The organism is Desulfonatronovibrio magnus, assembly GCF_000934755.1.
GTDB lineage: Bacteria > Desulfobacterota > Desulfovibrionia > Desulfovibrionales > Desulfonatronovibrionaceae > Desulfonatronovibrio > Desulfonatronovibrio magnus.
In genome coordinates this window covers 57,323-114,993 of the sequence record NZ_JYNP01000005.1, presented here as the reverse complement: position 1 = coordinate 114,993, position 57,671 = coordinate 57,323, and the positions used below count along the sequence as shown (strand labels likewise).

Annotated in this window: 51 protein-coding genes and 1 pseudogene (2 of these 52 running past the window's edge); 24 read left to right on the top strand and 28 right to left on the bottom strand. The window is 45.8% G+C overall.

Annotated features, from left to right (window positions below; all coding sequences use genetic code 11):
* The 4 genes from LZ23_RS00580 to LZ23_RS00565 form a co-directional block, all read left to right on the top strand.
* Nucleotides 1–306, top strand: partial view of an efflux RND transporter permease subunit gene (locus LZ23_RS00580; RefSeq protein WP_045210639.1) — the end only. 2,898 nt of this gene lie to the left of the window's left edge; 306 of the gene's 3,204 nt are visible here — the last part of the coding sequence; its start codon lies off the left edge, out of view; it ends in the stop codon at nt 304–306.
* Between the two features lie 11 nt (nt 307–317).
* Nucleotides 318–650 carry an AAA family ATPase gene (locus tag LZ23_RS23845; protein ID WP_052506995.1) on the top strand — a complete coding sequence of 111 codons (333 nt, stop codon included), beginning with the start codon at nt 318–320 and terminating at the stop codon, nt 648–650.
* A 109-nt stretch (nt 651–759) separates the two neighbouring features.
* Complete coding sequence (locus tag LZ23_RS23840; RefSeq protein WP_045210638.1) at nt 760–1,158, top strand: PD-(D/E)XK nuclease domain-containing protein; 399 nt, start codon at nt 760–762, stop codon at nt 1,156–1,158.
* Between the two features lie 296 nt (nt 1,159–1,454).
* Nucleotides 1,455–2,570 carry a DUF362 domain-containing protein gene (locus LZ23_RS00565; protein ID WP_045210800.1) on the top strand — a complete coding sequence of 372 codons (1,116 nt, stop codon included), beginning with the start codon at nt 1,455–1,457 and terminating at the stop codon, nt 2,568–2,570.
* A 201-nt stretch (nt 2,571–2,771) separates the two neighbouring features.
* Here LZ23_RS00565 and LZ23_RS22070 read toward each other — a convergent pair whose 3' ends face one another.
* Together LZ23_RS22070 and LZ23_RS00550 are read right to left on the bottom strand one after the other, a co-directional pair.
* Nucleotides 2,772–7,079 (bottom strand): PAS domain S-box protein, encoded by a 4,308-nt coding sequence (locus LZ23_RS22070; RefSeq protein WP_052506994.1) that lies wholly within the window; start codon nt 7,077–7,079, stop codon nt 2,772–2,774.
* 781 nt (nt 7,080–7,860) lie between these two features.
* Nucleotides 7,861–9,021 carry a multidrug effflux MFS transporter gene (locus LZ23_RS00550; protein WP_045210635.1) on the bottom strand — a complete coding sequence of 387 codons (1,161 nt, stop codon included), beginning with the start codon at nt 9,019–9,021 and terminating at the stop codon, nt 7,861–7,863.
* A gap of 437 nt (nt 9,022–9,458) precedes the next feature.
* Here LZ23_RS00550 and LZ23_RS00545 point away from each other — a divergent pair, with 437 nt between their 5' ends.
* Entirely contained in the window at nt 9,459–11,750 is a 2,292-nt protein-coding gene (locus LZ23_RS00545) for a GGDEF domain-containing protein (protein ID WP_052506993.1), read from the top strand.
* A 286-nt stretch (nt 11,751–12,036) separates the two neighbouring features.
* Nucleotides 12,037–14,469 (top strand): glycosyltransferase, encoded by a 2,433-nt coding sequence (locus LZ23_RS00540; protein WP_045210633.1) that lies wholly within the window; start codon nt 12,037–12,039, stop codon nt 14,467–14,469.
* A 3-nt stretch (nt 14,470–14,472) separates the two neighbouring features.
* On the opposite strand, the gene LZ23_RS00535 is transcribed toward LZ23_RS00540, so the two are convergent.
* The 11 genes and pseudogenes from LZ23_RS00535 to LZ23_RS23835 form a co-directional block, all read right to left on the bottom strand.
* Nucleotides 14,473–16,401, bottom strand: coding sequence for a RecQ family ATP-dependent DNA helicase (locus tag LZ23_RS00535; RefSeq protein ID WP_198145866.1), 1,929 nt, complete (start codon nt 16,399–16,401; stop codon nt 14,473–14,475).
* 154 nt (nt 16,402–16,555) lie between these two features.
* Entirely contained in the window at nt 16,556–17,974 is a 1,419-nt protein-coding gene (locus tag LZ23_RS00530) for an ATP-binding protein (protein WP_045210631.1), read from the bottom strand.
* A 790-nt stretch (nt 17,975–18,764) separates the two neighbouring features.
* Nucleotides 18,765–19,575 (bottom strand): annotated as a pseudogene (locus LZ23_RS25420) (PDDEXK nuclease domain-containing protein).
* A gap of 110 nt (nt 19,576–19,685) precedes the next feature.
* Nucleotides 19,686–20,015: a DUF1016 N-terminal domain-containing protein gene (locus tag LZ23_RS25255; RefSeq protein WP_198145863.1), complete on the bottom strand. Its 330-nt coding sequence runs from the start codon at nt 20,013–20,015 to the stop codon at nt 19,686–19,688.
* Nucleotides 20,016–20,314: 299 nt separating this feature from the next.
* Complete coding sequence (locus LZ23_RS00520; protein ID WP_045210630.1) at nt 20,315–22,042, bottom strand: hypothetical protein; 1,728 nt, start codon at nt 22,040–22,042, stop codon at nt 20,315–20,317.
* A gap of 210 nt (nt 22,043–22,252) precedes the next feature.
* Nucleotides 22,253–22,576 carry a type II toxin-antitoxin system PemK/MazF family toxin gene (locus LZ23_RS00515; RefSeq protein WP_198145862.1) on the bottom strand — a complete coding sequence of 108 codons (324 nt, stop codon included), beginning with the start codon at nt 22,574–22,576 and terminating at the stop codon, nt 22,253–22,255.
* Entirely contained in the window at nt 22,570–22,821 is a 252-nt protein-coding gene (locus LZ23_RS00510) for an AbrB/MazE/SpoVT family DNA-binding domain-containing protein (protein ID WP_045210627.1), read from the bottom strand. The genes LZ23_RS00515 and LZ23_RS00510 overlap by 7 nt, the downstream gene beginning before the upstream one ends.
* A gap of 316 nt (nt 22,822–23,137) precedes the next feature.
* Nucleotides 23,138–23,377 (bottom strand): hypothetical protein, encoded by a 240-nt coding sequence (locus LZ23_RS00505; RefSeq protein ID WP_045210625.1) that lies wholly within the window; start codon nt 23,375–23,377, stop codon nt 23,138–23,140.
* Between the two features lie 225 nt (nt 23,378–23,602).
* On the bottom strand, nt 23,603–24,493 hold the full coding sequence (locus LZ23_RS00500; RefSeq protein ID WP_045210624.1) for an RpnC/YadD family protein: 891 nt from the start codon (nt 24,491–24,493) through the stop codon (nt 23,603–23,605).
* Between the two features lie 73 nt (nt 24,494–24,566).
* Entirely contained in the window at nt 24,567–26,165 is a 1,599-nt protein-coding gene (locus tag LZ23_RS22065) for an AAA-like domain-containing protein (RefSeq protein ID WP_052506992.1), read from the bottom strand.
* Nucleotides 26,135–26,362: a hypothetical protein gene (locus tag LZ23_RS23835; protein ID WP_045210618.1), complete on the bottom strand. Its 228-nt coding sequence runs from the start codon at nt 26,360–26,362 to the stop codon at nt 26,135–26,137. Before LZ23_RS23835 ends, LZ23_RS22065 begins: the two co-directional genes overlap by 31 nt.
* Between LZ23_RS23835 and LZ23_RS00480 the strand changes: the two genes are divergently transcribed.
* Nucleotides 26,361–26,621: a hypothetical protein gene (locus LZ23_RS00480; protein ID WP_045210616.1), complete on the top strand. Its 261-nt coding sequence runs from the start codon at nt 26,361–26,363 to the stop codon at nt 26,619–26,621. The two genes, LZ23_RS23835 and LZ23_RS00480, sit on opposite strands and share 2 nt — an antisense overlap.
* Here the strand turns inward: LZ23_RS00480 and LZ23_RS00475 are convergent.
* Nucleotides 26,614–27,597, bottom strand: coding sequence for a Wadjet anti-phage system protein JetD domain-containing protein (locus tag LZ23_RS00475; RefSeq protein ID WP_084590830.1), 984 nt, complete (start codon nt 27,595–27,597; stop codon nt 26,614–26,616). The two genes, LZ23_RS00480 and LZ23_RS00475, sit on opposite strands and share 8 nt — an antisense overlap.
* Nucleotides 27,598–28,619: 1,022 nt before the next feature.
* Between LZ23_RS00475 and LZ23_RS00470 the strand changes: the two genes are divergently transcribed.
* Both LZ23_RS00470 and LZ23_RS23830 read left to right on the top strand, forming a co-directional pair.
* Entirely contained in the window at nt 28,620–28,904 is a 285-nt protein-coding gene (locus LZ23_RS00470) for a TrmO family methyltransferase domain-containing protein (RefSeq protein WP_232300326.1), read from the top strand.
* Nucleotides 28,897–29,085: a hypothetical protein gene (locus tag LZ23_RS23830; RefSeq protein WP_198145861.1), complete on the top strand. Its 189-nt coding sequence runs from the start codon at nt 28,897–28,899 to the stop codon at nt 29,083–29,085. Before LZ23_RS00470 ends, LZ23_RS23830 begins: the two co-directional genes overlap by 8 nt.
* A gap of 49 nt (nt 29,086–29,134) precedes the next feature.
* Here the strand turns inward: LZ23_RS23830 and LZ23_RS00465 are convergent, their stop codons facing one another.
* The 4 genes from LZ23_RS00465 to LZ23_RS00445 form a co-directional block, all read right to left on the bottom strand.
* Nucleotides 29,135–29,956 (bottom strand): GNAT family N-acetyltransferase, encoded by an 822-nt coding sequence (locus tag LZ23_RS00465; protein WP_052506990.1) that lies wholly within the window; start codon nt 29,954–29,956, stop codon nt 29,135–29,137.
* 694 nt (nt 29,957–30,650) lie between these two features.
* Entirely contained in the window at nt 30,651–31,037 is a 387-nt protein-coding gene (locus tag LZ23_RS00460; protein WP_045210613.1) for a VOC family protein, read from the bottom strand.
* 622 nt (nt 31,038–31,659) lie between these two features.
* Complete coding sequence (brnA, locus tag LZ23_RS00450; RefSeq protein WP_045210610.1) at nt 31,660–31,890, bottom strand: type II toxin-antitoxin system BrnA family antitoxin; 231 nt, start codon at nt 31,888–31,890, stop codon at nt 31,660–31,662.
* The gene (locus LZ23_RS00445; protein WP_045210608.1) at nt 31,880–32,140 is read right to left on the bottom strand and encodes a BrnT family toxin; all 261 of its coding nucleotides are present in this window, start codon (nt 32,138–32,140) and stop codon (nt 31,880–31,882) included. The genes brnA and LZ23_RS00445 overlap by 11 nt, the downstream gene beginning before the upstream one ends.
* Before the next feature lie 71 nt (nt 32,141–32,211).
* Between LZ23_RS00445 and LZ23_RS23825 the strand changes: the two genes are divergently transcribed.
* On the top strand, nt 32,212–32,355 hold the full coding sequence (locus tag LZ23_RS23825) for a hypothetical protein (RefSeq protein WP_157493057.1): 144 nt from the start codon (nt 32,212–32,214) through the stop codon (nt 32,353–32,355).
* A 7-nt stretch (nt 32,356–32,362) separates the two neighbouring features.
* Nucleotides 32,363–32,551 (top strand): ATP-binding protein, encoded by a 189-nt coding sequence (locus LZ23_RS00440; RefSeq protein WP_045210607.1) that lies wholly within the window; start codon nt 32,363–32,365, stop codon nt 32,549–32,551.
* A gap of 32 nt (nt 32,552–32,583) precedes the next feature.
* Here LZ23_RS00440 and LZ23_RS00435 read toward each other — a convergent pair whose 3' ends face one another.
* Both LZ23_RS00435 and LZ23_RS00430 read right to left on the bottom strand, forming a co-directional pair.
* Nucleotides 32,584–32,832: a DUF2442 domain-containing protein gene (locus tag LZ23_RS00435; RefSeq protein ID WP_045210605.1), complete on the bottom strand. Its 249-nt coding sequence runs from the start codon at nt 32,830–32,832 to the stop codon at nt 32,584–32,586.
* On the bottom strand, nt 32,825–33,094 hold the full coding sequence (locus LZ23_RS00430) for a DUF4160 domain-containing protein (protein ID WP_045210604.1): 270 nt from the start codon (nt 33,092–33,094) through the stop codon (nt 32,825–32,827). Before LZ23_RS00430 ends, LZ23_RS00435 begins: the two co-directional genes overlap by 8 nt.
* A 472-nt stretch (nt 33,095–33,566) precedes the next feature.
* Between LZ23_RS00430 and LZ23_RS00420 the strand changes: the two genes are divergently transcribed.
* Entirely contained in the window at nt 33,567–34,634 is a 1,068-nt protein-coding gene (locus LZ23_RS00420) for a hypothetical protein (RefSeq protein WP_232300324.1), read from the top strand.
* Between the two features lie 487 nt (nt 34,635–35,121).
* Here LZ23_RS00420 and LZ23_RS00410 read toward each other — a convergent pair whose 3' ends face one another.
* The 3 genes from LZ23_RS00410 to LZ23_RS00395 form a co-directional block, all read right to left on the bottom strand.
* Nucleotides 35,122–38,688, bottom strand: coding sequence for an SbcC/MukB-like Walker B domain-containing protein (locus LZ23_RS00410; protein ID WP_045210599.1), 3,567 nt, complete (start codon nt 38,686–38,688; stop codon nt 35,122–35,124).
* Nucleotides 38,678–39,406 carry a condensin complex protein MksE gene (locus LZ23_RS00405; protein WP_045210597.1) on the bottom strand — a complete coding sequence of 243 codons (729 nt, stop codon included), beginning with the start codon at nt 39,404–39,406 and terminating at the stop codon, nt 38,678–38,680. The genes LZ23_RS00410 and LZ23_RS00405 overlap by 11 nt, the downstream gene beginning before the upstream one ends.
* Before the next feature lie 175 nt (nt 39,407–39,581).
* On the bottom strand, nt 39,582–40,952 hold the full coding sequence (locus tag LZ23_RS00395) for a hypothetical protein (protein ID WP_045210593.1): 1,371 nt from the start codon (nt 40,950–40,952) through the stop codon (nt 39,582–39,584).
* A gap of 802 nt (nt 40,953–41,754) precedes the next feature.
* Here LZ23_RS00395 and LZ23_RS00385 point away from each other — a divergent pair.
* The 9 genes from LZ23_RS00385 (at nt 41,755) to LZ23_RS25250 (ending at nt 52,263) form a co-directional block, all read left to right on the top strand.
* The gene (locus tag LZ23_RS00385) at nt 41,755–42,783 is read left to right on the top strand and encodes an ABC transporter substrate-binding protein (RefSeq protein ID WP_198145860.1); all 1,029 of its coding nucleotides are present in this window, start codon (nt 41,755–41,757) and stop codon (nt 42,781–42,783) included.
* Nucleotides 42,784–43,096: 313 nt separating this feature from the next.
* A complete protein-coding gene (locus LZ23_RS00380) occupies nt 43,097–44,125 on the top strand; it encodes an ABC transporter ATP-binding protein (protein ID WP_045210589.1) in 1,029 nt (342 codons plus the stop codon).
* Nucleotides 44,116–45,816 carry an ABC transporter permease subunit gene (locus LZ23_RS00375; protein ID WP_052506988.1) on the top strand — a complete coding sequence of 567 codons (1,701 nt, stop codon included), beginning with the start codon at nt 44,116–44,118 and terminating at the stop codon, nt 45,814–45,816. Before LZ23_RS00380 ends, LZ23_RS00375 begins: the two co-directional genes overlap by 10 nt.
* Before the next feature lie 61 nt (nt 45,817–45,877).
* Nucleotides 45,878–46,282 carry a TraR/DksA family transcriptional regulator gene (locus LZ23_RS00370; protein WP_052506987.1) on the top strand — a complete coding sequence of 135 codons (405 nt, stop codon included), beginning with the start codon at nt 45,878–45,880 and terminating at the stop codon, nt 46,280–46,282.
* 1,459 nt (nt 46,283–47,741) lie between these two features.
* Nucleotides 47,742–48,632, top strand: coding sequence for a phosphate/phosphite/phosphonate ABC transporter substrate-binding protein (gene phnD / locus LZ23_RS00365; protein WP_052506986.1), 891 nt, complete (start codon nt 47,742–47,744; stop codon nt 48,630–48,632).
* Between the two features lie 294 nt (nt 48,633–48,926).
* Nucleotides 48,927–49,694 (top strand): phosphonate ABC transporter ATP-binding protein, encoded by a 768-nt coding sequence (gene phnC / locus LZ23_RS00360; RefSeq protein WP_045210588.1) that lies wholly within the window; start codon nt 48,927–48,929, stop codon nt 49,692–49,694.
* Entirely contained in the window at nt 49,691–50,491 is an 801-nt protein-coding gene (gene phnE, locus LZ23_RS00355) for a phosphonate ABC transporter, permease protein PhnE (protein WP_045210586.1), read from the top strand. Before phnC ends, phnE begins: the two co-directional genes overlap by 4 nt.
* 52 nt (nt 50,492–50,543) lie before the next feature.
* Nucleotides 50,544–51,734: a PhoH family protein gene (locus LZ23_RS00350; RefSeq protein WP_045210584.1), complete on the top strand. Its 1,191-nt coding sequence runs from the start codon at nt 50,544–50,546 to the stop codon at nt 51,732–51,734.
* 307 nt (nt 51,735–52,041) lie between these two features.
* The gene (locus LZ23_RS25250) at nt 52,042–52,263 is read left to right on the top strand and encodes an ATP-binding protein (protein ID WP_157493055.1); all 222 of its coding nucleotides are present in this window, start codon (nt 52,042–52,044) and stop codon (nt 52,261–52,263) included.
* Nucleotides 52,264–52,429: 166 nt separating this feature from the next.
* Here the strand turns inward: LZ23_RS25250 and LZ23_RS00340 are convergent, their stop codons facing one another.
* On the bottom strand, nt 52,430–52,624 hold the full coding sequence (locus LZ23_RS00340) for a hypothetical protein (protein ID WP_045210581.1): 195 nt from the start codon (nt 52,622–52,624) through the stop codon (nt 52,430–52,432).
* Here LZ23_RS00340 and LZ23_RS00335 point away from each other — a divergent pair.
* Both LZ23_RS00335 and LZ23_RS00330 read left to right on the top strand, forming a co-directional pair.
* Complete coding sequence (locus tag LZ23_RS00335) at nt 52,623–52,949, top strand: hypothetical protein (RefSeq protein ID WP_045210579.1); 327 nt, start codon at nt 52,623–52,625, stop codon at nt 52,947–52,949. The genes LZ23_RS00340 and LZ23_RS00335 overlap by 2 nt on opposite strands.
* A complete protein-coding gene (locus LZ23_RS00330; protein ID WP_492207390.1) occupies nt 52,901–53,128 on the top strand; it encodes a DUF4143 domain-containing protein in 228 nt (75 codons plus the stop codon). Before LZ23_RS00335 ends, LZ23_RS00330 begins: the two co-directional genes overlap by 49 nt.
* Before the next feature lie 214 nt (nt 53,129–53,342).
* Here the strand turns inward: LZ23_RS00330 and LZ23_RS00325 are convergent, their stop codons facing one another.
* The 4 genes from LZ23_RS00325 to LZ23_RS25245 form a co-directional block, all read right to left on the bottom strand.
* Nucleotides 53,343–53,756 (bottom strand): HEPN domain-containing protein, encoded by a 414-nt coding sequence (locus tag LZ23_RS00325; protein WP_045210575.1) that lies wholly within the window; start codon nt 53,754–53,756, stop codon nt 53,343–53,345.
* Nucleotides 53,753–54,076: a nucleotidyltransferase domain-containing protein gene (locus LZ23_RS00320; RefSeq protein WP_045210573.1), complete on the bottom strand. Its 324-nt coding sequence runs from the start codon at nt 54,074–54,076 to the stop codon at nt 53,753–53,755. The genes LZ23_RS00325 and LZ23_RS00320 overlap by 4 nt, the downstream gene beginning before the upstream one ends.
* Before the next feature lie 2 nt (nt 54,077–54,078).
* Entirely contained in the window at nt 54,079–54,321 is a 243-nt protein-coding gene (locus LZ23_RS00315) for a hypothetical protein (protein WP_045210572.1), read from the bottom strand.
* 162 nt (nt 54,322–54,483) lie between these two features.
* Nucleotides 54,484–54,615, bottom strand: a complete 132-nt coding sequence (locus LZ23_RS25245; protein WP_269745147.1) for a hypothetical protein — start codon at nt 54,613–54,615, stop codon at nt 54,484–54,486.
* A gap of 1,020 nt (nt 54,616–55,635) precedes the next feature.
* On the opposite strand from LZ23_RS25245, the gene LZ23_RS00305 reads away from it, so the two are divergent.
* A protein-coding gene (locus LZ23_RS00305; protein WP_045210569.1) for a Na/Pi symporter crosses the window boundary here: on the top strand, nt 55,636–57,671 show its 5' portion. The gene runs 463 nt beyond the window's last position; only the first 2,036 of its 2,499 coding nucleotides appear in the window; its start codon is at nt 55,636–55,638; the stop codon falls past the right edge of the window.

The following is a 57,671-nucleotide window of genomic DNA, read 5'->3' as shown; positions in this document are numbered from 1 at the left end:
ATGATTGCTTTGGGCGGAATAGTTATTCGTAATTCCCTGGTGCTTATTGATTTTATCAGCTCAGCTCTAAAAAAAGGGCTGGATCTTACTGAGGCAATCCTGCAAAGCGGCGCAGTCAGGTTAAGACCTATTGTGCTTACTGCTCTGACTACAGCCATTGGGGTCTGGCCCATAACCAGGGACCCAGTTTTTTCCGGACTGGCCTGGGCCCTGATTTTTGGGCTTATTGCCTCCACAATGTTTACTCTGATCCTGATTCCCATAAGTTACTACTTATTTTTCAGGCCAAAGACTAACCACCCTTAGTGAGGCGCATTATGAAAAAACTGCCCATAGGTATTGCTACACTAAGCAAAATTATAAACGAAGACTACGCCTCCGTGGACAAATCGAGATTTGTTCATGAACTGGTGGAAAATGGTTCTTACTACTTCCTTTCCCGTCCCAGACGTTTTGGCAAGTCCCTGCTTGTGGATACCCTCAAGGAGGCCTTTGAAGGTAATCGTCAACTCTTTAAGGGCTTGTGGCTCGAGGAACATTGGGACTGGGAGACACAATATCCGGTTATCCGATTTTCTTTTGGAGAAGGGGTTTCCAGTTACCGAAATCGGTTGGAGGAAAAAATCTGGGAACAACTTACACTGCATTAAAAGCGACTCGGCGTCCATTGCGCATTTCAAACCATTTCCGGGCGTTTTGGGCAGCTCATAGAAAACACAGCCCGCAAATACGGTCATGTGGTAGTTCTCGTGGAATGCTTTGCGCCGCGGCCAGATTGAAGACCTGGAAGCAGTTTTCCATTCCCTGTTTGCCTCCATCCCCAACGACTGGTACCGCAGGAATAATCTGGCCAGATATGAAGGCTACTACTGTTCAGTATTTTATTGTTACTTTGCAGGACTTGGCCTGGACACACGACCTGAAGAATCTACAAGCCATGGACGCATAGACATGACTGTACTCCTGGAAAACCGGGCCTTCATCTTTGAGTTCAAGGTTTTAGATCTGGACCAGACCCCGGGCAGTGCCTTAGAACAAATCAAGATCAAAGGCTATGCTGACAAATACCGCTTAGAAGCGGAAACCATCTACCTTATCGGTGTGGAGTTTGACCGCGAGAAACGAAATATCGTGGGGTTTGAATGGGAACAGGTTTAGTGAACGTTCTTACACGTAACTACAGTCGTATATATAATAAATTCAAAACATTATGGCTTTAACACACAGATTGCTTCGGCCCCTTAGGCTCCCTCGTGGGTGACAGGTATTGAGCAACTACATCTCTGACAGCTCAGGTGTCATTGCGAGCGAGTCTTCGAGCGCGGCAATCCTTATTGCGAGCGAAGCGAAGCAATCTCGTGTTAAGGTTGATTTTTTAGTTACTCACACGTTCGGTCTTGGTCCGCCCGGGTGAGGAGCTTTTTATTGAAAACAGGTTTACAGGTGATTTAAGCGTGAATCAACAACCACAGCATAGCTCAACAGTTTATATTACTGAAGGACAGTATGATCATTCACTGGACAGCATTGTCGAGGAAATACTATCTCTATTTCCAGCCAACAGAAAAAACAGTAATATTCTGGTCAAACCCAACATACTTGGTGCTCATGCACCGCAAAAAGCGGTGACAACCCATCCTGCCCTGGTCAGCGCTGTAATTCGCAAACTTAAAGATTGTGGTGCCCGGGTTATGGTGGGCGACAATCCCGGTATGGGCGGATATGGACGTTCCCAAAGGGCAGCCCGGGAATGCGGGCTTCTGGAATGCTCCGGAGACTCCTACATAAACCTTGGGTTGAACCCAGTTCGGATCAAGGTCAAGTCTGACTATTTTTCCCAAATCACTGTATCAGGAGAAATTCTTGATGCAGATGAGCTTATTAACCTGCCAAAACTCAAGACCCACTCTCTGACAGTACTGACCGGTGCAGTCAAGAATACTTTCGGCTATATTGTTGGAGCTGATAAAATGCGTGTGCATGCAGCCTGCCCAACACCCCTTCAATTCGCCCATGGCCTTGTAGATATATATCAGATCCGCCCACCTGAGCTGAATATAATGGACGCCATTATGGCCATGGAAGGCAACGGACCTTCCAATGGGAAACCTGTGCATCTAAGCCAGATTATGGCTTCTGAAAATGCTGTTACACTTGACTGCGCAGCAATCCACATGCTGGGTCACAAACCAGCTGCAGTGCCGCATTTGCAAGTGGCAGCAGCAAGAGAACTGGGACAGTCAGACCTCAAGTTAATGAACATTACTGGAAAAGTGCCCAAGGTCAAAGGATTCAGGTTTCCCAGAACCTTTGTGCCTGGACTTGCTGGAATCATCCTTAACAGATACCTGTCAAGATGGGCCAATTGTCTGCCTGAAGTTGTGAGTCACCGTTGTACAGCCTGCGGCATATGCGCCGGCCACTGCCCGGTAAAAGCAATGAAGATGTCGTCTGAAGGTCCACGTTTGGACAAGAAAGGATGCATTCACTGTTACTGCTGTCAGGAAATGTGTCCTGAAAATGCCATCAGGCTGTCAGGACGATTTCTGCGCTTACTTCAAAAAAGGTAGAAAAGTCTCACCCTGATTGACCAGGACCGAACCTGGGAATAACTGCCTTGATGAGTGGAGCCTGCATCCTGCAGAATACTAAAGCTCAGCCGGCAGGAAGTCGCCTCCAGACTGAGGCACCCTGTAAACAGTTTAAGCCATTCGGGTTGATTAAGATTTGATCCATGGGGCCAATGTCTATACATCGCAATTGTGCCAACCTCACCTGGACTTGAGAAATAACTTGATTTGCTGTGCGCATATTTCATATTGGCATTTAAGCTCATTCAACATTTTTTCAACATCAGAAGTATTGCCCGAAGTGCAGGCAACCTCTATGATTCTTGCTGCTTCAGCCAGGCAAGAGCAGCCCACGCTTGAAGAATTACCCTTGATGGAATGAGCCTCCCGGGCAGCCTGTTCTGTATTGCCCTGCTCAAGGCAGCTTTCAAGAGACTTGATACATCCCACAGCATTGTCTAAAAATATGTTCAGCACTTCAGTGGCAAAATCAAGATCATGGTCCACCCTTTCCAGCAGATCATCCACCCCAAAAGTCTGCAGTTCTTTGGCAAGACTGCCCCTCTCCATGTTTAACTCACTGTTTTCGCAACCACTATCTGACTCAGACTCGGCATCAAGACTGTTTTGAAGCCATCTTTGCAAAACTTTGCCAAGTTCTACAGGGCTTATGGGCTTGGATAGATAGTCATCCATGCCCGCCTGCAGACACTTCTCACGGTCCTGGTGCATGGCGCCCGCAGTCATGGCAATAATGGGAATGTCAGGATTACATAATTTTTCCCTGCTCAAACCCGCATTAACCTCATCATTCCCGGTCCCACCTTCATCATTCCCCGTGCCTCTAATCCTTCTCGTGGCCTCCAAACCGTCCATTTCAGGCATCTGCACATCCATCAGCACCAGATCATACTTAACCTTCTGAATAGACTTCAAGGCTTCCAGGCCGTTGGATGCAATATCAGCGGTCATTCCCAGCTTTTTCAGAATACCTGCAGCCACCTGCTGATTTACAGGATTGTCTTCAACAATCAGGACGTGCCCTTTTAGCCTTACCAGGTCAGCCTGTTGTCTTTTCATCTCCCGCACCATGTGCCTGGTGATTATTGGGCTGTCACTTCTCTTTTCCCTGCTGGAGAGAACCGCAATTAGTATATCAAAAAGTTCGCTTTGCCGAACAGGCTTATTCAGGTAGGCATGAAATCCGGCCTTTTCAAAGAGCTTTGCATCGCCAGGCCGCCCAAGGGAGGTAAGCATGACCAGTGGTATATCTTTATATTCGGGGCTTTTAAGCATTATTCTGCCCAGTTCTTCACCATCCATTTCCGGCATTTGCATATCAAGCACAGCCATGGCAAAAGAATCTCCCCCCTGGTATGTACTGGACAATACATTTAGTGCTTCAGAACCGCTTTGAGCCTGTCTGACCCTGGCCCCCCAGACTTCGAGCTGTTTTTTAAGAATTTCAAGATTAGTCAGATTGTCATCCACAATCAGAATATTTTTCTCCCTTAAATCGCCTGGTAAAGCAAATACTGTGCTTTCTCTCTTTTCAGATCTGGCAAAACGGGCCGTAAACCAGAATTCAGATCCATGCCCCAGGCTGCTGTTTACACCTATACTTCCTCCCATCAGTTCGGCCAATTGCCTTGATATGGCCAGCCCCAGACCTGTGCCGCCAAATTTACGGGTTGTGGACGTGTCAATCTGGCTGAACTTGTGAAACAGCAGATCAACCTTTTCTTCAGGAATACCAATTCCAGTATCTCTTACACTGAATCTGATGACAGCCTCATCACTTGTGCCTGATTCAAGACTGGCTGTGATCAACACATCTCCTCTGTCAGTAAACTTGACTGCATTACCGGCCAGATTGGTCAATATCTGTCGCAGGCGGCCAGGATCTCCCTTAAGCGCCCAGGGCACTTCCGGATCTGGCATGCAAATAATTTCCAGACCTTTTTCATGAGCTTTGACAGCGGTCAGTGAAGCCATATCCTCCAGCAGATGGTGCAGGTTGAACTCAATACTTTCCAGTTCCAGCCTTCCAGCCTCAATTTTGGAAAAATCAAGAATATCGTTGATTAATCCCAGCAATGACTCACCACTGGCCTGTATTGCCTGGGCCAGCCTTCGCTGCTCTGCTGAAAGATCAGTATCCAGCAAAAGATCAGTCATGCCTATGACCCCATTCATCGGGGTTCTGATCTCGTGGCTCATGTTGGCCAGAAACTCGGACTTGGCAAGGGTGGCTACTTCAGCCTTTTTCAAGGCATTTTCAAGGTCCTGCTCATATTTTTTCTGCTGCTGGGCATTAATCATCAACTTAGCCAATAGATTGAACAAATCTACTTCAGTATCACTCCACTCTCTTTGTGTAGTTACAGAGTCCATTCCCAAAAAACCATAGCAGCCTTCAGGGGCAATCAGGGGTATGGATATGGTTGACTTGATTCCCTGAGCCTGCAAATGTGCCTTGAAAGGGTCGCTGTCTGGCATTTCATCTACCCTGGGCAAGTAAAAATGATTACCCTGTTTATGTAATTGAACATTATCAAAACACAAAGCAAAAGGTAGCTCCTGCAGGTTATGAATCTGTGGCTCTATGCCTGGAGCGCACCATTCATGAGTATTGGACATCAGATTTTTTTCATAATCATAGCTGAAAATATAAACCCTGTCTGATTTGGTAAACCTGCCAACCCTGGCCAGAGATTCATCAATAGCCTGATCAAGCTGACTTGATGATACAGCAAGAAAAACCATGGACATGTCCATGAGCAAAGACTGCAGTTCAAGGCGATACTTCAGTGCCTGACGACTCTTCTTATACTCTGTGATGTCCCTGGCTACAGCAATCATCATTTTACGATCATCCTGAGTAAAGGATTGAATTCTGATTTCTGTCGGGAATTCGTGACCATCCTTTCCTCTATGAACCGTCTCAATGACCCTGAATCTGGCTTTATCCATGGCAACATCATCAAAAATGCTCTCCAGTTCTTTGCGGGTGATCATGGGTTTTATGTCATGAGGGCCAAGCTCAAGAAGCTCCTCTCTGGTCATGCTTAGAGACTTCCAGGCAGGTTCATTGGCATCAACAAACTTCATCTGCTGTTGATCAATAATAAAAAAACTATCAGTACTACTGTCTAAGGCCTTCTTGAATCTTTCATTTTCCAGGGATGCCACTTTGCTGTTGGTAATATCCGTCAACATGGCAAAAGAACCTGTGAACTCCCCTTTTTCATTAAAGCGTGGAGTTGATGAAACCAGCACCCATATGGTGCTTCCATCTTTATGAATCAATCGCAGTTCATAGTTTCCTGACTTGCCTGCTGCCCGCCTGTGCCATATCCTGGAAAACTTTTTCTGGTCTTGAGAATGGATCAGATCCCAGGCTGAAAGGCCCAGGAGTTCATCTTCACTGTATCCCATCATCCTGCAGAAGCTATTATTGACAAATGTAATAACTCCTTCTTTATTGAGCATTCTAATGCCTTCATTGGCGGTCTCCACTATCATCTGGTAACGCTCAAGGGATGTTCTGAGCATCTCTTCAAAGCGCTTTCTCTGGGATATATCTGCCAGAATCATTCTGCTTACCGGCCCATGATCTTCGTAGCGCACCATTGCCTGAATATTGATCCATAAAGGCGAATCTTTCCTGCTGCCGACCCGCACTTCAAATTCTGTTTTAGACTCGGTATTGAATAATTTTCTGAGGTTTCTGAAAAACGAATCTCTGTCTTCTGGATGAATCAATCGACCAAGCGAAGCACTGTTAATCCGAAGTCTGTCTATTTGCAGCATTGCTGCCCCTGTGATGTTGGCTTTAAGGATCATGCCATGCTCATTAACAGTAATGTAGCCCACAGGAGCCATTTCAAAAAGGTCAAAATAATCTGACCTGGCCTGTTCCAACTTTGCCTGGGCGTCTCGCAGCTCCTGGTTTTGTGCTTCCAGTTCAGCCTGATGGATCTGTAGTTCCTGTAAGACATGCTGAATATCTTCAATTGATAAATCGGAAATATCTTCCTGATTCACTGGAACTAATGAATTCTGCACCTTCCGGCGCAGTTCATGATATTTGTCATGTAAATCAATGTCAGAATTTTTTAGATGAGCCAGTGCGTCACTGCCTGATGCACTGGAGGTAGACTTGGAAGTCCAGGCGCTTATCACCAGGCCATAATAGTGGGGTGTATCAGTACTGAATTCAGGAGCAGGCCAGATACGAAATTTCATGGACACTTCGTGGCCATGGCGATTTTTCAGGCAGGCAGTTTGATCATGCTCATATGCCTGGGCCTGAGCCTTTTTATGCAGGCTCTCCCAAAATTTGTCACCTTGCTCAACGCTTTTAAGCTCCTCAAAGCTTTGAAAGCCAAGAATTTGCAAAAAAGCATTGTTGACCACCTCAAGCCCGGAGTCAGGACAAAATATAAACATCCCCATGGGGGATGAGAGCACAAAGTCCTGAAAATATTCTGTATTTATCAAAGACATAAGCACCTTGTGAATAAAAGGACATGGACAGGCAAGTAAAAGCTAAAAAACCATCACTTTAGTCGGGAATTAATTTTAACAACATTATACAGAAAAAGAAAAGACCAAGATTAATTTTTTACCTCAAAGCATAATTTCAAGTCAAGAAGAAACTCCAGAATGGTGTTCTTCCTACAAGTAACTACAATCGTATAAGTAATAAAATCAAGTCATTATGGCTTTACCATACAGATTAGTTCGGTCGCTTAGGCTCCCTCGTGGGTGACAGGTTTTCAGCAACTACATCCCTGACAGCTCAGGTGTCATTGCGAGCGAGTCTTCGAGCGCGGCAATCTCAAACGTGCTAAGGCTGATATTTAGTTACTCCCAGACTCGATCCCGGGCCCCCAGGTGAGAAGCTTCTAAGTAACTAAAACCAAATTATCAACAAAATCAGACGGTTATAGTTTTCACAATTTTAAGATTTTTACATATGATTGATTCTCAATTACCAGAAAAGTTCCGTCAAAGATGAGAGCTTTGCGCCTGGCACAGGGACTGTCCCTCGCTGTGTAAATTTTATCATTAAAGCAAATTACTTCCAGAAACCAATGCAGCATCAATCCTTTTTATAGTACCTCGCGGGGACTGTCCCAATTTTCAGAAAAGTGACAGACTCGTAAAATTACTCCCAGACTCGATCCCGGGCCCCCAGGTGAGAAGCTTACAACTATTTACTGCTAATGCATTGCATTACCTGCTTAGCTTGACATTCAGAGCAATGATCTGCTTTCAATTGCTGTTACCATGGCCTTGATGAGAACTTCAGGATCATAATCCAGCTGACCAGACCAAAACTCGCAAAGCACATACCCATAAGACCAAGCACATTTGTCACTTCACTCCAGCCAAGAGATATAAACCACATACCCCCTGCTCCTGTGGTCATCATGGCAAACATAAGCATGGATGATGCTGCTCCTGTTCCTTTCTGAACCTGCTTAAGCACCAGATTATGACTTGGGGGTCGGCTCAGTCCCAGTGAAAAAGACATGACAGACATTGGCAATGCAAGATCCCAGGGCCCTTCATTGTTCCCAAAATACAACCAGACTCCACCAAGAGCGATTCCCATAAACCCTAAAATCAAAATATTACGGGACATGACCTTTTTTACTATCCTGATGCATGTAAAGGAACCAGCCATTAAAGCCAGGGCATTAAAACCGAAAAAATATCCATAAGCTTTGGGACTTAGCCCATATTCGGAAATGTATATCTCAGACGAAGCTGCTACAAAGGCAAATAAAGGAATTGTGCTACAGGTGGTCAACGAGGTCAGAGCAATATACCTTTTGTTGAGCAACAAGGCGAGATAGCCTGAAAAAAGCTCAACCCGGGCAGTTCTTTCATCTACAGGCAGGGTCTCGGGCATTCTGCAGACTCCCATAAGACCGATTAAACCCATGATTGCCAGAATGATAAAAATTGCTTGCCATGAAAATAATGTCAGAGACCAGCCGCCTATTACCGGACCTACCATGGGAGACATTGCCACTACCATGGCAATATAAGCAAGCACCTTCTCTCTTTGAATATCCTCAAACACATCCTTGGTAATAGCCAGAGCTAAAGCAGCCGCTGATGCGGCCCCGGCAGCCTGAATCATTCGGACAATAATAAGGCTGACCACATTCTGGCAAAAAGCGCACATTATACTGGCCAGAATAAAAATCGAGATCCCCGCTTGCAGCACAGCTCTTCTTCCAAATCGGTCCGATAATGGTCCATAGACCAGCAGAAAAATGCTGAAAATAAGAAAAAACAGAACCAGGGTCAGGTTGATCACCCAGAATGGTTCCTGCCATTGATTAGCAAGCTCGGGCATGGCTGGCAGGTACATGTTGGTGGAAAGAGGAGGAAATGCCGTGAGAAGAGCCAGAAGCGCAACCCATTTTTTCATGGCCCTGTTTCCGGGAACACTCAGTGAATTTTGAAACTTGATAAGAATAACCCCATGCAGTGAAAGTAGGAGCTTCAACTAAACCATGGCGCTCAAAAAAAAGCAATACCAAATCACTACCCAGACTCATGTATTGTCAAGGATTGGAAAGAAAAATACGGTATTGAGTCCGTTTCATTTTTTCCTGATATTGATGCGTTACCAAATATCCACTTCCTTCCATATGTGACCTAAAAGATACATTTACGTCACGTGAGCTACATATTTATTGATTATCAGAGACTCGTCCGGCTAAGGGTGCCGGGCAAGCGTCTTATCTTTTTCTGTGCCTCCTGAAAACAGAAAGGTATACGCCTCCTGAGTCTTGTTCGGCGTTCACTAACAGCACCCATGCAGTGAACGCCGGACTTTCAACTAAACCATGGCGCTCAAAAAAAATGCAATACCAAAGTACTACCCAGGCCCAGTCACTCCATAATATCAATGTTTCCAGAAATTTATTTGTCCAGCGCAAAATGGCACTGCTTTATTTTGAGATAAACGACTTTCATCTTTTTGAAAGTTTTTTTGGCTCAGCCGTAACCTTGCAGGCAATGGACAAAGCGAACACCTGTCTTCATAAACTTTGCTCGGGCCTGCTTAGAGGCTTCAGTGAAATTAAGGCGTTAGATAACTCCAGCCACATCATCATATTTGAAACAGACCAGCCTGATCCACAAGCCGTTGTAAACCTTCTGGTGAAAATTCGGCCTCAGGTCAGAGAAGAGGTCAATAAAGTCTTCTTTCCCCTGACCGGACAAAAGGCAGACCTCAAAGCAGGTTACTCATTTATCACCAATAATGGAAGTACATTCCAGGAAAGTATCTATAAGGCTGCTATGCAGGCTCGACAATCATCAGCCTGCAAGCTTGAATTAAATGAACTTCCTCTTCTACAGGAACTTAGAAATATTATTGAGCTGCCAGGCATTAAAGCCCTTTATCAGCCCATTATGGACTTTAGAACCAATAACATTATCGGCTGGGAGGCTCTGGCCAGAGGGCCTGAAAACAGCCAGTTTCATACTCCCCTTGCCCTTTTTGATTTTGCCGAAGATACTGGCATGCTTTTTCAGCTGGAAAGAACCTGTCGAGAACAGGCTATTAAGTCCATAGGTCCTTTGGGGCGTGATCAGAAAATATTTCTAAATATCCATCCCCAAACCCTGGTAGATCCCAACTTCAAAACAGGTGAAACCATGCGCCTGCTCGAACAAAACGGACTTACACCGGACAATGTAGTTTTTGAAATTACAGAAAGGCACAGTACAAGAAATTTCACATTGTTTTTCGAATCCCTTAACCATTATCGACAACAGGGCTACATGGTTGCAGTAGATGATCTGGGTGCAGGATATAATGGTCTGTTTTCCGTAGCCGAAATCAAGCCTGATTTCATCAAGATAGATATGAGTCTGACTCGAGGCGTGGACAGCAACCCCGCCAAAAGAGCACTAGTGGAAGCCATTATCACTTTTGCAGAGAAAATGGACGCCAAAGTGATAGCTGAGGGCATTGAAACACGTAACCAGCTGGAAGCGCTTGTTGCCATGGGCGCTCATAGCGGTCAGGGTTTCTTCCTGGCTCGACCAGAATTCCCAAAGCCTGCGCCTTCTTTTAACTTTAAAGCGTATATACCCAAAGAAACATTGAGCAATGCCAAATTTTTCGGGCGCATGAAAATCAGAGAACTTACTGAAACAACTGTTGCTGTTGCCAGAGAAACTAAAATCAGCAGTATAAAGTCATACTTCGAAGATGAAGGCGATGACAATGATCCTATTTCAGCTATTGTAGTTTGTGATAATGAAATACCTGAGGGGCTGATTATGAGCCATCACCTGGATCAGCAGCTCAGCAATTTTTATGGCGTTGCCCTTTACTATAGTCGTGATGTTACCAACCTCATGGACTCCAGTCCGCTCATTGTCGATGCCGACGAACTCGTGGAACAGGTGGCCAACATGGCTGTTAAAAGAAATAAGTACAAATATTTTGACAATATTATTGTTACTGACCAGGGCAGATACCTCGGTACTGTATCGGTCCAGAAAATGCTGGACACCCTGACCAAAATTCAGGTTGAAATTGCAAAAGGCGTTAACCCCCTAACCGGATTGCCTGGCAATACGTATATTGAAAGCGCGGTTGAGTCGAGAATAGGGAAGAATGGTCGTAAAATCAGCATTATTTATGCTGATCTGGATAACTTTAAAGCCTACAATGACGTTTACGGTTTTAAACATGGAGACCAGATAATCCAGTTTATGGCCAAAGTATTGACATGGGCCACCAGAAGACATGGTCTGGGCGATGACTTTATCGGTCATGTAGGCGGAGATGATTTTATCATAATCACGAGCACTGACAAAGCTGACCGGATCTGTAAAGCCATTGTCAGGTGTTTCCAAAGGCTGGGGAAAAGCTTTTATTCCGAAGAAGACCGTAAAAGAGGTTATATCCAGGCCAAAAACAGAGATGGCCAGGACAAAAACTTTCCCATGATCTCCATTTCTCTGGCCATTGTGGACTGTTTTGAAAACATGACCCTCAACCAGATCAGCAAGCTTGCTGCAGGCACCAAAAAACTGGCCAAATCAAGACCGGGCAATGTTTTTGTCCGCAACAGAAGGCTTCCTGCAGATGATGGCTGCGCAATTCTACCAAAAGGGGCAGCTATAGCAGTTTAGACCTTTGCATGTGGCACGGGGGTTTGACTCGTTCCCTGCTTTCCTTAAGGAAATGACTAAACAGTTACGAGCAGGAGCATTACGCGTTTCAAAAAAAACTCTAAGTTTGAGTTGTATGCCATAGCTTTTTTGGGGTTAAAACCCGATTGTGACGGCCTGGCACAGGGACTGTTCCTGGCTTCGGGACTGTCCCCAATTAACTTTTCAGAAAAGCTTAATGCTCCCGTTACGGGCAGCTTAACGCTTTAACTTAAGAAATGGACCTTGCCAGGTAAGGAGATATATCATGAAAGATTGCACCCGGATGGATATGCATGTACATTCTAAATATTCCACAAAACCGGCTCAGTGGATTTTGAAAAAACTTGGTTGTTCTGAAAGCTATACTGAGCCTGAGTTTATTTACAGCAGGCTCAAGGAAAAGGGCATGGACCTGGTGACCATTACAGATCACAATTGCATAGATGCCTGCCTGGAAATCGCAAACCTTGATGACACCTTTATCAGCGAAGAAATCACAACCTATCTTCCTGAAGACAAGTGCAAACTCCATGTCCTGGCCTATGACATATCTGAGGCCCAGCACAGGGAGATTCAGAAAGTCCGGCCCAATGTGCATGAACTTGTGAACTACCTGCTCCAGGAAAATATTGTTCACGGCCTTGCCCATCCCATGTTTTCCACAAACGGCAAGCTTGACTATGATAACTTTGAAATGCTTTTACTGCTTTTTAAGATCTTTGAGATCAACGGAGCCAGAGATGCAAGTCTGAATACCGGCCTGGAGTACATTTTAAACCACCTCTGCCCCAAAGATTTTGAATACCTTGAAAACAAACACGGGTTTAAGGCCAAGTCTGTCCGTCCCTGGGAAAAAGGCTTTATTGGCGGATCAGATGACCACAGCTCACTGAATATTGGGCGTATGTTCACTGAAGTCCCTGGAGCGCACATTAAAGATACATTCCTTGAAGGTATAAATAATGGCCATGCAAAGGCCATGGGTACTGCCTCAACCCCCAAAACCCTTGCCCATAATTTATACGCCATTGGATATCAATTCTGCAAAAAGAAATTTAACCTGGAAAAATATATTGGAAGGGACAGCTTTTTACAATTCATGGATAAAAGCCTGCATCCCTGGCAGATTCGTCCCAGGAGTATGATCAACTCTTTCATCACTTTTCTCAATTCCAAAAGAAAATTTCGCCCGGGTCACGGCAACAGAGAACTGCATCAGCTTTTGAGTCACGAAACTGAGCATCTGATACGCACTGACCCGGAAATTAAAAAGATGGTTCGTTCCAGCGTCAATCCTCATGAGCATATGGGGGCCAAATGGTTTAGATTTGCATCCAAGGCTTCCAACAAGGTCCTCTCCCACAGTGCTGAACAACTTCTCAGGCAGGCCTCGTCTTCAGGATTCATGAGCGCTTTTCAAACCCTTGGATCTGCAGGAAGTCTGTACTCCATGCTTGCCCCTTACTTTGTCTCATACTCCATGTTCAACCATGACCGTAAATTGAGTTCTGAGTTTTTAACCCAGTACAACCACAATAAAAACATAACCTTTCTTCAAAAAGACATAAAAGTGGCTCACTTCACTGATACTTTTTATGAAGTCAATGGTGTAGCTCTGACTCTGCAGCAGCAGGCTGATCTTGCTTCAAGATCCGATAAAGAGCTGACCATTATCACATGCAAGCCGGAACATAGATATATGCCTGAACGTCCCAACGTGAAAAACTTTGATCCCATCGGAGTTTTTGAACTGCCTGAATACCCTGAAATCAGGCTTTTCTATCCTCCTTTTCTGGAAATGCTCGACTTTTGCTTTGATCAGAAAATCACTCATATCCATACAGCCACCCCAGGCCCCATTGGCATGGCTGCTCTGGCTGTTTCTAAACTGCTTCACCTGCCTATTTTCGGAACATATCACACTTCCCTGCCTCAATACACCGGATACTTAACCGGAGACTATGCCTTAGAGGCAGTAATGTGGAAATATATGGTCTGGTATTATAATCAACTGGATACAGTTTTTGCTCCGTCCAAAAGCACTGTTAGAGAACTGCAGGCCAAAGGAGTGCGTCAGGAAAAACTCAAGGTCTATCCAAGGGGTGTTGACATTAACAGGTTCAGCCCCAAAAAACGCAATGGTTTTTTTGACAAAAACTTTGGCATCACAGACAAGATAAAACTTTTGTATGTAGGCCGGGTATCAAAAGAGAAAAACCTGCACATACTGGAACAGGCCTTTGTGGAACTGTCTAAAATATCAAGGGATATCCATCTCATCATTATCGGAGATGGACCATATCGTTTTGAGATGGAATACAAACTCAAAGATCTTCCAGTCACATTTACTGGATACTTAAGCGGTGAAGACCTGACCCAGGCCTATGCTTCATCAGATCTGTTTGTCTTTCCCAGCACCACAGATACTTTCGGCAATGTAGTTCTGGAAGCCCAGGCCTCTGGTATTCCAGCCATTGTGGTCAATGAGGGTGGACCTCTGGAAAATATCCTGGACAACAAAACAGGACTCATCATCCAGGCTGACGACAGCCAGGCCCTGAAAGATGCGGTTCATGCTCTGGTTAATAACCCTGCAAGACTCAAACAGATGGGCCACCAGGCCAGAGTTTATATGGAAGGAAGATCATTTGAAAAGGCTTTTGACCAGACCTGGGAAATGTACGCCAGGAGTGCGTAAGCGCTACCTTCTTTCCAGACCTTTCTTGACCCACTCCAGAACAGAGGCAAAGGGATAATCCTGAAGCCGTCCAAAATCCCCGGACTTGGATGCCTTTAGTTTTGTCAGTGAGGGCGAGTTTACCCCGCACAAAAACCTGGTCAGACTTCTAAGCTCAACATTTCGGCCAAAAAATTTCACAGACCTTTCAAGCAGTTCCTGATGTTCTGGGTCTGACAGCGGAGCAAGTTTCTTTGTATCTTCAAGTACAGCAGGACCTCCGTCACGGCAGGCTGAACACTTTCCACACGCCCCTTCAGGCATTTGCTCTCCAAAATATCTGGCCAGATTGAAGCTCAAACAGGGAGAGCTTTGCAGAAAACGCAACACAAGATGAATGCGGTTGATTTCATGATCCTGCTTATTTTTGAAAAGGGCATAAAGCTTTTCAGTCAGCTCCTGCTGATCAAAATTCCTGTTTATGATCTGAAAAACATCCATGGTGCCTGACGCCCTGAGCATTATCCAGCCCTGCTCATTAAAATACTCCAGGGCTGTCACCACCCTTGATCTTGGAGAGCCTGACTCAGCTGCAGCCCCGTCAATATCTGCATGAGTCCAGGTTCGTTTGGCCTGACTGTTTCTGAAAATGATCCGCACAAATTCCTGCCTTTCTCCCTGAAAACTGCGGCAAATATCCTCAAGGTCTTTTACAGGCTGGAATGAATACTGGGAATAATAGGATGCTCGGGACTCAAGGATTTTTTCCAGTTCCAGATATACCAGTAAAGTTTTTAACGGAAGAAGCCTGATATTCAACTCACCTGACAGGGAATAAAGGCTTAAGTGCAGCTCATCATCCTCACTTGAAGCAATAATCCTCAGCAGCCTTGCAATGCCCTGCTTTTCCGGCATATCGCCGTACACAAAATTTTCCAGAACATTCACTTTGTCTTTACTGGCCAGTGTCAGACACAGGGATTCTTTTCCATCGCGCCCGGCCCGCCCTATTTCCTGGCTGTAATTTTCTATGGACTTTGGCAGGTCATAATGAATCACCCTGCGGATATCCTTTTTATCAATCCCCATGCCAAAGGCAATGGTGGCCACCACGCAATGGACTTTGCCGGACATGAAGTCATTCTGAATGGCTTCTCTGTGCTCATTGGTCATACCCGCATGATAAGCCCTGGCCTCAATTCCGGCATCAGCAAGAATCTCAGCCGCTTGCTCCGCTGTTTTCTGCAGAGTAACATATACAATAGTCGGCGCTTCCCGGGACTCAAGGAGTCTCCGAACCAGAACATCTGCTTTGTCAGCCTCCGGGGTGGGAGCTACCTTCAGTATTAGATTGGGACGGTGAAACCCAGTAACCACAACATCACTTTTATCCACGTCAAACCTGGCGCACATATCCAGCATGACCCTTGGTGTGGCTGTTGCTGTCAGAAGAAGCCCCTGGGGGATATTAAATTCCCGCCTGTATACAGGGAGTTTAAGATAGTCTGGGCGAAAATTATGACCCCATTCTGATATGCAGTGCGCCTCATCCACCACCATGAGCGATACCCGCATCTGTTTCAGATGCTGCCTGAAGCGCTCGTTCTTAAACCTTTCCACAGCAATCATAAGTATCTTGAGCTGGCCGCTTTTGGCCTGCCCAAGTATGTTCATGTAATCATCAAAAGAAAGGGAGGAATCCAGCCTGGCAGCGGGTATTGATTTGCTTTGCAGAAAATCAACCTGATCCTTCATCAGACTGAGCAGAGGCGATACCACCAGGGTCATGTGGGGCAGGAGAACAGCAGGCAGCTGATAACACAGGGACTTGCCGGCCCCGGTTGGAAACACAGCCAGTGAGGACCTGCCCTGCATGATTTTTTCCATGACCTGTTTTTGTCCCGGCTTGAACCCGGTAAATCCGAAATTCTTTTCAAGGGCTTGATTCAGCATATTATTGCTCGTGTGGTTTTGTTGGCAGTTCTGACGGGAGCATTACGCGATTTTTGAAAAGTAGTTGGGGACAGTCCCGAAGCCAGGGACAGTCCCCTTGCCAGGCTGTTCACTATTACCTGTTTCGCAGACAATAGGTGTTACAAACCCATGTTCAATATGTTTTCAAAAAACGCGTAATGCTCCCGTTCTGACTATGAGTCCCAAGTCGTAAAAGTTCCAGAGGCAGAGGACTGGTAGGGATGTTTTGTATCGAGCCCCTTTGTCTGGACTTGTTGAGAATAAGCCCGTTGGGATACTTGACAATCTGCTTGAGCTCTCCAGGGCGAAGCTGAGAAGTCCACTTAACTTCCACAGGCCAGAATCGTCCGTCATGAACATAGGCTATATCTACCTCACCCTTGGCTTTTATATAGTAAACAGGATAGTTTCGGCCATATAAAGATGCGGCGCAAGACTCAACCAGCAGGCCTGCTTTTCGTGAATCAGCAAGTAACGGCAAACTTTGATCCTGATAAGGATTAGAACAGGGCCAAAGCCAGGACATGGCGCAGTGGAAAATGAACGGATCGCAAAAAAACACCTTGCGGGCTTTTTTTGGGGCTGCAGCAAGCTTGTCTTCAATAAGAGCATGCAGCACAAAGACCACATCCATAGATTCAAGAAGACTCACATGGTCGGCCACGGTTTTGGGATGCTCAATGCTCATTTCCCGGGTTAAAGAATTCCAGGTTACCTGACTGCCATAAGATTTGATAATGGCTCTCAGAATTTCCTGCAATGAATTTTCCCGGCGACCGCGCTTCAAAAAATCCCCTCTGACCCAGTCAGTGTAGGTATAATAAGTTGCCGGCAAAATAGCCCCATGCTCCTCCAGATCATTCATGGCTGTTAAAAAACCTCCGTGGATGAGATAACATTCAAACTCCCGGAAAAGCCTATCCATCAGATCCAGGGAAGGCTCAGCCTGTTCATTGACAAGGGTGTCAATATCAGACGAACTGAAGTTTTCTTTCAACTGGACAGTCTCTAAAAAGTTCAGGGGATAAAGATGAAAATCAACCCTGCTCTCTTTTCCCCGCCTGCCAGGAAAACGCATCCGTGCCTCTTTGATGAGGGTCATATCAGAGCCAGTTAAAAAAAGCCCCACCCTTTCCAATAACCCTGCATCTGCCAGATATTTAACTGCCTTGTCCCACTCCCGGATATAAGTCACTTCATCCAGAATCAGATATTTGTGTTCGGCTTCAGGCATGGCGGACAACATATCACTGAAAAGCCTGACTAAGGCATGATGGTCTTCAATAAGCTCACCTGTAACAAAACGGATATTTTCTGGAGGCGTACCCTGCAAAAGTTGCTCTGCCATCCACTGTTTCATCAAGGTGGTTTTGCCTATCTGCCGGCCTCCGCTTAAGGTGAATATGCCCGGCTTGTTGCGGGGCAGGATATCAAGAAGAGGGGATTTGTGGATAAGGTGCTGTTTGCCAAGTTGGCGCAGATGGGGGTCCAATTGGCTGAATTGTTCTGGAGAATCCAGATGAGTATTATGCGGCAGAAACCTGAGATCCATGAGCAATAGGTAATGACAAATTTAATCACATGTCAATGAATAAATTTATTCAATCAGGAATGAATAAACTTATTCACAATGAAAAAAAGAGACTACCCAAATCTACCCCATGACAACCTAAAAATGGCTTCGCCAAAGTGACCACTTTCACATGATGGTTGATATTGTGCGCACATTGCCATGCCATATGATATTGACTCATTCAAATGCAACGCTGAAAAAAAGAACTCCTGACCCGTGAAAGAGGGATCGTATTCGAAAACGAGGGAAAACATGGCCCATCAACCGGATAAAATTAAACTTGACCTCGAGGAAAAAGAAATTCTCAATGCCTAAGAAAAAGGAGAGTTAAAGCCTTCTGAATCTGGCATTGATTTTCAGGCTGCAGCCCGCAGCACTATGAAAAAACCGAAAGATAATCATCCGTATTTCAGAAAATGACCTTCTTGCCCTGCAGCGTAAAGCAGACCGTGAAGGTATCCCATACCTGACTCTCATTGGCAGCGTATTGCATAAATATGCCAGCGAACTGATTCAAGACGTGGGGTAAAACAGCCAGGGGTAACAGTTTAGCCATTTGCATGTAGCACGGGGACTGGCTCTCCCGGCACCCTCTTGAGCTGTATTTTGAGATTGAATGATTTTTTTATCGGCCAAGTGGGTGCCGGGGTGCCTGTCCCCTGCTTTCCTGAGAAAGGGCCTAAACTGTTACAGCCAGGAAAATCCGCACACAAGGTTTTCAAGAATCCATGTCAAACATCCATGATCTCCCTGCAAAAGGGCTTACACCTTATACTTGTCCATCCAATGGGGGAAGCCTCACCGATTCTATCCGTCTCCAACTTAAGGTTCGCTTAAGCTCTTCCAACTGCTCCTCGATTATCTTACGCTCTCTTTCTAATTCCAGCCTCAAATCTTCTTCGCTTGGCAGGTAGAGCATATATTTCGACGCGAAAATCTGTTTCCGCTCATTCAATACAGAATATCTGGCAACGGCTTCATTTTTCTTTGTGCATAGAACCAGTCCCATGGTGATTGTCATCTTCTGCTGTATAAAGATCATCAAACATGCGCACGTATCCATCCATCTGTCCCACATCCTTGTATGACAGCTCACCCATCTTGAGATCAATCAGCAGGTAGCATTTGAGAATGCAGTTATAAAAGACCAGGTCCACATAGAGATCTGTGTCATCAAATCTAAGCCGCCTCTGTCTGGCCACAAAAGCAAAGCCCTTCCCCAGTTCCAGAAGGAAATTTTGTAGATGGGTAATAATGGCCTGCTCCAATGTGGTTTCATGGAGATTTGGGGAATCAGGCAATCCAAGAAACTCCAGCACATATGGATTTTTCAGAATTGCATCAGGCGGCAGGGGCTTTCCAGGAAGGCGTTCTCTGTCAGCAGCACTCAGACCGGCTTCACCGCGATTTGAAATAATTCGCTCGTAATACGATGAGTGGATCTGTCGTTCCAGCTGAGCTTTGTTCCAGCCGCAGTCAATGGCTTCCTGCTCATAAAAAAGGCGGGCTTTTTCGTCTTTTACCCGCATTAATGCACGGTAGTGGGACCAGGAAAGTTGTGGGGAGAAGGCCTGGCTCAAATCTCCACCAGATGAGAATTTAATTGATTTTGCAACAGATTGGCAATCAGTTGGGTAACTTTTTTGTTCTTCCGGAAATTTTCCACCTGCCGGGTGGAGATTTCCGGATTTTACACATTCTCCACCCTGCGGGTGGAGAATTGAAAGACGGTTAGGATATTTCTGATAAAACTGCCTGAAATACCAAAGATTGGTTGTCGAAAAGCCTTTTCCATATTGTGCTGTGAGACATCAGACAAATCCTCTATAACTTGCTTTCCATACTCAGCCCGCTCTTCGCCTTTCTGCAATTCCTGCACAATCTCCCGCCCGATCAGCCAGTAAGCCGCAACCATATTGGAATTAACCGAACGGACAACATTAGATCGGGCATTCTCGAGAATTGTGACGACTCGGCTGAAAAGAGAATCATTATTTTTTTCTTGAATATCAGTGCTCATTTCATACCCCTAAAGACTCCATTAGAAATGCCAGAATATGCGTTCACTCTTCCTTGGGTAACAGTTTAGCTTTTTTTAAGACACAAGGGACTGTCCGGCACTCAACCAGAGATAACATTTCATTGTGCTGCAGTTTTCACTGACGGACTGTCCCCAGGCCGGTTTCAACATCCCCCTGAATGCTTACACTGCATTAGCTTGACACTTCAAGACAAAAACGAACCTGATTGCGGATTTGTCATGACAAACCCGCAATTGGGTTCGTTTTTGCAGAATGCCCATACCCATAGCATGGACTGTTACACTCCAATAGACTTCTTTCTCAATATTTCAGACATGCCCAGCACTTCCCTGACTTCACTTCTGAAGGCGCTGAAGCGGTTGAAAAGCTCATAATAGTATTTTTTCAGCATTGAAGCTGCCTTTTGATTATCATTATTGGCCGCATAGGCCTCGGCTATGGCCACAAGCACCTTTGCAGCTCTTTTGTAGGCTTTGCGATATTTATTGCTGACAATATGCTGAATTCTTTTCTCTCCGAGCTTAACTGCCCATTGAAAATATTTTTTCAATTCCGCATCTGGCAGTCTGGTCATGGCCAAGCCTTGCATGATCTGTCTCAAACACTCCCCTTCAAGGGCATCCCTGTCAGAAAAACCGTAATCAAGTGTATCAAAGTAATTCCTGTCTGCATTATCTTCCATAAGAGTACTTGTAACTGAACATTGATCATTCATCAGGCTGTACAGATAAAGGGCGCAGCTGAACAGCAGGCCACTGGAACTACTATATGACCAGCCAACAGGCGCTGCATCTTTTGAACGTGTGAAAGCTTCACTTATTCTGCCGCCCATGATCAAGACTGTAATATGCATATCGTCTTTTGAATGTATTCGGTCCTCAGCCTGATCGAGATATTCAGCAGCTTTGTCCAACTCCTGTTGCCGGAGATTGTTTTTTTCCGCCTCATGAATAAATGTTACCAGGGTATGATAAGTTGGGGTTGAGAAAAAGAGCTCCCGCTTGCCTTGGAGAATCATCATTTTATCATCAAGCTGTTCACCGGCTGAAATAAGATGGCCCGCGACTTTTGCCCTCCGCTCTCCTGGGCTGATAATGTTCAGGGCTTCCCTGGAAACGGCTGCTGACTCTGTCCAGGATTTTTTTGGTTCAAGCTGCTCAAGCCAGAATATATATCCATATGGCTGTTGATCAGCCCACGTTCTGGCCAGCTCACTGATTTTTTCAAAATCATTTCTAAAACTGACCGCCTCCAGCCACAGCCTGGCTCTTCGCAGTCCGGGAATGCCACCAGATTGTGACAAAGCCGCTTCCCACTCAGGCAAGAATGATTCAAAATCAGGCAGCGGTTCTACCAAAGTGTCCATTACATCTTTAAGGGCAGGATAATTATCTCTGGAAGGCATGAAGGCAGATTCTTCAAAGTCGGGGTTCATGGCTTTTAATAACGCGTCAACCCTGCCTGGTCCTTCTGTCAGCTCATATACGCAGCGGCAAAAACGTGCCCTTTCTTCAAGGATATTTATCTCATAAAGAAGGTGCTTGATCTCTGTTTCTTCAATCAGGGCAAACAAAGCTTCATAAATCTTTCCGGCTGTTTCCAGTTTGCCTTCCAGAAAATAACGGCCTGCATCATAAAAATAGCTTTCCAGTTCATCCATCTGTTCCTGGCTAACTTCATCGGGATTGTCATCATAATATGAGTCATAAACATCATAATCTTCCAGTTCATGATATTCACCGTCTTCAATAAGTTCTATCCTTTCCTGGATGCTCTCTTTCAGGGCCTCTATTCCATCAAAAACATCTTCTTCAGGTTCAGTGTCCCACTGGCTTTGCTTCCCGGGCAGGCAAGCCTCTATCTTCTCAATAAACATGCTTCGCTCATGAATCCGCGCTTCCCTGGCCATGGCCATAATAATTTCATGCAGATCATTTCTGGACAGGGGCTTGCATATTTCCTCAATCTTCTCCAAATAAGGACCATAGGCTATTTTTTTAGACATACTGTTTCCTCATGTAGCTTAAGGCTTTTTGTTTCCATCTGGCATGTATAAAATACCGCATCCCTTGCTGCTGAAAACCAGCCCACGTTAAAGAACGCTTTCAGCGTTGTTTCACGGGGCAGCGGAATACTTCAAAAAACACAGAGTAAAGAAAAAAGACACTTTCCGTGTCCTTCCGTGTGTTCCGTGGGCAAAACCTCTTGGCTTCTATTATAATGCAAATAATTTTTGAAGCACTGAAACAACCTCCAATTGCGCGTTTGAGCCTATGGTGCCAAGCTTTTGAATAAGCCTCACCTTATCAATTGTTTGCAGCTGATCCAGCACAATTTGCCCTTTTTTATTTGCAAAAGTGCATGAAACCCGGGTGGGATAATCGTTCTGGGCAGAGGTCATGGGAGCAATCATCACCGTGCGGATGTTACGGTTCATTTCATCAGGGGAAACAACGAGGCAAGGTCTGGTCTTTTGAATCTCTGCACCGATAGTTGGATCGAGATTTACCAGGTAAACCTCAAAGCGCTTGACTACCATTGCCATTCCTCATCATCCCAAGAGTGATCAGTAATTTCATCAAATATCAGTTCATCATCACCTTTTTGGGCCATCTTCTTAAATGCGGCGTCCCAGCCATCGCGAACTTTTGTTACGGGCCTGATGATTATTTGATCTTTATCCACCTCGATTTCAACATCATCCTTTATTCCAGTTTGCTCAAGGACAGGCTTGGGAATACGAAATCCTTGAGAGTTACCAATTTTAATTACACGCGCCCTCATAAGTCACCTCCTGCTCCAGGTAAGCATAATGTAATTACGTTATTTTGGTTTTGTCAATGAACTTTCAGGTTCAGGAGACACCATATTATTGCTCGTGTTATTTTATTGGCTGTCCTGACTACGAGCACCAAGTCGTAAAAGTTCCAGGGGCAGAGGACGGGTTGGTACGTTTTGTATTGAGCCCCTTTGTCTGGACTTGTTGAGAATAAGCCCGTTGGGATACTTGACTATCTGCTTGAGCTCTCCAGGGCGAAGCTGAGAAGTCCACTTGACTTCCACAGGCCAGAATCGTCCGTCATGAACACTGCTCTGCCATCTACTGTTTCATCAGGGTGGTTTTGCCTATCTGCCGGCCTCCGCTTAAGGTGAATATACCCGGATTGTTGCTGGGCAGGATATCAAGAAGACGTGATTTATGAACAAGGGGCTGTTTGCCAAGTTGGCGCAGATGTGGGTCTAATTGGCTGTATTGTTCAGGTGAATCCAGATGGGTGTTATGCGGCAGAAATCTAAGATCAATGTGTAATGAATATTGACAAATATAGATGTTTGTCAATGAATAAATTTATTCATTCCTGACTGAACAAATTTATTCACCCAAAAAACCCTCAAACAAAAAAACTCAGGTAATAGCAACAACAATCTTGTCCGGACCAAGCATCTCCATTATCTAATCCGTTCTGCGTAGACATACTTTTCTTTTCACCACAGGGCAAGCGGCTGGAGCCGCAAGAGCAAAACGCCCCAAGCTCCAGCCGGGGAATAAGAGGAAGGCCTAATACTACTGCAAAACATCATCAACATCATCGGCAAAAAGAATTCTTTCCGACCATTTGAGCAGCCGTTCTGAATCAGCGGACAGAATCATCTTCTTCTTGTCTTCAGAAATTTCACCGAATTTCAGTGACAACAGTCTGAGCAACACATTGGCCTCGCCAATCTGCATGCCCTGCTGCATTCCCTGCTGCATTCCCTGATTGATAAATCTTTCTGCAAAAGTACTCATATACTTATCCTCCTCTGGATATTTCTGTGAATACACAATCCTTTCATTTTCGTCCAGCCCGGCATAGATATCTATGTAATCCAGATACTTTATAACTTTTTCAGTGTCAGTCTCAAGTCTGCGCAGGCCCCTCACTGCGGCTGCGTATACATCAATCTTCTGCTCTGGTTCATAATTCATATTAGGCAGGTTCAGCCTGGCTACGATATTGTTGCTCTCTTGATACTGCTCATAGCCAAGACCCTTGAATGCAAAGCTGATGTAAGTAAAGCGCAGATAATCCTGCTGGTCACCATAAAGAACAAGCTCGCGGGCAAATGAACCTTTCCGCAGGAATATTACCACAGGGACAACCCGGTTGGTTTTTAAAAGATCTGACAGGTCCAGGCAGTAATGAGCCAGGCGATGAATGGAAAAACGAGAGGGATCGGTTTCGTTTTCAAGTACAAAAAGCAGAGCCTCCCTTCTCCCGTCTGGCCAATCAACCAGCAAAGGAACATCAAGTTCTCTGAACCTGTCACCCAGCCGTTCCTTGAGCTGTTCTTCCCGGACTGGAAGAATCCGGGCCCCTTGCTTTATTTCTGTAGCCTCCCTGGAAGCAAATAGTTCCAGAGAATCATAGGGATAATCAAGGATAAGATTTTTAAAGTTCTGATCATTGCTCATTAAACCGACTCCAGCTGGTTATAGTCATTTATAGTGCCGAGTCCGATATCCTGCCCGGTGACTGCGGAGAACCTCACACCCAGCCAATGGCTTTGACCATCACTCGCACGCCCTCGATCTCATGCGTACCGGACAATTTGGCCAGAACAGCCTCGTCCTCCACTGGAACGAACAGGGCCAGGGTGATGGATGGCAGGCCCAGGTTGCGGGCGTAGTTCGCGGCCTGGTCGATGTGGCGGTGCATTTTGGCCTGGTTGATATAGCTCTTGACCTCGATGACCCCCTCTTTGCCCCCTTCGTTGCGTGGACACTTCAGATGCAGGTCCACCCGGCCGTTGCCCGTTGGGAACTCCGGGCTGACGATGCAATGGTCCTGCACCGCGTTTTGTAGCCAGAAATAGAGATGAAAATGGCCCACGTATTCGGTATAATGCAGGTCTGAACGGCGGGGCTGGTCCTGACAGGGATTGCGGCCCGCTGCCTTGAGCCGATTGAGATAGGCAGTGTAGCGCTCAAGCAGGGCCGGCAGGTCCAGCTCCGGCCCGGAGAAAACGTCCGCCAGATCATCCAGGGGCTCCAGGGCCAGGATCGGGGTTTGTTCGCCCATCAGATCTCGGGTCAGGGCGTTGTACAGGCGTTGCTGGATAAAGGGCGAGGCGAACCGACAGACATCCAGTGTCTCGCCGCGATCATCCATGACCTCAGTTCGGTCGATGATCCCGTTAAGGTACAGATAACTGCACCAGGGGACATCGATGCTGAACTGGATGTCGGAGCGGGTGAACAGTTCCAGAACATGCTGCTGGTATTGGCCCCTGGCTTTTTTAAGCAGGTTGAGTACGGTGTTGTTCCATTCCGAAAAACAGGCCCGCCTATAGGTCTGGGACCATACCGCACGGTCAATGACCATGCCTGGCCCTGGATTGTATTTTGTCGTCAAAAGCTCCCCGAACCAGCAGACCAGCCCAGGCTGACCCAGGGTGGCCCCGTATACGTTCTGGACCACTTCCGGGGTCACGGACTGGCCGCTTTCAGACTGGTACTGGCCAAACAGATCCTCGACTTCCTCCCGTGTGAACCGGGGGACGTGCAGGGAGCGCTGTACGTTGAAAGGCGAGCCCCGGTCAGAGTCCACCCCAAGCAAGGCTCGCACGCCGATCAGGGCCAGACCATGCAGGGCATAGGCCTCCCGCTGCAGATACATGTTGCGAAACATGGTCACCAGGCGGTCAATGGCTTTTGGCGGCAGGCTGTCGAACTCGTCAATGAACAGAATCAGAGGCTTGGAAAATATGCCTCTGGACTTGCGAAACAGGGTGGTCCAGTCCTGCCAGTCGTCAGGAGGGTCAGGCCGAATGCCGAGGGCGTCCTCGAACAGGTCCGCAAACCAGGGCAATATCTCGTCAGGAGAGTCAGGGTCATTGAAGACCACGCCCTGCATAGACATCATTCCGACCAGGAACCTGTCCCCGTATTTATGTTCAATTTCCAGCCTGGCCTGCCGCATCAGCCACGTCTTGCCGCACTGTCGAGGTGCCCAGATGGTGAAATAGTGCCCGCTCTTTTCCGGATTGGCCACTAATTGGCTTACGCACTGCTGCACCAGATCCGTACGCGCAACGCAAAAATGCTCTTCACAATCTACTGGCCCGTAGGAATGAAAATAGCGCATAAAGTGATCTCCTGTATCCAGCATGTTAATACCAGCCCTACCGGAGGTAGGACGGCATTTTCTTCCGTATCCAGGGTTAGATAGGTAATCCCGAACCAGCCCCGGCCCAATATTTTTCTGATCCTGAATCGACGCAGCAGCATGTGCCCCTCCGCAAAGGGCTGCTGAAAGTCATGTTCGGTTGGGGTGCTTTGCATGGTCAGTCTCCTTCTACCACCAAAACTGTTCATGGCACAGGGGCATGAACAGCAAGCAGGTCTGGCCGACCTGGATGACGTCCCGGACGGTCAGGTTCTGGTCGCGGCGGATGGTCTGGTCGTTGAGCAAATACAGATTGTAGCTGCGGACCGGCTTAGATATCTATGTAATCCAGATACTTTTAATCCAGATATGGTACAACTTTTTTGTGACAGGGCTTCAAAAGTATGGCACCCCGGCAAACAAACCCTCAGGTAATGGCAGCAATAACCCTGTCCGGACCAAGCATTTCCATTATCCACTCCTGCTCTGCGTAGACATTGTTTTCTTTTCCCCAAAGGGCAAGCTCTTTGCAGTCGTCATGTTGATACTTTTCCGGGTCAAACTTTCTGGAAGCATTCCAGGGAGCAAGGCGGTCCCTGTATCTTTGCAAAAAAGGCAAATCCGGAAAAAAATGTCCTTTTCTTTTGGATGCTTTTAAGAGCTGTTCAAAGATAAACAGCCCGTCCGGGTCAAAATCACCAAAATGCACCCATTTGCATTGCAGAGGAAGATTTTTCAGCCAAAGCCCGGGCAGAGCTGAGGCATAGCCCTGGCAGAAAATGAGCAGGCCGTGTTTAAGCTCCAACTGCATAAACGGAGCAAGGTTTTCAGTAGTAAGCACAAACCTGATTTCTGAAAAATCAAAATTTTCTGTCTTGGAAGCTTTCCCAGCCTGAATGCATGCCTGACCCAGAGTCCGGGTAATATGCTTAAGGTTCAAGCCCTGCCTGTGATGCAAATCCGACCAGGACCTTACCCTTAATTCACCACGCTGAAAAAGGCCTTGAGACCAATTGGAATAAATTTTATTGAGAACCGGAAAGCGCAATATATGCTTGGAATCCTGAAACAGGGCTGAACTAAGGGACTGAACATGACATGGTTTTTCATGAGCCGAGCGTCTATGGAGTTCCCTTAAGAGAGCAAGGGCCTCCATGGGCTTGGATGTAATGCTCACATCTAAGCCCATGGAAGAAATTAGCTCATTGGCTTCATCCCTGGCCTGAATGACTGCGCTGCATTGGGATTCAATAATGTTAGACAGGGTTTCATGATCCACGAGCACAACTTCCCGGCCCTGAAGTTCTGCAATCCCTGCCTGGACCAGGGGATCCAAAGCCTTGCGATGAGGCGATCGTCCCTGATTTTGAAGCTGTGTCCAGGCCAGACATTTCTGCAAAGGATCATCCATGGGAGTATTATGTGTTTTTTGAAAACCAATTCGATTAGAATTATAGTTTGTTGTAGTTGCAGATTGATCAAACCCAGTAATGACGGATCAGCACGGGGACTGTCCCTGGCTTCGGGACTGTCCCCTGTCTGGTTGTCAGAAACGCGTAATGCTCCCTCACAATGCAACGCCCTGTTTTCATTCGTCATTCCGGCGAAAGCCGGAATCCAGGAATTTTCTTAGTGTAAGATCGCCAGGAGTTATTGAGAAGTTACCAAACATGTTGGTTTGAAATTTCCAATAAGCACCTAAAACGACACTTTGAGTTAATTATTGTTTCGGCCACCGGGGACAGGCACTCCCCGCACTTATTTTTTGCAATTGTTCTGCAGCCTTTCTGCCATAAAAATAAGTGCGGGGAGAGCCAGTCCCCTTCCTGCTTAAATAAAGTGTCGCTGTAATGATAACAAAAGTCAGTGATTAGTACAGGACAAACAAGCTGCACGTCGCTTGGCTAACATCCAAGTTCACACAGCATTTTTGGTTTGTCAATGGACCTTTGAAATCTTTGATTATTTGTATCTTTTCAGCGCTTTTAAGGATAGCGCGGCTTCCAGTCCAGCCTAAGCGTCGCACAACCTGAAACATCAGATCAGCCTCCTGCTCCGCTTCCAGACGGGAGCATTACGAGTTTTTTGAAAACAAAATATGAATAGGGTGTGTTAAGGCTATCTTTGTGTAAAAAGCTATAAACTACGGCATGGCACGGCTTCTTGCCCGGAGGCTTACAGCCCGGAGGGGGACTTTCCCTGGCTTCGAGACTGTCCCCATCCATTTTCAAAAAACTCGTAATGCTCCCGTTAATAATTATCCTTGATTTCATGCTTGTGGAAACAGGCACCCCGGCACTAATTTTTTATTGAACAAGAAACGGATTAGAAAAAGTTTCGCCACTGCCAACTTCCATTTCCGCTGACAAGAAATACCGGCTGACCCTTTGCAAGACAGCCTAAGAAAGTCATGTGATTTTTGGAAAAATATATTTGAATGGGTTTTTGGACACTGAACGACGCGGGGTTTTCGCGACTCGTTCTCCAAAACGTCCCAATTCTATTGGACTGTCCATAGTCAAGCTGACAGGAATTAAAGGCAGGGAGGTGTTTCTGGAAAACGTTGATATTCTTGACGGAACTCCGGTCCTGGATATCAAGCCTTACGTCAAGGATTTTGACATATGGCCAGCTGATCGGTTTGGCTGGCTCGATGAAAAAGCGCAAAATGCCCAGAATCACAAAAGCGATGGACGTTTTGAAGGAAAGAGTGCCTAAGGTCATGGTCAGCCATGATCTGGCCGAAGTGGACGATTTTGCGGACATTCTGGCGACCCTGGCCTACGGCCGGGTAATGGCGGTTATTGATTACAAGACAGTATTAAGGCGGGCTTTGCCCGCAACCCTAAGTGTGAAGAGGTACTTTGCCGAAACCTGGGACAGTCCGGCACTCACCTAAGCTTTCCTTCATCAAGAAACCTGAAGATCTGCAAGCCCTTTTTGTGTGATCAGGCTTGTTCAGGTGACCAGAGATACTGACCAATAGAGCAATACTCCTGAAATCCAAGTTGACGATAGACACTAAGCCCCATTTTGGAGGTATGCAGGATGCTGATCCGGTAACCCGCCATCTGAGCCTCTCGTAAAAGTGCCAGAGTGATAAGTGTGCCTATACCTTTGCGTCGAGCCTCTGGAACGGTGACTACATTATAAATGCCGGCCACGCCTGCTGCCAGATAAACCGATCCCGCTGCCACTGGCTTTCCTTCCAGCCAGCCCGTGTAGTGGAGCAAGGGCAGCTGATTAACAAAGCTGATCTGCTCGAATAAATCTATCAGAGCATTCACCGCAAAATCTGGCATGCCGAATCCCGATGCAAAAGGGTAATGCCACTGCTTAAGTCTTTCGGCATCCTTGACTTTCTCAAAAGTTAAACCGTCAGGTACAGGAAAGTCTGTGTTAAGGGATCGCAAGTTCAGCGCCATCCCGGGTGCATCATCTTCACGGGTAAAGCCATGCATATTTAGATACATCCCTAAGTCAGATGGTTTAGTGGTCGGTCCGGTCCACCACAGTATGGGTACATTTTTTTCCCTGCCACGGGTCATGGCTGCTTCGATAGCGGCATTTACATCATCTGGAGCTATTCTTGCGCGCATGATGCTGTTGAACAGCGGAAAAGGAATATCAGTAAGAGACCACAGCAGCTGTGGATCATCATGGATTTCAGCTTGAGGGCAGAGCTCGAACAATGGCAAAAATGCAAACAGATTGCTTTCAATAGCGGTCACTAACGAAGAAGAAGATACGTCTTGCAGAATGTCTTTCACTTAAGTTTCCTCAACTGGGGTCAGTTATAAAGGGGACAAGGACATTACCAAAGTACAGAAAGTAACAGGTAAGATGCGACTGCAAAAACTCATTTTTACAGTCGCAGGAGTCAGGTGTCAGGAGCCAGTAAAAACAAAGAGTTTATGGAGCTGATTTATTCCTGAATTATTCATTTCCCGACTTTTTGCATGTGCATCAGGTAAGGGATTAGAAAAATACTGATATACCACCATAGTGATGCAATGAGCTTCAAGTTAACCTCCACAGGCCTTTTTGTGGGCACTAAGGGTTATCGGTATTCTAACGCGGGCTACTCCAGCAACCCAAAAAAAAGAAACCTTAACCGCCCGTTCGAAGATTTACCCCGGTTAAATGAGAGAAATGCAACGGGGCAGGCAGATCACACCCAGTGAAAACAGCTTCGCAGAGGGACCTCGTCTGTTGCACAAGGCAGGCAGGTTGACACAGATATACATGAAATTCAAGAAAGATATATTTCTTGCAGGACTAAGAACCCAGTTAAATCCTCTTCGAGGTGCTCGCACCTTTTGATGCCATTACAGTTTATGACAGACCACTCGGGTCGTGAAGCACAAGTTGATGCAGGCCGTATACTTCTCAGGGTGAACCGACAGCGGCTTTTCCAGATACACCGGAAGCCAGGCAGTCTCTTCCTGTTGCCTGCGGCTTTGATTATGTCTTGTATGTGATGACGCTGAAAAACGCCCCTTGCGGATCCTGCAGGACGCTGAAACGTCCGACGCCAGGGATGTCTGTGGGTGGGACCAGTATGGTCCCGCCAAGCTGTCCGGCATTTTGCGCCACGGCGTCCACATCTTTTACGGTGATGTATGTGCCCCAGTGCGGCGGCGTTCCCTCGGGCACCTGCGGAGGCATGTCCATAATCCCGGCAATTTCCTCATCTCCGGCTTTGACCACAGTGTATTTCATTCCCCCGGTGGTCATGTCTTCCAATGTCCAGCCCAGCAAATCGCTGTAAAATTCTTTCGCACCTTCGACATTGGTGGTCAGCAGTTCGCACCAGCTGAAAGCTCCGTGAGTCGTAAACCTGTCGCTCATGTCTGCTCCTTTCTTGGGTTTAGTTGCTCCACAGTTTTTTTTGCGCTGAGTAGCAGTGTTAAGCTTTGAGTTTGCATTTCATTAGAATCATGCCTTTCATGCCATTGATTTGCTCAGCAAAGATGTCATTTTCGAAGCTCATGCATGTTGTTCATTTTTGGCGATTTTCGCTTTTATAATGATTGGGCGTGCAAATATCAACCGCAAATGAAAATTTTAAGTGGAGCATAATGGTTTAGTCTTAGGGATGTTCAAAATACCAATATGCCGTTACTGTTCAGTGACTTAACTGTAAAATGGGGAGCATTACGCGTTTCTGACAACTGAAAAAATGATGAGTATGTCACAGCTTTTTTGGGGTTAAAAGCGGTTTATCATGGCTTGGCACGGCTTCCTGCCCGGAGGCTTACAGCCCGGAGGGGGACTGTCCCTGGCTTCGGGACTGTCCCCTTTCTGGTTGTCAGAAACGCGTAATGCTCCCTTACCAACCTGGAAGGCAGGCTTAAAACGAGGATAACTGTGGATAAGAGGAGCCCCAGACCGGACCATTGCTGTGGTGGCCCAGCCTTTCCGGTCTGGCGCACGCAAATGTTCTAGTATGCACGGTCGGGCACATAGGTAACTATAAAGCGGCTGATTTATGTAATCTCTCTGCTAGCCACACCTTAATAATCGATTGCCGGGGGACACCAAGTCGTTTAGCTTCTTTATCTAATGACTGAATCATCCATAGAGGGAAATCGACATTAACTCTTTTTTGCTCTTGATTAGGACGTCTGGCTTTAGAGAGGTCAAACTGATTTAAAATGCTTTTCCCTTCGTCAAATGTTTTCTCTAAGTCTTTAGCTTTCATAAAGCTCCACCTCCTCATTTCTAGCACGCCTTACTGAGATCAATCGTATATTATTAAGTCGATAGGTGATAATCCCGGCCCAGTGTTTTTCGCCAATTTTGCCGATGATCAAGGATCTCGGTTCATCTGTTGTTTTAGCTGGGATTTCAAATAAATCAGGATCATTCCAAAGCTCTTGAGCTTCAACAAAATTAATTCCATGCTTATCTTTGTTGATATCTGATTTTTTGGGGTCATATTCAAAGCTCATGGTATATAAAATATACTCCTTAGATATATTTTGTCAACATATTCGGTATGCAAATGTCAGGAGCAAATGATATGACCGAAGTAGTTAGCACACGAATTGACCGATCCAAACTTCTTTTGTCAGTCTTCAAAACAATTGAACTGGACTATGCCATGTCCATAGCCGGATTGTCGAAAATCAGGCCTGTATTTTCTCCTCTCCAACGAACTTGCTGAATACCCTATGAAAGTCCTCCAGATTAACAGGTTTTCCTATATAATCATCCATTCCGGGTTCCAGAAATTTTTCCTGGTCACCGGGCTGGGTTTGATTCTGTGCAAACAGTTCATTGAACAGTATGGCGGAAAGATCTGGATTGAAAGTGAGCCAGGCCAGGGAACTGCAGTCAGCTTTACGTTGCCTCTGGCTTAAATGGTTCAGGCTTTGTATAAGGTAGAATGGTACTAAGCGGCCTTGTGCAGATTGCAGCTCTGATAGAGTTTGGCTGGCGACAATTCCAGCCCATGAGGCCAGCTCAAAGCTCCAAAGTCTACAAAAAAACGTTGAAAAAAGAGCTCATCATTTAATGGTTTCAGTAAAGGACCGCTTCTTTTTAAAAGAGATTCTCCGTCAAAAATTCCGGTCATTCCATCAGAAAATGACAACTCAACCTGGTAGTCGCCAAGATATTTGGCCTGAGTAATTTTAATCATCGAAGTCAGCTCCCTGTATACGTTCCAAGGGTTCAAAACGCTGTGCCCTTTCCCAGTTTTCAAGCAGTTCAGCCTGATGTACAAGACACCATTCTTTAACAATTTTTGCTGCTTTATTCGGAAGGTATCCATCGGTTATGGTGCCTGTTTTGATTTCAATCAAGGCCTCAAATCCCTGATAAGCAGCGTGTATGTGTGGAGGGGGATGGTCATCATGTCTCATCCTTATAATGATGCCGAAAAATATTGATAAAACAGGCATTTCTTGATCTCAGCCATATTTATGGGCCAGCAGGCCCTTGAGTTGTTTTTGCTGCGTACTTATTGAATATAGTCATGTTCTGATAGAAGTCCAAAAATGCCTAAATTGTCAAGCCTTGATTTGCCAGTCTTCAAAATATATGATATTTTTATTTTCCTATCCGGCCTTTGGCGAAAAGTCAATAATCTGTGGGCAGCAAAAAAATATTGCTTTTTGGCTGTTGGAAAAAATAGGGGTAAGTAATGGGGTAAGTGAAAAGATAAAAACAAAAAAGCCGTTTACTTATTGCATATTTCAATATTTAATTTTCTTTATCTGAAGTAACAGATGGACTATAAATGATGACTTTTTCAACTGCTTCCAGGGGATACCGAATATGAGGTTGCCAAGATTCAAATTCTTCCTGATGTTTATAATTTTGTTCAGCTTGAACACTGAATATGTTTACGGTGACACAGAGTTTAAATTTGATATGCCCAGTGTCATAAGCACTCTTAGTGATGCTGCCGTTGAGTTTGACCGATTGGATGAAGTCCGTGAAAGTGCTTGGTTTAGAACTGACAGGTCAAGAGTAGAAAAACGCATTAACGACCATATTGAAAAAGCTATAGGTTATCTTGAAAATCCGAGATTGCTTGAACTCCGCCAGAATTATCAAAAGCTTGAAGATGCAGTCATTGCGGACCAAGATCGTATTGCTGATTTGAGAGAGCGCAGATTGTCAGCCCAAGCAGGTGAACCATCATTAAGAAGATATGTTCCAACCCAGACCATGCGTCAATGGACGGCAAAAACACGCGGTGATTACGATATTTTAATTGAAGCCTACCAGCAATACATTCAAGAACATGAAATGGAAATGGATAACATCAAAACTGAAATGTCTGAATTACTGTCGGATATGGGAGTGGAACTTAATCCCGAACAGGTTGAATTCTGGCTTTCTTCAGTTATCGGTGATGATGTCTTGTCAATGAGCATTGTCTTTTCAAATATTGAAGTTGTTACACTTCAATTGGCCAACTTAACCCAGGAAAGCGGGGAGAGCCTTTCATATGCCAGGCGATACTATGGCATGCTTGTAATGCTTCACAAATTGGTTGTGCAAATGCAAAATACTTTTATTGAAAAAGTAAATAGTGAGGTGTTGCCAAGCCTTAAAGAGTTCTCAAGGGAAGCTGACAAGAATATAAAAGACGCAAGACAATTAATCCGAGCAGGGGGCAATAAAGCAATTCTTGAAAATAACATCAAAGCAAATGAGCTTACAAAACAAGTTGTTGAATTATATCACCAAGTAGTCAGCAATCATATGGATCAAGTCAAGGTAGCTCTATCAGTAAGTTCACAGGAGATGCAGGTAGCTGTAAATACTTACAATACTGTACGACTAAGCTCTGATGTTGCATCCCTTATCCGAGATGGATTGAACACATTTGAAACATTATCAAATCTTCATGTGCCAGCTGCAGAAACATTTCACAATAAGGAGATTCGCGACGAGTTTAGAAGATTGACTGAACGGCTGAAGCACAATTAGATGCGACTGCAAAAACTCATTTTTACAGTCGCAGGAGTCAGGTGTCCCCAGTGAAACCCCTGTCTTCGACAGGGAGCCCTGCGGGCTGTTTCACGGGGCAGGCCCTGTTAAACCCTGCTTTGCAGGAAATCCTTCGGATTTGTTTAACCGGGCAGGCAGGAGTCAGGAGCCAGTCAAAACAAAGAGTTTATGGAGCTGTTTTATTCCTGAATTATTCATTTCCCGACTTTTTGCATGTGCATCCAATTGGCGCTTAGCGGAAATTTCAAACCAACATGCTGGTGGGAGCATTACGAGTTTTTTTGAAAACAAAATATGAATAGGGTGTGTTAAGGCTATCTTTGTGTAAAAAGCTATAAACTACGGCATGGCACGGCTTCCTGCCCGGAGGCTTACAGCCCGGAGGGGGGACTGTCCCTGGCTTCGGGACTGTCCCCATCCTGGTTTTCAAAAAACGCGTAATGCTTTCATCATCCATCACCGGAAATCATCCTTTATGATAAACTGATATATGAGTCACGCCCTGAGCAAGAGGGGTCAGCATATGGCACAGGGTTTTTGGTACACGCATGGTTCTGGGCAGAGCAACCAGAAGCTGACATTCCACCCGGTCCAGAAGCTCCCGGACAGTATTGACTGCCTGTTCATCTAAGCGTTCAGCCTCATCTAAGGCCATAATCAAAAGTCCTCGCCTGGCATGGCCTGCCTCCCCACCCCAATGAAAGAGCAGGCCAAGGCAGATGGCCAGGTTGATGCCAAGGGTTTCTCCACCGGAAAATCCCTTTTGCCTGACATTGCCCTCAAGATCAGTAATGGACCAGGTCATCTCAATATATGTCCGGTAGTCAGCTATCTGATCTTCACTTATCCTGGTCTGACCATGCCTGAAAATATTCCTGATAAGCTCCTGCACAAACTCTTCCAGAGTGGTCTTGCTATCAAAATCAAGCAATGTGAGCCGATCTCCCTGCAGGCTCTTCAGGCCTGCATATGATGGCAGATACTGAAGCTCAACCCTGACCTGACTGATGCGCCCAAACCTGATATCCGCCAGAATGGTGTTAACCTTGTCCAACCTTCTCTTGAGATTGGAAATATCCTGATCCACCCTGCGCTTGATATCCTGGACATAGCTTCTGATTCTGGCTTCAATTTCCTTAAGTTCTGCCTTGAGCCTTTGAAACTGTTCTTCAACCCGGTCCAGGTCCACGGCTTGCGGAATAATATTGTTCAGGATTAAATCAACTTTGGTTTCTGAAGAAACATCATGGGGCAGATGCAAAGAATGCTCTGCGCTGACATCGTTGATGATCTTCTCAAGAAACTTTTCTGCCTGCAGCCACTGAGATTTCAAAAGGGTGGAATCATCCCTGGTAAAATTACCCTGCCTGTATTCAGGGTTTATATCCGGATAAAAATCCTGCCACTCAGTTAGACGTTTTTCTTCAGTACTTTGACAGACTCTCAGTTCTTTTTCAAATCCTTCAAGCTCTTTTTGAATCAGGCGCAAAAGCTCATTCTTACGACCTTTTTCCTGATGAGATCTGTCTCTTGATTCTTCAATACGACGCAATTGCTCATCAAAGGCTTTGATCCGACCAGCAAGGGCGTCTGCCTGAGAAAAATCTATCTTTCCCTCAAGGACCTCTACAGGCTCTTCTCTGATGAGATTCTGGACAGTTACCTGAATTTCGGTCAGCCTTCTATCCTTAGACTTCTGCTGCTCCTGCAGCCTCTTGAGATCTGAATCAGCCCTGACCTGCTCTTTTTCAAGCCGAGCCATTTTGCCTTTAAGCTTTTCCAGAGACTTTTGAGCTTCCTGGGCCTGCTTGTGCGCCCTGGCATAAATTTTTGGGGCAGTGTGCAGATCAAACAGATCACGTTTACGGACCAGTGAGTTCAGGTATTGATAAGTATCCCTGATGCGCCATCCCTGGCTTTCAAGGCTTTTGATCTCCTCATCCAGAGCAGTCAGCTCATCAACACATGACTTGTCCTCCAGACCTGCCCAGAACCCTGCCAGTTCCCTGGCTTTACTGATGCGCTGGGCATTTTGTCTGCGCTCATTGTTCAAAGACTCAAGCTCTTCTTCCAGGATTTCTCTTCTGGCGTTTAACTTAGACAACTCTCTGGCCCTGGCCTGGGCTCCCAGCCAGAGTGGTTCATCAGGAGTAAACCAGTAAAGCCCGCCCATGCCGGACACAGTTCCCTTGCTTGTTTGCACAAGTCTCAACTTGTCAGGATCAACATCCCGGCTCAGGAGCATGAACTCTTCATCACCAAGGTCAAGCTGAGCAACCTCTTCAAGATTTTGAACCACAACCCCGCGGGCATATGGACCAAGCCCGGCCTGGACCTGAGAAGCCCTTTCCAGATCCAGGTGCTCATATTTATCAGCAACTAAAGCCAGCCTGCCTGCATCTACATGCCTGGCCACAGTATCAGAAATACCTGGACGTCCTTTTTCCAGGCCATCAATGAGGGTTAAAAGCTTATCCAGCTCAGCTCCTTTTTTCGTTATCCCTGACTCAAAATCAATGTCCTCCCATTGACGGATCAATGAAATAAAATCCTGCCTGTTGCCTGAGAAAAAAGGGGTAGTTTCAGGATAACTCCGTTTAAACCACTCAGCCAGTTCCACGGCCTGCTCCCGAAGTTCAACCCGCCTGCGGATTTCCTCAAGCCTGACCTTAAGCTCAGGCAGACTGTCCAGGCGGTTTTTTTCTTTCTCACTTGCCAGCCAGGCTTCATTGAGTTCCTGCCAAGTCTTTATGGGCCGTCCTGTTTTTTCCAAGGATTGTTCCAGTTTCCGGACAAAAGCCTCATACTTTTCCTTGTCAGCGAGAAGAAATTTAAGCTTTTCCTGCAGGGCCATGAAAGCGGCCTGCTCTGTGCCATGCTGCTCCTTAATTTCAAGAACCTGACTTGCTGTGTCCTGCCTGAATTTTTCAGCTGCTGATAACCCATCTGTTATCTTAGACATTTCCAGGCCCAACTGCTTTTCTTCACGAATAAGATTCTGATATTCTTCAAAATGTCTTTTCTGACGCGAAAGCTCAGTCTGTCTGCTCAGATACTTGTCGCGCTCCTGATTAATATCTTTTTTTTCAGTCCATGAATTTTCCAGTCTGGACTCGATTTGTTTCAGAGCTTCAACAGTTTCCTGCTCACGCTTTTTTTCTCTTTCAATTTTGGAGTGAAAAAGCCTGGCTCTGGCCTGAAGCATGCCAAGTTCAGTAGAAAGATATTTATAGCGGCAGCTGTCAAGGGTTTTGCGCTGCTCTTCCAGTTCAAGTCTGGTTTTGCGAAATATTTCAATGGACTTGATCTGACTGCTGATACTGCGGCGATCCCGCATCAATTTTTCCACATCAGAGAACTTGACTCCCTGGGATGGATCAGGACAGAGCATTTCCTTTAGAAAGAGACCCAGTCTGTCTAACTTGGGACGGGTAACCTGACTCCAGAGTGTGGCGAATTTCTTTTTTCCCTGCCTGTCCATGGTTACAGGCAAGAGCCCCTGGGAAAACAACAGGCGGTGATATTCATCCACACTGGCAAAATCGTTGACCTGGGCCTGTATATCCTGCTTAAGCACATTTTTTTTCAAGTTTTGAAAATCAGGAACAATCTGGGATTTTTCTTTGTTGAGAAAAAGATCAGGAAAGGGCTCCATGCTGGTCATGGTGAAAGGAGTCAAATCAAGACCCTCTGCTGTTGCCCTGGCATGCAGACGTACGCCTATGGCTTTAATTTCAGCGTGCCCTGCAATGGACAAGACTGCCCAGCCCACCCGTCCGCTCAGCTGTCCGGACAGGGAACGGTCAAACTGTCCGGTAGCCACATTCAGGTTGATATATTGCTGGTGACAGATGAGAATGGTCTGCACAGCATCCAGAATAGTGGTCTTGCCCACGGCATTGTTGCCTGAAAGAACTGTCATTCTGGGATGCAGGGCAATGTAAGCAGCCGGAAAAAGCTGGTATCCCACCAGAATCAGCCCGTCTGCTATTATATCGTCAGGTATGAATACCTCAGGTATATCAGGTCTCATTTTCATCCTGTGCTTCATTTTCGCCTTGTGATTCGTTCCAGTCTATTCTGGACCAGATACTGTTAATGGCTGAAGCCAGGTCATCTCTGCCATCATATTCAAGGTCAAGGCTGCGTTTGGCTGGTTCCCAGAAGCGGGCCAGGCCAGGCAGCCTGATAATCATGAGGTTTTCCACCTGGGCATTGACGGATGGAGAAAGCTCAATAAATCTGAACTTGTGCAGTTCCCTGAGATTGGTCAGTATCCACCCTCTTAGCTTTTCAGTCTGCCTGGTGCTGTGCTGCTTTTTTCGGGATGCTTTGGACTGCTGGGGATTAAAAACTTTGATCAGCTGATTGAAATCAAAACTGTTCTCCAGCCTGCTCATAAGTTCAAGGGCCTGAACCTCATCCTTGCCCTCAATGCCTGATGAAAAAAAGTGACTGCATAAAAAAAGGCCAAGAAAAGATGCGCCCCTGCGTAAAGAACTGACTCGAACCTGAGAAGAATGGTGGCTCAAGTAGTAAAAAACTTCCCCCCTGGAAAATCTCTCCAGACGATACCCTAGAAAATAAAACAGAGAGCACCAGTTGTCGTAGAACTCTTCCAGAAACCTGTATTCAGTTATCAGCCTGGGATCAATATTCTGGCCGGACTGAAGACGGTGAATAATTTTTCTGGACAGGTGATCATTGTCCAGAAAAATCTGCATATCCAGCCCATGATATTCTTCAAGCATAGTCTTTCCAATGGTGTTTAAATGCTGGTTACGGGGAGCGTTACGCTTTTTCTGGTTGTCAGTGGCTTCAGGTAACTACAAGGTGGAGGTGGCTTCCAGCCGCCTGTTTTTAATAGCCTGCAGGATGCAGGCTCCACTTATCAAGGCAGTTGCTCTTGTTCCCAGACCCCAGCCTTCAGCCTTCAGCCTTCAGCCTTAGGCCTTCAGCCTCCAGCCTTAGGCCTTCAGCCTCCAGCCTTACTGAAACACTCAGCACAACCGGTTCCATATAAAAACTCCCCATATCCAGCCATTGTCCATGATCAGGCTTCTGCACCTCAGGACCTGGGTTCCATTCAGGCATATCCTGGATCAGCAGCCACAAACCAGTGATCATTTCCCCACGATCCAAAGACAGCTGATCCATCATGGTACACATCCAGGGGCCAAGCTCCAATGGAGCATCAGCATCCCGCCACATGGTACGCGCCAGATTAAGAAAATCATTTTTCCAGGGAACTTCCCTGGTTTTAACCTCTTCAGGAACAAATTTTTCAAGGGCCTTAAGCTTATCCATACTGATCAAAACCGGCTTTTTCTGTTCCTGATTACTCCAGTTCATACTGATATGGCACAGGGCTTTATCTTCAAACACAGGCATCCGCAAATCATTATTCAAGGCATAATTCAGAATTTCCTGCTGCTTGCGGCACAACCTGTCCCGGTAAGAAAGAGAACCAATAACACTCTGATAAGCCACACATTCATGGATAAAGCTGATGATATGAGCAAGCATCTGTTCAATGCGTTTGCGCAGGGAGTCCAGAAAATCAAGACATGATTCAATATCATGTCTGATATGCTGCAGGGATTCTCTTTCCCGGCATTCATAAAACAGGTCATAAAGGGGATAGTACGGTGAACCTGTCTGGAGAGTCTGCAAAAGTTCTTCCAAATATTGTCTGCTGGTTTGAATGGTGCCTACAGCCAGTTCAAATGCCTGATCATCCACACCTGAATCCAGTTCCTTGACTGTCTTTTCCTGCTCAAGAATTGACTCTTCAATGCTTTGCAGCTTGTATTCAATGCTTTCAGCCACAGAACTGAGAAATACATGCCGGATGAAACCAACCAGTTCTTCTTCAGTGCTGCTTTGAATATGCTGATAAAGAATGCTGTAGGCATGATTTATATACGTGGATAATTCATCACTTTCAAGATTTACTTCAGCAATAATATCTTCAGCCAGCCCCCGGCCAAGCCGGGTCAGACAAAAAAAATGGACATTGGTCTCGGTGATGGATCTGCGGACAAGCCTGTACTGCAGCAGCCTGTCCAGAGAAGCAGCAGATGAAGTAGCATCGCTTAACTTTAAAACATCAACCGCCTGTTTTATTTGCCACTCCAGTTCTCTACCGGTTACGTCTCTCTTTTTGGTGGATTTTTCCCAGAAATAAAGCCAGCCCACCAGAGCAAGATCATGCTGGGACAGCTTGAGTCCTGAAGGAAACTTTCCCAGCATCTCCCGAAGCTGAAAAATGAAGTCGTCTTTATAATCCTGGTCCATATCCCGGCATTAACTTATCTCCTGGCTGGAGGCAATTAATTTGATGCAAGCTCCTCACCCGCGCCGACCGGGCCCAAACCTGTGAGCAACTTTCACGAATGAAACTTTGGATTCCTGCTTTTGCCGGAATGACGGTAAATAGTAAAAACTTGCTTTAATCTTCACCCCGGACTTGATCCGGGGTCCAGCTTTTTGAAGTCACTTGTAAACTTTGACAGGGGATAAACTAATGTTGGCTGTGTCACAATCCTAACGACGCAAGGATCGTTAAAGGCATCATCACTGGTAGCGCAAGCCCATGGATTAACATGCCAAGATCATTTCGCACTTCTTTGCGGTTTTGCCACGACAAATCTTCAATAAGGTGCTGACTTGTCAAGCAGGCGGGTAAGCCACTTTTTTAACCCATTCCTTTTTCTCACCCCGTAACTGAAAAGCCACAAATACGTCACCTGATTGTGGTGACCTCACCTGTTCACAAAAATATAAAGCTCCTCATAATAACATCCAAACCATGTCGTACTGTGTTTGGAAGCATCTATGATTCGACTGCAAAAACCCTTTTTTGCAGTCGCAGGAGTCAGGAGACAGGGGTCAGCCTCTGGCCCATAGGGGCCTACGCCCCGGAGGGGAGTCAGTAAAAACAAAGAGTTATGAAGATACTTTTTGCCGAGTCACCTCATTTCCTGACTTTTTGCGGGGAAATCATATATGGCAAAAAACAGCTCTGGCTCCATTTATGATCATTGCCAGAGCCGGAAAACCAAACCTTAAACCATTAAAATGAATTGGAGAAAAAAGAATGACCATGAAGCAAGTGTTCAGTTTCCTGTTCTGCATGTCTTTTGTTCTGGTTATGGCCATGAGCGGATCATCACTCAAAGCCCATGCCGCAGAAATCACAGTTTACACTTCTTATGAAGAAGATGAGGCTGCAGCCTTTCTGGCAGCTTTCAACCGCGATAACCCTGACATCAGGGTCAACCTTCTGCGTCTGTCCACCGGCGATCTGCATGCCCGCATGCTGGCTGAAAGTGCCAATCCCAGGCACGATGTAATCTGGGGATGGGCTGTAACCAACATGGTCGATACCAGGATCATGAATATGCTTGAGCCATATACACCTAAGGGCATTGAAAAGGTTCCTGCCAGGTTTCGCGATTCAGGCAATAGATGGTTTGCCAAAACCGGCTACATGGCTGCTTTCTGCGTCAACAATGAAATTTTAAGACGCAAAAATATTCCCATGCCCACTTCATGGGAAGATCTGCTTAAGCCTGAATTCAAAGGCGAAGTTGTCATGCCCAACCCGGCAAGCTCAGGTACAGGTTACCTCATGATAGCCTCCATCCTGCAGATGAAAGGAGAAGAAAAAGGCTGGGAATATCTTAAAAAGCTGGACAACAATATTGCCCAGTACATTAAAAGCGGTTCCAGGCCGTGTAATGTGGCCAGTGCCGGTGAATTTGCCGTTGGCGCTTCCTTCGCCCTCAGAGCCATTAAAAACATTGATGAAGGCTTTCCCATTACCATGATCATTCCTGCTGAAGGCGCCGGAAACGAGCTGGAAGCAACAGGCCTTATGAAGACTGCCAGAAACAAAGAAGCCGCCAAACGCTTCATTGACTGGACCTTGAGCGAAAATGCGGTCAATGAATACTACAAATGGAAGGAAATTGTAACGGTTGAAGGCGGTACCATGCCCCAGAACTTTATTGATGCCGGACTCCCCAAAGACATCGGCTCAGTCATGGTTGATATGGATTTTCCATGGTCTGCAGCCAACAGAGACCGGATTCTGAATCACTGGCAAACCACCCTTGAGCGATAATTTTTATTCCATCAGCGGCGCAGCAATTAACACTGTGCCGCTGATGCCTGCTTCCGGCAGCATGACTCTTCTGCCTTTCCTTAACACTTAAATCTTAAAACTTAACACTTAAAACTTAACACTTAAATCTTACAAGTAACTTCAAAAAAACTGGACCCCGGATCAAGTCCGGGGTGACGGTTTAAGCACGCTTTTACTCTTTACCGTCATTCCGGCGAAAGCCGGAATCCAGGTTTTGATGGGTGTAAGTTACTTATCGGTTTGGTCCCGGGCCCCCTTGGGTGAAACACTTAACACTTAAAACTTAAAAAAAATGACATTAGAAATACACAATATCAATAAATCCTTCGGTCGGATCAAGGCCTTAGATAATGTTTCCATGAGCATGGAAAAAGGATCCCTGGTCTGTTTTCTGGGGCCTTCGGGCTGTGGCAAGACCACCCTGCTCCGAATCATTTCCGGTCTGGAACTGCCAGACTCAGGCTCCATAAAACTGGACGGATTCAACATGTCTACAGTTCCGGCCCGCAACCGAAATTTCGGTATGGTTTTCCAGTCCTATTCGCTTTTCCCCAACATGACCATTGCTGCCAATGTGGCTTATGGGCTTGAATGCCGCAAATGGAACAAATCCGATATAGCCCTTCGCGTTCAGAAAATGCTAAATATGGTTCACCTTGAAGATCAGGCCCAAAAATTTCCTCACCAGCTATCTGGTGGACAGCAGCAGCGTGTGGCCCTGGCCAGAGCCTTAGCTCCAAGGCCCTCTGTTCTTCTGTTAGATGAACCTCTGTCCGCTCTGGATGCAAGAGTCCGGGAAGAGCTGCGTGATGAGATCAGATCCCTGCAGCAAAGACTCAAAATCACAACCATCATGGTTACTCATGATCAGGAAGAAGCCCTGACCATGGCGGATCAGATCATGGTCATGAAAGACGGTAAACTCATGCAGATGGGTTCTCCAATGGACCTGTATCTTAAGCCTGCAAATCCATTTGTGGCCCAGTTCATAGGCAGAATGAATATTGTGCCGGCTGATATGGGCATTGAGTATTCATCCAATGGTTACTCCCCGGGCCAAAGTCCGAAAATCCTCGGCTTCAGGCCGGAAGCTGTAAGGCTTTCAGATCATAACCGGGAAAGGCATGCCTTAAAAGGTACAGTTGAGCGTATTTCCAGACTCGGCCATTTAACTAGAGTCACCCTAAATGTCACCAACAATGGTGGACCGCCCATCAAGGTAACCTCAGAAATCCAGGGACCTGGTCAGACACTGGAAACAGGGTCAGTCAGATACATTAATATTTCTCCAGATACAGTAAGAGTTTTAGAATGGCACTAAGTTCAGCCATAAAACATGGCATTAACAGGGCACTGCCACAAAATTTTGCAAACTTAGACAGAGAATTAATTCTTAAACTCATTGTTGCGGCCCTGGTGGCCCTGCCTCTTATCATATTTGTACTTTACCCTCTGGTACATATTATGAGTAGAAGCTTTCAGACCCCTGAGGGTATTGGGCTTGGCAATTATACTTCAGTCCTTGGCAGTCAAAGATTTCTCGGCCTGGTATACAACAGCTTTGAAGTGACTCTGATGACCACGGCCATTACCATTATTCTGGCCTTTATTTTTGCCTTTGCCATTCAAAGAACTCACCTGCCATTTAAAAATCTGTTCCGGCTCATTGCCCTCATACCATTATTTGCCCCTTCTCTGGTCCAGGCTCAGGGCCTGCTGCTCCTGCTTGGCCGCAATGGTTTCATCAATCGCACTCTGGGCACTGAATTCTCTATTTATGGATACTGGGGAATTGTCATTTCCAGTGTGCTTTATGTGTTTCCCTATGCTTTCCTGATTTTTTCCGCTTCCCTGGCCATGGCAGACAATCGCCTGTATGAATCATCCCGAATACTCGGGGCCGGGCCATTGAAGACCTTTATGACCGTGACCCTGCCATCCACCAGGTTTGCACTCATGGCTTCCACGTTTGTGGTTTTTACCCTGGTTATAACTGATTTTGGAAATCCCATGGTCATTGGCGGTGACTACAGTGTGCTGGCTACTGAAGTCTATAACCAGGTCATTGGACAGGCCAACTTTGAATTAGGCACTGTAATCGGCATGGTCCTTCTGGCTCCAGTGGCAGTAGCCGTTGCCGTAGAAAAGTTTTTCAACAAAAATAATCAGACCCAGCTGTCGGAACACGCCAAACCAATGGTTATCCAAACCCATTTAGGCCGCGATATATTTTTTACAGCATACTCCTTACTTGTCTGCCTATGCATTCTAACCGTGGTGGGCATAGTCATCTTTGCCAGCTTCACTCATCTCTGGCCCTATAGAATGGACTTTTCACTGCGTCATTATGCCTTTGATGTGCAAAACGGGATTCAACCTTTGTGGAACAGCATCTATATCGGACTCATGGCCGCTGCCATAGGTGTGGTAGCAACAGGACTGGCCGCTTATGTAACCGAAAGATTCAAAACCTTTCTGGATTCACCCCTTTATTTTCTGTGCATTGTTCCGGCAGCAGTACCTGGAATGGTTTTGGGTCTGGGCTATATACTGGCCTTTAACAATCCTGCCAATCCTGTTTACGCAATTTACGGTTCCTTACTGCTCATAGCCATCTGCAATGTCTATTACTATCACGCCCAGGGCTTTTTAATCGCCTCAACAAGTATGAAACAAATCAGCAGTACTTACGATGAAGCTTCAGCCACCCTGGGCGGAACATTCATCAGGACCATGCGCAAAGTAACCCTGCCCCTCATGTGGCCGACACTGGTGGGAGTGGCAGTATTTTTCTTCATGCGCAGCATGGTAACCCTTAGCGCTGTTATTTTTCTCATTACCCCGACCTCACAGGTGGCAGCTGTCTCAGTACTGCTTCTGGAAGACCGGGGCGCTGTAAACCAGGCTGCAGCATTTTCTGTCTGTATTATGGGCGTGGTGGTTGTCTCGCTGCTTCTGGCCAGGCTGGTCCTGAACTTTTTTGGTTATAAAAATATATCCCTGATTCGTTAATAAAAGTATGCGAACTGGATACCTTTTCAAAATTGGTTTTTAACCACACAGGAGGAACATCATGACGTGGAACCAGATTTATAATTACAGGATTATGCTTGAAGACCTTTTAATTGAAACAACCACAAACCTGGAAATGATCGGTCAAAAGCTCGGGGAGTTATCCACTGATATCTGCCCTGATGAAAACGATCAGGCAAGCATTGAATCTGAAAAAAGCCTGCTCCTGGCTCAGGCTGGTCGCGGCGGAAAACTGATTACAGAAATCAAACAGGCCCTCAAACTCCTGGAAAACGGCGAATACGGTATCTGCGCTGCTTGTGGAGATGACATAAATCCCCGCAGACTTCTTGTCCATCCTACAGCAAAGCTCTGCGCCCAGTGCCAGGAAAGCTTAGAGCAAAGAGCTGGGAATACCGGACAGTATAATGGGCAATACAATGATTTTAACAGAAACTATGCGTAAATTGATCATAAGTGATCAGAGGCAGGCTTTACTTACAAATAACTAAAACCAAATTAGCAATAAATTCAGAGCATTACGGTTTTACGATACAGATTGCTTCGGTCGCTTAGGCTCGCTCGCAATGACAGGTTTTCAGCTACCACATCCCTGACAACTCAGGTGTCATTGCGAGCGAGTCTTCGAGCGCGGCAATCTCTAACGCGTTGAGGCTATTTCAAGTTACTCATAGGTTCGGTCCCGGTCCGCCCGGGTGAGGAGCTTACAAGTAACTAGAATCGTTTTTCTAATAAAATCAGTTGGTTACAGTTTTCACATTTTTACGATTTCTGCTTATGATTCATGCACATTTGCCTGAAAAGTTCCGTCAAAGATGGGAACTTTGCACCTGGCACAGCTTCCTGCCCGGAGGCTTACAGCCCGGAGGGGGACTGTCCCTCGCTGTGTAAATTTTGTCATTAAAGCCAATTTCTTCCAGGAACCAATGCAGTATCAATCTTTTTTATAGTACCTCGCGGGGACTGTCCCAATTTCCAGAAAAGTGACAGACTCGTAAAGTTACTCACAGGTTCGGTCCTGGTCCGCCCAGGTGAAGAGCTTCTAAGCAACTAAAACCAAATTAGCTGTAAAATCAGACATTTAGGGTTTTCATTTTTACGATTTTTGCTTTGATTGATGCACATTTGCCAGAAAAGTTACGTCAAAGATGGGAACTTTGAGCCTGGCACAGCTTCCTGCCCGGAGGCTTACAGCCCGGAGGGGGACTGTCCCTCGCTGTGTAGATTTTTTCATCAAAGCAAATTTCTCCCAGGAACCAACGCAGCATCAATCTTTTTTATAGTACCTCGCGGGGACTGTCCCAATTTTCAAATATGGGATTGTTCTTCAAGGTGGAGGCGGCTTCCAGCCGCCTGGAATTAAATAGCCTGCAGGATGCAGGCTCCACTTTAAAGACAGTTACCCACACGTTCGGTCCCGGCCCCCCGGTGAAACGCTTTTAACATAAATATTGGACTCAGGACTTTAGTAACTTATCGTTTCAATCCTGTAGAAAAAAACAAGAAAGTTTTTTTACCTTGCAAGAGCAATAATGCCCAAAAACCTTATTCTTCAGCCTTCAGTCTGAAAAGTACGGTTATCACCCCAACTTAACGCTCCAAGTAAATTGGGTTGTGGGCACAGCTCGCATTTGACCTTAAACATCGGACCTTGGCCTTACAACTTTGGACTTAAGACAGTTAACATAGTTTCCATCCGGAAAGTCTTTCTTTCCGAATGTTGAAGCTGCTGGTTTTCTTTCCGGAAACGAGAAATTTTTTATTTTGGCAAGGAAATCAATCAATTATGAGGAGGCGTATCTTAATACGTTGACGAATAATTGTGCAGATTGACGCCGCCAAAAGGAAAAAGAGCCGTTTCCGGATGAAAACTAACATAACAACCTTTAACTTGGAGGATTCAGATGATTGGAAGTCAGAAATCTTTATTTACCAACCTTTTATTGATTGTGATGGTGATGGTGCTGGTTGCTGTTTTGTTCACCCCTGTAAAAAGCAAGGCCGATGTTTCAGGCGTATGTCCGGCAACATTGAGATTTGCGGATACTGGAATTGAAGGTCTTGAAGAACTGCGCCGGGCTTTTGGTCAATTTATTGATACCATGGAAAAAGTCCTTAAGGTAGAAGTCCAGTTTTTTCCGGTAGGTCACAGAACTGCCGCTGTTAATGCTCTCAGGTTTGAGCAGGTGGACATTGTCATGGCCGGACCTTCTGAGTACGTTGCCATTGAATCAAGAATTCCTGGCAACAAGCCCATCATCAGTATTTCCAGACCCAGTTACGCCTCAATCTTTATTGCTCCTGAAAACAGTGGAATAAACAGTCTGCAGGACTTAAGGGGCAAAAGGGTTGCAATGAAAGATGTCGGTTCCACCACTGGACATATCATACCCAGCTATATGCTCATTCAGGAAGGATTTAACCTGGATCGGGATGTAACAATCCTCAATATTGATGGTGCCAGATTTGAAGCCCTTATTGCAGGTGACGTACACGCTGTGGGCACAGGTGTCAGAGACTGGGAACCTTTTATCAATAGAGCTGGGGGAGGTTTCAAAATCATTGCTCAAAGCGACCCCATGCCTGATGATGTCATTCTGGCTGGACCGCATATCAGTAAAGAATGTGTTGCCGGACTCAAAGATGCTATGATGAGTAATGCAGACACACTGCTTGAAGCAATTCTTGCTCCTGGAGAAAGGGATAAGTACATCGGTGCTACCATGGTAGAAGTAAGTGATGAAGACTACAATGTTGTCCGTGATGCATACTCTGCTCTGGGCATAACCAACTAAATGTCGTGTCCCAAAAACCCTGAGCCAGTCGATGTGCTCAGGTTTTTTAATGCTCATACAAAATCCTACGATACAATAGCACTACAGCGAGACTTTGGGTTAATTATGACCTCGGGCACCGGGGACAGGCTCTTTTGCCAGCCTTAAACCCTAAAAAAAGCCGGACTATTCGGCGGCAAAAGAGCCAGTCCCCTTCCAGCATAAATAAAGTGTCTCTATGGTGATAGAGACTTTAAAGACATAACAATAACTGTGCAAAACCATCAAGCACACAAACCCCAATACCATAAAAATATGAATATCACTGTTAAAGAGGCAGGCAAAACATATCCTGATGGAACGGTTGCCTTGAAAGATATCTCTTTTACCATAAAGCCAGGTGAAGGAGTGGTCATACTCGGTTCCAATGGCTGTGGGAAGTCAACTCTTCTTAAAATGATGCTGGGCCTTGAATCCGCCACTAAGGGCAGCATTTTATTCGACGATAAGGACATCACAAAATCCAGAGGCAGGACTTTGAGGCGTATCAGGCTGAAGGTGGGCAGTGTATTCCAGCACTTCAACCTGGTAGGAAATGTTTCAGTATTTCAGAATGTACTTTTTGGAATCATGGGTCATAAGGGACTTTTAGGAAGCCTAAACCTGACAGCAAGCTCTGAAACCAGGGATCAAGCCTGCCACTGCTTAAATAGAGTCGGACTTGTACATCTTATGAATCGCAGGACAGATACACTTTCAGGTGGACAGCAGCAGCGACTGGCCATTGCCAGAATGCTCATGCAGAATCCTGCAGTAGTCTTCGCTGATGAACCTGTGGCCAGCCTTGACCCCAAGGCCGGCCGTCAAGTCATGGAACTGCTCTGGGACGTGGTGGAGGAAAGAAAAATGACCGTTGTGTGCGTACTGCACCAACTGGACCTTGCTCTGGAATACGCTGAAAGAATTATCGGAATCAAGCAGGGCTTGGTAGCTTTTGACTCTTCTCCCAGTAAACTTGAAAAACAAATTCTGGAAACTCTTTACGAAGGTGAAGAACCTGAGGATTCTGAAGAATATTCATGAATAACAACAATTCAAAATCACAAATGCCCAGTAGATTTACAAACCCGTCAATTTTTTCATGGATTGTCCTGATTGTTTTTATTGCTTTTTTTATCCATGGCATGTCCGGTTCCAATATCACTTTCGACAGACTAATCCGCGGAACCTTTAATCTTGGTCAATTCCTTGCTGAGGCCTTCCCTCCAAATTTCTCCAGGATTGAATTTATTGCTCAATCCATGCTGGAAACCTTTGGCATGGCTGTTGTGGGTGTAACCTTCGGCATAATTCTTTCTTTTCCCATGGCTCTTCTTTGCTCACGAAATACGGCTCCCAATATGCTGATCATGAGTATTTCAAGAATCGTGGTAGCCACCCTTAGAACCATTCCTGACCTGATCTGGGCCTTGATTTTTGTGGTAGCAGTTGGTCTTGGACCTTTAGCTGGGATTCTGGCCATAATCGCCGACACCATTGGATTTTGCGCCAGGTTCTTTTCAGAAAGAATTGAAGAGGTTGACCCTGGACCTGGAACTGCACTGACAGCTATTGGTGCCAGCAAAACAAGTGTGGTTTTTGGAGCCATGGTCCCTGAGTGCTTTCCTTCTTTTGTGGCTACAAGCCTGTTCGGACTGGAGAAAGCTGTGAGAAGCGCCGTGGTTCTGGGGCTTGTAGGAGCAGGAGGCATTGGGATTGAACTTACTTCAGCCATGAACCTCTTTCGCTATGATGAAGCCCTGGCCATCATTATTGTCATTCTTGTGGTGGTCATCTTTGTAGAACAGGTAGCCTCAAGAATCAGGTTAAAGGTAATATAACCATGTAGTTCGGAAAAAATCACATCATCATTTCAGCCATTTAAGGAGCGTTATGAGTCAAAAAAACTATATCCTGGATACCAATGTTCTCATTGAAAACCCTCAAAGCATGGATATCCTGAGAAATGGTTCTGAAAACAATGTCTTTATCCCCTACCACGTCCTAATGGAACTCAACAAGCTAAAAACAGAGCCCAGACTGGCCCATATAGTCAGCAAAGTTGTTGAAACTCTGGAAAAAAATAAGGACCATATCCGTATTATTCGCAATGAAGAGCTTAGCACAGCCTATACCGACATCGCAGACAACTACATTCTCTCAGAAATTAGCTCCAATCCTGAAATACATAACCCCATCCTGGTTACCAACGACAAGCTCCTGAGGCTGCAGGCCGGACTTTTAAATATACACAGCGAGGAGTTCAAACACTCCAGACCATTTGAGTCTGAATCACAACTTTATACAGGGTTCAGGGAAGAAAATGATGACCCCATACCCAACTCCTTCACCTGGGAAAACGGCAAGCCTGTTTTTCATGGACCTAATGGTAAAAAGGTGATTAACTACACCCTTGATATCTGGAAGGTCACTCCAAGATCTATTTATCAGAATCTCGCTCTGGAACTCATGCAGAACCCGGGCATTGACCTGGTGACAATCCAGAGCGAGGCAGGATACGGCAAAACATTTCTTGCTCTGGCCTCAGCTCTTGAACTGGTTTTAAGTAAAAAAGAATATTCCAAAATCCATATAGTTAAACCAACTCATGAAATCGGACCAAAGCTTGGTTATCTGCCTGGTGATATTTCGGAAAAAATCGCACCCTATATAAGATACATCCTCAATCTTCTGCAAAAGCTGCATGAAATAAGAAAAGCCGGGAAAATATTTCTTGATGCTGATGAATCAACACTGAAACTCAACCCTAAAAAAATAGAGATTCTGCCTCTGACTTTTGTTCGGGGCATGACCATTGAAAACTCGTTTGTAATTATTGATGAAACTCAGAACCTCTCAAGGTATGAGATCAGATCTCTGCTTTCGCGGATGGGAGAAGGGGTCAAGTGTGTCTGCCTTGGAGACACCAGGCAGGTGGACAATCCCCACCTCAATGAGTCCAATAATGGACTGAACTGGATAGTAAAAAAAATGAAGGGACTGAACAATTACGCCCACCTGGTTCTCAAAGGAGATAAATCAAGAGGGCCGATTACAGATATGGTTATCAAGTCAAGGCTGTAATTACTTTGGCGTGCGGACTGGACACCCTTATCCAGTGCTGCTGAATAGCCATAGTCCATATTTTAGACTGGAAATCTGACTAAAACAGCATGCATTACATATATTGACTCCACAATTTCTTAAAAGTGGCTACAACTAAAATGGCAACAAATTCAGAGTATTATGGTTTTAGCATACAGATTGCTTCGGTCGCTTAGGCTCCCTCGCAATGACAGGTTTTGCCCAATTACATCCCTGACAGATCTGGTTTCATTAAGCGCTAGTCTTTTTAGTTTGGTAAACATCAATTGGTTGTCAGAAACGCGCAATGCTCCCTATTCTTTGTTACAGGACTGCAGTGGCAAGCCTTAAACTAGCAAACTCACCTGACTTCAAGCTCATCACCCCCTGCAGCCTCCTGGTTCAGGATCTGCTGGTTGCCAAGCGGGAGCTTAGTCTGGCCAAACAACTGAAGAAGCTTTCCAGGTATCATGCATTGATCATTGATGACATAGGATATCTACCAGCCCAACCTGTTCCAGAAGATTAAAAGAAGAACGGACAGCTTGGGTTCTACATTGTAAATTTCTGGTTACGTGGTGATTTTTTGATATCCTGCAACTGTTCTTTTATGGATTGAGGCTGCTCCTTTCCATTCTCATTCTACCATAACTTGAGAGTCAAAAGTTCTTTTAACCGTTTGTATTCATTTACTGTTATTCTACCTGTTCGTCATTCCGGCGAAAGCCGGAATCCAGTATCATTTCATAGTAGGATAAATGACTGGATGCCGGTTCAAGTCCGGCATGACGGGGAGCACTTTTGACTGTCCAGATAGCAAAATGCTCAACTTGTTCATAATCTGTCAATCCAATTGACAATTTATGAATAAACTGCCATTCATCTGGCATGATAAAACGCACGCTGGAAAGAAAACTGAAAGAACTTGCCGGATATTATCCTGTGGTTTTAATTACAGAACCCCGTCAGTCAGGCAAAACCACCCTGTGCAGGATGGCCTGGCCCAATCGTAGCTACCTCTCTCTGGAATCACTTGATATCATGGACTTTGCCCGCAACGACCCACGCGGATTTCTTGCACAATATTCCCATGATGTTATCATTGATGGAGTTCAAGAGGAACTCAGCCTAATCTTTTTCACTACAGAGAGGCCAGGGGTCCGGAAATCGATCTCCTCCTGGAGCAGGGAGAAAGGCTCGCAGCAGTGGAAATAAAGTCAGGAAGCACTGTGAATCAGGATTTTTTTAAAAACCTCAAATGGTTTACCCGTCGTTTACAGGAAAGTGGACAAGAAAGACGTGTGCAAAGCTATATTGTCTATGGGGGTGAAAGCTCTCAGAAACGTTCAGATGCCCATGTGCTGCCTTGGACAAGGGTCTGGGAAGTCATGTAATGAACACTTTCCATGCGCTCACCGCATAGATGACATTTCATTTTTTAATCCCCAATTCCAATGAAGCAAGTGTTTCCAATCCACTTCGGTTTGATCGGGACGCAAAGAATGCAGTCTTGAATATTCCAAAGCGGGCTACGCCCGCAACCCTATAAAAAAAAGCTATTTGACAGTCACTAATATGCGAAGCGCTTGGCAGGCAGAGTTTGCATCATTATATTTTATCCATCTGCTTCAGATAATCACTTACTTTTTTGACAAATGCCTCTGCTTTTTCAATAAAATCAGTCGCCTCCAAAGCAGTCAGATGCGAGTATTCCCTGTAGTCTTCTCTTTGCCGCAGCTCAAAGGCCTTATTCAAAGTACGTCCCATCTCTTTGTCAAAAACCTCATTTCTGATGAAGTTTTTATTAAAGTAGCTCAATACGCCGCTATGCTTTGAGGAAGAGTAAGGCTCGTAAATAAGCAACGCCAGTACGCTGTAAAACATGGCATAGTAAATCCTGTTCATGATTGAACGAGGACTTTTTCCTCCTGAAAGAAGATACCGGGCCTCATCCAGACTTTCTTCCGCCTGCTTTATGCGATAACTGGCAAGCTCTTTTCTTTTTTCCTCTGGACTGCTCACACGCTTACGCCTTCCTGCATGGCATTCCTGTACAGGGGTGACTCAGACATTGGTCCGGACACAAGTTCATCTTGATTGAAAATAACTGCTGAGATAAGGCAATCATATTCCAGATTCAACTCAAATATCATATCATCAATCAACGATTGCAAATTACTGTCAAATTCCCTGACAATGATCAGGACATCAATGTCAGATTCAGGCGTGGATGATCCCCTGGCCTTGGAGCCATAAACCCGGAAATCGACAAAATTCTCTTGATCCTGCAGAAAAGTTTTCAGTCTGGTTAACGCCTTTACTTCATTTTGATTCAGGTCCATTCTCATTTCCTCCAGCCTTTCCTGGTGTGAGCCTGGCTTGCCCTGATAATCCTGTCTAAGTTCTTAAGAGAGTTTTTGACAGGATTAACAGGATTTTCAGGATTTATTTTTTCTGCCCACATGCCGGAAGCCTGCGGGCAGAGAATCAACTGCTTACGCAGTGAAAAAGTCTGTCTGGTATCGCCGCAAGGCGATTGGTCATTTCCTGGTGGGCTTCCGGCACGCCAAGAATTGATCCTGTTCATCCTGTAAATCCTGTCTAAGTTTCTTGTATTTTATAACAGGGTTTCAGGAGTAAGTCACTGAGATGAGTATTGTGTGTCTGAGAGCGCAGTGCTCAAACAGTTCATGACAAGTGCCGCGAGCTATGAAAGCGGCAATAAGGACATTGGTGTCGATGAAAAGCTTCAAGAGACCTTCTCGAATACGTCTTTGTCAGTGAATACACCTTGTTCGGCCGATTTCTGAACCATTCTGCCTCGCAGATCCCTGAAGCGTCTCAGGAACAGGTAGTCACGCAGCGATTGTTGTACAATCATGCTCCGAGAAACGCCCTCCTCAAGCGACCTCCTGTCGGGCTCTTGCCGCACATCTTCTGGAATGCTGATGGTGAGCGTGCTTCTCATATCCTCTAACCCCTTTTTTTTAGGCGCTTATTGGAAATTTCAAACCAACATGTTGTTTCATTTTCAAAGAAAGCCAGGAGTTTTTGCCCACGGAACATACGGAAGGGCACGGAAGTGTTTTTCAAGTGTTGCGAAGCAACTCATATTCCGTGAAATTCAGTGTATTCCGTGGGCAGTCTCTTTTGTCCCGAAGGGGCCTCTTTTTCCGCGCAGGGTTGCGGAAAAAGCCTAGTAACTTACCGTTTCAATCCTGCAGAAAATAACAAGAAAGTTTTTGTAACTGTTCAGCTAAATCAAATTTGAAGATATGGACCCCGGATCAAAGCCTGTCCCGGACCTTGATCCGGGATCCGGGGTGACGGTTAAATCAGACAGTTGCCCTTTTCCGTCATTCCGGCGAAAGCCGGAATCCAGGGTATTTTAATAGTCTTATAGTAAAGGTGCTGAACAGTTACAAATTTTTTAACCTTGAAAAAGCAATAATGCCCAGGAACCTTATTCTTCAGCCTTCAGTCTAAAACTACGGTTATCGCCCCAACTTAACGATCCTAGTAAATTGGGTTGTGGGCACAGTCCGCATTTGACACTATTGTATTAACTCTTGTTACACCAAGATGGAATACTGTCAAGTCTCCTCCTGGCTCTGTAGTTATTTTGGTTAACCATAGATAGATAGCAGTCAAAGGGAGCATTAGCGTTTCTGACAACTGAAAAAATTGATGTGTTTGTCACAGCTCTTTTGGGGTTAAAAGCGGTTTATCGTGCATTGGCACGGGGACTGTCCCTGGCTTCGGGACTGTCCCCTATCTGGTTGTCAGAAACGCGTAATGCTCCCGCAGTCAAAAGTCATATCATTGTAACAAAGAATGAGTAAGCTGATAACAAAGACTTTTTCCCTGAAACACCAATTTATATCAGGTTACTTTGTCATACATGAACATTTTCAGAAAATTCCCTGCAGGCTTGCTGCTCTGCGTGGTTTTTATCCTTATTTTTTTTACAGGCAGCATTTCTGATTTATGGGCCTCCAGGGACAACAGAATAACAGTTTCCGGATCAACTGTACTTATGCCTGCAGTACGCGAGGCAGCAGGAATGTATGAGGTCATTAGTCCTGGTGTGCGCTTCAGCTTTCATGAGACCGGATCCGTCATCGGACAGGCTCAGGTAGCTTCAGGGGCGGCTCATCTCGCTGTTTCAGACCTGCCCATTGTTCCGGATTACCAGACATACCCCCTGCTGGAAATCAACTTTGTCCGACTGCCTGTGACATTTCTATCCAACCAGTCCATGATCAGAAATTTGAGCACGCAGCAGATTAAGGGCATCTACAATGGCCAATATCATAACTGGAAGGAGTTTGGCGGGCCTGATCTGCCCATAATAGTAGTTCTGAGAAGTGATTTCTCCGGAATTACGCGGGTCATGCGGGACTGGCTTCAGGGAACCGAAGATCCGGTACGCAGTGTCAGGGTTTCAACCAACCCCAGGGCTTTGGAACAGGTTGCATCCATACCCGGAGCCCTCAGCGCTGTGGGTGGTCTGCCTGCCAATGGTGAAACCTCCATACTGTCCATTGACGGCTGCATGCCTGGGACAGCAGTATCTTCTGAATGCGAATATCCCCTTTTTTACTATGGCAGAATTATTCTTCATAATCAGCCATCCGTAGAAGCTGCAAAATTCATCTCTTTTTTCCTTTCCCAGGAAGTACAGGAAAGGGTACTGTCCGGTACTTCCCTGACTCCAGTCAGCCCCCTTATACCAAAAGAAATTGAGGCCTTAACTGCCCATATTCAACAAACACAACTCATAAGCAGCCGGGGCCTGGTCCTTTCAGGTCAGATATTTGCAGGAATTGCTCTCTTTCTGGTCGGGGTCCGCTTTATTTCATCCAGCCTCAAAAAGGTAGCCAACAGAAGAATCAAAAAGCTTTTTTCCCGCTGGTCCGACAACCTGGGCGTGGGAGCACTCTGGGGTTTTCTTTCCGGGGCTGTGGCCCAGAGCAGCTCTTCTGCTGCCTTTGTACTGACAGGCATGGTTGCCGGCAACATCATGAAGATGAAAAGCGCACTGTATATCCTGTCCTGGGCTGAAATCGGCACAACCTTGTTAGTCTTTCTGGCTACCTGGAATCTTAACCTGGCCATTTTATACTTTTTGTCCATTTCAGGACTGCTGTATGCTTTTGACAAAAAAGGAAAGCATCAGCAGATCCTTTTGTCCATGTTCGGGCTGGGTCTGCTTTTATTCGGTTTTGACATGATCAAGTCCACAGCTGCTGATCTGGCCCAGACGCTGTGGGTCCAGAACCTGATGACCATGGGAACTGAGCTGCCCATCCTTCTTTTCCTGCTTGGCGCAGTTCTAAGGACTCTTACCCAGTCATCTTCCACTGTGGCCCTGCTGGCTATTCCCATGGCTCATGCCGGGATTCTGGACCTGAGCCAGGTTCTGCTCACCTTTTTCGGTGCTGCTGCAGGTTCGGGAATTTCCGGGATAATCTTGTCCAGCAATATATCCGGCATGTCCAGACAGGTGGCCCTGGTCAAATCCATGGCGGATTTCATCAGCAGTATAGGTCTGGTTATGCTGCTTCAGGCTGGTACTGTGTGGGGCAATAATACAATTGACATGGTTTTTCAGTTTTTTGGAAATACCATCGAAGAAAAGGCTGCCTGGGGCTTTCTCTTTGTCAAGGCCATGCCCGGACTGATCATGCTGAGCCTGACCACCCCTCTAAAACGCATGGCCGAACAATTTTCCCCGCCCAGCAGAGTGGAAACCCTGGCCAGGCTGAAGTTTGTCCAGGAAAACGCTCTCCAGGATCCAGACACAGCCCTGCAGCTGACAGCGAGAGAGTCTGAACGCATAGTTTCCAGGCTGCCCTCGTATCTGCAGCATTTAAGAACAGAGGAAGCCGATACTCAGGTCCTTGGCAGATTAGAAGAGTTACACCAGGCTGCCCA

What these genes read in the sequence shown, in the direction of transcription:
- LZ23_RS23845 (WP_052506995.1), top strand. Translation starts at nt 318, where the DNA reads ATGAAAAAACTGCCCATAGGTATTGCTACACTAAGCAAAATTATAAAC.
- LZ23_RS22070 (WP_052506994.1), bottom strand. Translation starts at nt 7,079, where the DNA reads ATGTCTTTGATAAATACAGAATATTTTCAGGACTTTGTGCTCTCATCC.
- LZ23_RS00550 (WP_045210635.1), bottom strand. Translation starts at nt 9,021, where the DNA reads ATGAAAAAATGGGTTGCGCTTCTGGCTCTTCTCACGGCATTTCCTCCT.
- LZ23_RS00545 (WP_052506993.1), top strand. Translation starts at nt 9,459, where the DNA reads ATGCAATACCAAAGTACTACCCAGGCCCAGTCACTCCATAATATCAAT.
- LZ23_RS00540 (WP_045210633.1), top strand. Translation starts at nt 12,037, where the DNA reads ATGAAAGATTGCACCCGGATGGATATGCATGTACATTCTAAATATTCC.
- LZ23_RS00535 (WP_198145866.1), bottom strand. Translation starts at nt 16,401, where the DNA reads ATGCTGAATCAAGCCCTTGAAAAGAATTTCGGATTTACCGGGTTCAAG.
- LZ23_RS00530 (WP_045210631.1), bottom strand. Translation starts at nt 17,974, where the DNA reads ATGGATCTCAGGTTTCTGCCGCATAATACTCATCTGGATTCTCCAGAA.
- LZ23_RS25255 (WP_198145863.1), bottom strand. Translation starts at nt 20,015, where the DNA reads ATGAGCACTGATATTCAAGAAAAAAATAATGATTCTCTTTTCAGCCGA.
- LZ23_RS00520 (WP_045210630.1), bottom strand. Translation starts at nt 22,042, where the DNA reads ATGTCTAAAAAAATAGCCTATGGTCCTTATTTGGAGAAGATTGAGGAA.
- LZ23_RS00515 (WP_198145862.1), bottom strand. Translation starts at nt 22,576, where the DNA reads ATGGTAGTCAAGCGCTTTGAGGTTTACCTGGTAAATCTCGATCCAACT.
- LZ23_RS00510 (WP_045210627.1), bottom strand. Translation starts at nt 22,821, where the DNA reads ATGAGGGCGCGTGTAATTAAAATTGGTAACTCTCAAGGATTTCGTATT.
- LZ23_RS00500 (WP_045210624.1), bottom strand. Translation starts at nt 24,493, where the DNA reads ATGAGCAATGATCAGAACTTTAAAAATCTTATCCTTGATTATCCCTAT.
- LZ23_RS22065 (WP_052506992.1), bottom strand. Translation starts at nt 26,165, where the DNA reads ATGCGCTATTTTCATTCCTACGGGCCAGTAGATTGTGAAGAGCATTTT.
- LZ23_RS00480 (WP_045210616.1), top strand. Translation starts at nt 26,361, where the DNA reads ATGGTCAGTCTCCTTCTACCACCAAAACTGTTCATGGCACAGGGGCAT.
- LZ23_RS23835 (WP_045210618.1), bottom strand. Translation starts at nt 26,362, where the DNA reads ATGCAAAGCACCCCAACCGAACATGACTTTCAGCAGCCCTTTGCGGAG.
- LZ23_RS00475 (WP_084590830.1), bottom strand. Translation starts at nt 27,597, where the DNA reads ATGGATGATCCTTTGCAGAAATGTCTGGCCTGGACACAGCTTCAAAAT.
- LZ23_RS00460 (WP_045210613.1), bottom strand. Translation starts at nt 31,037, where the DNA reads ATGAGCGACAGGTTTACGACTCACGGAGCTTTCAGCTGGTGCGAACTG.
- brnA (WP_045210610.1), bottom strand. Translation starts at nt 31,890, where the DNA reads ATGAAAGCTAAAGACTTAGAGAAAACATTTGACGAAGGGAAAAGCATT.
- LZ23_RS00445 (WP_045210608.1), bottom strand. Translation starts at nt 32,140, where the DNA reads ATGAGCTTTGAATATGACCCCAAAAAATCAGATATCAACAAAGATAAG.
- LZ23_RS23825 (WP_157493057.1), top strand. Translation starts at nt 32,212, where the DNA reads ATGACCGAAGTAGTTAGCACACGAATTGACCGATCCAAACTTCTTTTG.
- LZ23_RS00440 (WP_045210607.1), top strand. Translation starts at nt 32,363, where the DNA reads ATGAAAGTCCTCCAGATTAACAGGTTTTCCTATATAATCATCCATTCC.
- LZ23_RS00435 (WP_045210605.1), bottom strand. Translation starts at nt 32,832, where the DNA reads ATGATTAAAATTACTCAGGCCAAATATCTTGGCGACTACCAGGTTGAG.
- LZ23_RS00430 (WP_045210604.1), bottom strand. Translation starts at nt 33,094, where the DNA reads ATGCCTGTTTTATCAATATTTTTCGGCATCATTATAAGGATGAGACAT.
- LZ23_RS00420 (WP_232300324.1), top strand. Translation starts at nt 33,567, where the DNA reads ATGCCCAGTGTCATAAGCACTCTTAGTGATGCTGCCGTTGAGTTTGAC.
- LZ23_RS00410 (WP_045210599.1), bottom strand. Translation starts at nt 38,688, where the DNA reads ATGAGACCTGATATACCTGAGGTATTCATACCTGACGATATAATAGCA.
- LZ23_RS00405 (WP_045210597.1), bottom strand. Translation starts at nt 39,406, where the DNA reads ATGCTTGAAGAATATCATGGGCTGGATATGCAGATTTTTCTGGACAAT.
- LZ23_RS00395 (WP_045210593.1), bottom strand. Translation starts at nt 40,952, where the DNA reads ATGGACCAGGATTATAAAGACGACTTCATTTTTCAGCTTCGGGAGATG.
- LZ23_RS00385 (WP_198145860.1), top strand. Translation starts at nt 41,755, where the DNA reads ATGACCATGAAGCAAGTGTTCAGTTTCCTGTTCTGCATGTCTTTTGTT.
- LZ23_RS00380 (WP_045210589.1), top strand. Translation starts at nt 43,097, where the DNA reads ATGACATTAGAAATACACAATATCAATAAATCCTTCGGTCGGATCAAG.
- LZ23_RS00375 (WP_052506988.1), top strand. Translation starts at nt 44,116, where the DNA reads ATGGCACTAAGTTCAGCCATAAAACATGGCATTAACAGGGCACTGCCA.
- LZ23_RS00370 (WP_052506987.1), top strand. Translation starts at nt 45,878, where the DNA reads ATGACGTGGAACCAGATTTATAATTACAGGATTATGCTTGAAGACCTT.
- phnD (WP_052506986.1), top strand. Translation starts at nt 47,742, where the DNA reads ATGATTGGAAGTCAGAAATCTTTATTTACCAACCTTTTATTGATTGTG.
- phnC (WP_045210588.1), top strand. Translation starts at nt 48,927, where the DNA reads ATGAATATCACTGTTAAAGAGGCAGGCAAAACATATCCTGATGGAACG.
- phnE (WP_045210586.1), top strand. Translation starts at nt 49,691, where the DNA reads ATGAATAACAACAATTCAAAATCACAAATGCCCAGTAGATTTACAAAC.
- LZ23_RS00350 (WP_045210584.1), top strand. Translation starts at nt 50,544, where the DNA reads ATGAGTCAAAAAAACTATATCCTGGATACCAATGTTCTCATTGAAAAC.
- LZ23_RS25250 (WP_157493055.1), top strand. Translation starts at nt 52,042, where the DNA reads ATGCTCCCTATTCTTTGTTACAGGACTGCAGTGGCAAGCCTTAAACTA.
- LZ23_RS00335 (WP_045210579.1), top strand. Translation starts at nt 52,623, where the DNA reads ATGATAAAACGCACGCTGGAAAGAAAACTGAAAGAACTTGCCGGATAT.
- LZ23_RS00340 (WP_045210581.1), bottom strand. Translation starts at nt 52,624, where the DNA reads ATGCCAGATGAATGGCAGTTTATTCATAAATTGTCAATTGGATTGACA.
- LZ23_RS00320 (WP_045210573.1), bottom strand. Translation starts at nt 54,076, where the DNA reads ATGGACCTGAATCAAAATGAAGTAAAGGCGTTAACCAGACTGAAAACT.
- LZ23_RS00315 (WP_045210572.1), bottom strand. Translation starts at nt 54,321, where the DNA reads ATGAACAGGATCAATTCTTGGCGTGCCGGAAGCCCACCAGGAAATGAC.
- LZ23_RS25245 (WP_269745147.1), bottom strand. Translation starts at nt 54,615, where the DNA reads ATGATTGTACAACAATCGCTGCGTGACTACCTGTTCCTGAGACGCTTC.